General features: G+C 31.9%; 45 protein-coding genes. 23 read left to right on the top strand and 22 right to left on the bottom strand.

Going from position 1 to position 45605, the window contains the following annotated elements; genetic code table 11:
- Positions 1–412 precede the first annotated feature (412 nt).
- Positions 413–2092, top strand: a complete 1680-nt coding sequence (locus ASJ80_RS05085) for a SulP family inorganic anion transporter (RefSeq protein WP_069585776.1) — start codon at positions 413–415, stop codon at positions 2090–2092.
- Between the two features lie 167 nt (positions 2093–2259).
- A complete protein-coding gene (locus ASJ80_RS05080) occupies positions 2260–3453 on the top strand; it encodes a potassium/proton antiporter (RefSeq protein WP_069585775.1) in 1194 nt (397 codons plus the stop codon).
- A 50-nt stretch (positions 3454–3503) separates the two neighbouring features.
- Here ASJ80_RS05080 and ASJ80_RS05075 read toward each other — a convergent pair whose 3' ends face one another.
- The 4 genes from ASJ80_RS05075 to ASJ80_RS05060 all read right to left on the bottom strand — a co-directional run bounded on the left by ASJ80_RS05075 (position 3504) and on the right by ASJ80_RS05060 (position 6453).
- Positions 3504–3734, bottom strand: coding sequence for a hypothetical protein (locus ASJ80_RS05075; protein WP_143747718.1), 231 nt, complete (start codon positions 3732–3734; stop codon positions 3504–3506).
- A gap of 1017 nt (positions 3735–4751) precedes the next feature.
- Positions 4752–4976, bottom strand: coding sequence for a TRAM domain-containing protein (locus ASJ80_RS05070; protein WP_069585773.1), 225 nt, complete (start codon positions 4974–4976; stop codon positions 4752–4754).
- 436 nt (positions 4977–5412) lie between these two features.
- Complete coding sequence (locus ASJ80_RS05065; RefSeq protein WP_069585772.1) at positions 5413–5592, bottom strand: hypothetical protein; 180 nt, start codon at positions 5590–5592, stop codon at positions 5413–5415.
- A 654-nt stretch (positions 5593–6246) separates the two neighbouring features.
- A complete protein-coding gene (locus tag ASJ80_RS05060; protein WP_069585771.1) occupies positions 6247–6453 on the bottom strand; it encodes a histone family protein in 207 nt (68 codons plus the stop codon).
- A gap of 340 nt (positions 6454–6793) precedes the next feature.
- Here ASJ80_RS05060 and ASJ80_RS05055 point away from each other — a divergent pair, with 340 nt between their 5' ends.
- Positions 6794–7015 (top strand): hypothetical protein, encoded by a 222-nt coding sequence (locus ASJ80_RS05055; protein WP_069585770.1) that lies wholly within the window; start codon positions 6794–6796, stop codon positions 7013–7015.
- Between the two features lie 616 nt (positions 7016–7631).
- Here the strand turns inward: ASJ80_RS05055 and ASJ80_RS05050 are convergent.
- The gene (locus ASJ80_RS05050) at positions 7632–7841 is read right to left on the bottom strand and encodes a hypothetical protein (RefSeq protein ID WP_069585769.1); all 210 of its coding nucleotides are present in this window, start codon (positions 7839–7841) and stop codon (positions 7632–7634) included.
- Positions 7842–8219: 378 nt separating this feature from the next.
- Here ASJ80_RS05050 and ASJ80_RS05045 point away from each other — a divergent pair, with 378 nt between their 5' ends.
- Positions 8220–8588 carry a hypothetical protein gene (locus ASJ80_RS05045; protein WP_069585768.1) on the top strand — a complete coding sequence of 123 codons (369 nt, stop codon included), beginning with the start codon at positions 8220–8222 and terminating at the stop codon, positions 8586–8588.
- A gap of 26 nt (positions 8589–8614) precedes the next feature.
- Here ASJ80_RS05045 and ASJ80_RS05040 read toward each other — a convergent pair whose 3' ends face one another.
- Complete coding sequence (locus tag ASJ80_RS05040; protein ID WP_095652041.1) at positions 8615–9601, bottom strand: tetratricopeptide repeat protein; 987 nt, start codon at positions 9599–9601, stop codon at positions 8615–8617.
- A 496-nt stretch (positions 9602–10097) separates the two neighbouring features.
- On the opposite strand from ASJ80_RS05040, the gene ASJ80_RS05035 reads away from it, so the two are divergent.
- Entirely contained in the window at positions 10098–10367 is a 270-nt protein-coding gene (locus ASJ80_RS05035; RefSeq protein ID WP_069584545.1) for a hypothetical protein, read from the top strand.
- Between the two features lie 129 nt (positions 10368–10496).
- Positions 10497–10769 carry a DNA-binding protein Alba gene (gene albA, locus ASJ80_RS05030; RefSeq protein ID WP_048081223.1) on the top strand — a complete coding sequence of 91 codons (273 nt, stop codon included), beginning with the start codon at positions 10497–10499 and terminating at the stop codon, positions 10767–10769.
- A gap of 280 nt (positions 10770–11049) precedes the next feature.
- On the opposite strand, the gene ASJ80_RS05025 is transcribed toward albA (ASJ80_RS05030), so the two are convergent.
- Positions 11050–11562 (bottom strand): hypothetical protein, encoded by a 513-nt coding sequence (locus ASJ80_RS05025; protein ID WP_069584544.1) that lies wholly within the window; start codon positions 11560–11562, stop codon positions 11050–11052.
- Positions 11563–11900: 338 nt separating this feature from the next.
- On the opposite strand from ASJ80_RS05025, the gene ASJ80_RS05020 reads away from it, so the two are divergent.
- Together ASJ80_RS05020 and albA (ASJ80_RS05015) are read left to right on the top strand one after the other, a co-directional pair.
- Entirely contained in the window at positions 11901–12209 is a 309-nt protein-coding gene (locus ASJ80_RS05020) for a hypothetical protein (protein WP_069584543.1), read from the top strand.
- A 276-nt stretch (positions 12210–12485) separates the two neighbouring features.
- The gene (gene albA / locus ASJ80_RS05015; RefSeq protein ID WP_048081226.1) at positions 12486–12758 is read left to right on the top strand and encodes a DNA-binding protein Alba; all 273 of its coding nucleotides are present in this window, start codon (positions 12486–12488) and stop codon (positions 12756–12758) included.
- A 438-nt stretch (positions 12759–13196) separates the two neighbouring features.
- On the opposite strand, the gene ASJ80_RS05010 is transcribed toward albA (ASJ80_RS05015), so the two are convergent.
- Both ASJ80_RS05010 and ASJ80_RS16930 read right to left on the bottom strand, forming a co-directional pair.
- The gene (locus ASJ80_RS05010) at positions 13197–14825 is read right to left on the bottom strand and encodes an ABC transporter ATP-binding protein (protein WP_069584542.1); all 1629 of its coding nucleotides are present in this window, start codon (positions 14823–14825) and stop codon (positions 13197–13199) included.
- Positions 14826–14905: 80 nt separating this feature from the next.
- Positions 14906–15067: a hypothetical protein gene (locus tag ASJ80_RS16930; RefSeq protein WP_176720288.1), complete on the bottom strand. Its 162-nt coding sequence runs from the start codon at positions 15065–15067 to the stop codon at positions 14906–14908.
- 1023 nt (positions 15068–16090) lie between these two features.
- On the opposite strand from ASJ80_RS16930, the gene ASJ80_RS16925 reads away from it, so the two are divergent.
- The 6 genes from ASJ80_RS16925 (at position 16091) to ASJ80_RS16920 (ending at position 20953) form a co-directional block, all read left to right on the top strand.
- A complete protein-coding gene (locus ASJ80_RS16925; RefSeq protein WP_176720286.1) occupies positions 16091–16231 on the top strand; it encodes a hypothetical protein in 141 nt (46 codons plus the stop codon).
- A gap of 31 nt (positions 16232–16262) precedes the next feature.
- Complete coding sequence (locus ASJ80_RS17445) at positions 16263–16967, top strand: amino acid permease (protein WP_069584541.1); 705 nt, start codon at positions 16263–16265, stop codon at positions 16965–16967.
- A complete protein-coding gene (locus ASJ80_RS17440; RefSeq protein ID WP_245837463.1) occupies positions 16906–17709 on the top strand; it encodes an APC family permease in 804 nt (267 codons plus the stop codon). The genes ASJ80_RS17445 and ASJ80_RS17440 overlap by 62 nt, the downstream gene beginning before the upstream one ends.
- An 18-nt stretch (positions 17710–17727) precedes the next feature.
- A complete protein-coding gene (locus ASJ80_RS05000) occupies positions 17728–19176 on the top strand; it encodes an amino acid permease (RefSeq protein WP_069584539.1) in 1449 nt (482 codons plus the stop codon).
- A 12-nt stretch (positions 19177–19188) separates the two neighbouring features.
- Complete coding sequence (locus ASJ80_RS04995) at positions 19189–20604, top strand: peptide MFS transporter (protein ID WP_141705202.1); 1416 nt, start codon at positions 19189–19191, stop codon at positions 20602–20604.
- A gap of 208 nt (positions 20605–20812) precedes the next feature.
- Positions 20813–20953 (top strand): hypothetical protein, encoded by a 141-nt coding sequence (locus tag ASJ80_RS16920; protein WP_179288740.1) that lies wholly within the window; start codon positions 20813–20815, stop codon positions 20951–20953.
- Between the two features lie 42 nt (positions 20954–20995).
- Here the strand turns inward: ASJ80_RS16920 and ASJ80_RS04990 are convergent, their stop codons facing one another.
- The 7 genes from ASJ80_RS04990 to ASJ80_RS16915 form a co-directional block, all read right to left on the bottom strand.
- Positions 20996–21667, bottom strand: coding sequence for a response regulator (locus ASJ80_RS04990; RefSeq protein WP_069584537.1), 672 nt, complete (start codon positions 21665–21667; stop codon positions 20996–20998).
- 12 nt (positions 21668–21679) lie between these two features.
- Positions 21680–22015 carry a hypothetical protein gene (locus ASJ80_RS04985; protein ID WP_069584536.1) on the bottom strand — a complete coding sequence of 112 codons (336 nt, stop codon included), beginning with the start codon at positions 22013–22015 and terminating at the stop codon, positions 21680–21682.
- Between the two features lie 12 nt (positions 22016–22027).
- Complete coding sequence (locus ASJ80_RS04980) at positions 22028–22207, bottom strand: hypothetical protein (protein WP_048081232.1); 180 nt, start codon at positions 22205–22207, stop codon at positions 22028–22030.
- 129 nt (positions 22208–22336) lie between these two features.
- Positions 22337–23200: a methanogen output domain 1-containing protein gene (locus tag ASJ80_RS04975; protein WP_069584535.1), complete on the bottom strand. Its 864-nt coding sequence runs from the start codon at positions 23198–23200 to the stop codon at positions 22337–22339.
- A 51-nt stretch (positions 23201–23251) separates the two neighbouring features.
- Positions 23252–25675, bottom strand: coding sequence for a CHASE4 domain-containing protein (locus tag ASJ80_RS04970; RefSeq protein ID WP_069584534.1), 2424 nt, complete (start codon positions 25673–25675; stop codon positions 23252–23254).
- Positions 25676–25941: 266 nt separating this feature from the next.
- Positions 25942–27378, bottom strand: a complete 1437-nt coding sequence (locus ASJ80_RS04965) for a flippase (RefSeq protein WP_069584533.1) — start codon at positions 27376–27378, stop codon at positions 25942–25944.
- An 82-nt stretch (positions 27379–27460) separates the two neighbouring features.
- Positions 27461–27619 (bottom strand): hypothetical protein, encoded by a 159-nt coding sequence (locus ASJ80_RS16915; protein ID WP_176720284.1) that lies wholly within the window; start codon positions 27617–27619, stop codon positions 27461–27463.
- Between the two features lie 640 nt (positions 27620–28259).
- Here ASJ80_RS16915 and ASJ80_RS04960 point away from each other — a divergent pair.
- The 4 genes from ASJ80_RS04960 (at position 28260) to ASJ80_RS04945 (ending at position 32090) form a co-directional block, all read left to right on the top strand.
- Positions 28260–28667: a hypothetical protein gene (locus ASJ80_RS04960; protein ID WP_095652040.1), complete on the top strand. Its 408-nt coding sequence runs from the start codon at positions 28260–28262 to the stop codon at positions 28665–28667.
- A 227-nt stretch (positions 28668–28894) separates the two neighbouring features.
- A complete protein-coding gene (locus ASJ80_RS04955) occupies positions 28895–29302 on the top strand; it encodes a hypothetical protein (protein WP_095652039.1) in 408 nt (135 codons plus the stop codon).
- Between the two features lie 364 nt (positions 29303–29666).
- Positions 29667–30014, top strand: coding sequence for a PadR family transcriptional regulator (locus tag ASJ80_RS04950; RefSeq protein ID WP_069583280.1), 348 nt, complete (start codon positions 29667–29669; stop codon positions 30012–30014).
- 195 nt (positions 30015–30209) lie between these two features.
- Positions 30210–32090: a Coenzyme F420 hydrogenase/dehydrogenase, beta subunit C-terminal domain gene (locus ASJ80_RS04945; protein WP_069583313.1), complete on the top strand. Its 1881-nt coding sequence runs from the start codon at positions 30210–30212 to the stop codon at positions 32088–32090.
- A gap of 51 nt (positions 32091–32141) precedes the next feature.
- Here ASJ80_RS04945 and ASJ80_RS04940 read toward each other — a convergent pair whose 3' ends face one another.
- Positions 32142–33773 (bottom strand): sensor histidine kinase, encoded by a 1632-nt coding sequence (locus ASJ80_RS04940; RefSeq protein ID WP_179288739.1) that lies wholly within the window; start codon positions 33771–33773, stop codon positions 32142–32144.
- A gap of 142 nt (positions 33774–33915) precedes the next feature.
- On the opposite strand from ASJ80_RS04940, the gene ASJ80_RS16910 reads away from it, so the two are divergent.
- Positions 33916–34095, top strand: coding sequence for a hypothetical protein (locus ASJ80_RS16910; protein WP_179288738.1), 180 nt, complete (start codon positions 33916–33918; stop codon positions 34093–34095).
- A 142-nt stretch (positions 34096–34237) separates the two neighbouring features.
- Here ASJ80_RS16910 and ASJ80_RS04935 read toward each other — a convergent pair whose 3' ends face one another.
- Together ASJ80_RS04935 and ahcY are read right to left on the bottom strand one after the other, a co-directional pair.
- On the bottom strand, positions 34238–34852 hold the full coding sequence (locus tag ASJ80_RS04935) for a DUF2119 domain-containing protein (RefSeq protein ID WP_245837461.1): 615 nt from the start codon (positions 34850–34852) through the stop codon (positions 34238–34240).
- A gap of 419 nt (positions 34853–35271) precedes the next feature.
- Entirely contained in the window at positions 35272–36525 is a 1254-nt protein-coding gene (gene ahcY / locus ASJ80_RS04930; protein ID WP_069583281.1) for an adenosylhomocysteinase, read from the bottom strand.
- A 696-nt stretch (positions 36526–37221) separates the two neighbouring features.
- On the opposite strand from ahcY, the gene ASJ80_RS04925 reads away from it, so the two are divergent.
- Positions 37222–37686 carry a hypothetical protein gene (locus ASJ80_RS04925; RefSeq protein ID WP_069583282.1) on the top strand — a complete coding sequence of 155 codons (465 nt, stop codon included), beginning with the start codon at positions 37222–37224 and terminating at the stop codon, positions 37684–37686.
- 215 nt (positions 37687–37901) lie between these two features.
- Here the strand turns inward: ASJ80_RS04925 and ASJ80_RS04920 are convergent, their stop codons facing one another.
- Positions 37902–40100, bottom strand: a complete 2199-nt coding sequence (locus ASJ80_RS04920) for a CDC48 family AAA ATPase (protein ID WP_069583283.1) — start codon at positions 40098–40100, stop codon at positions 37902–37904.
- Positions 40101–40463: 363 nt separating this feature from the next.
- Between ASJ80_RS04920 and ASJ80_RS04915 the strand changes: the two genes are divergently transcribed.
- Complete coding sequence (locus tag ASJ80_RS04915; protein ID WP_069583284.1) at positions 40464–42890, top strand: plasma-membrane proton-efflux P-type ATPase; 2427 nt, start codon at positions 40464–40466, stop codon at positions 42888–42890.
- A gap of 89 nt (positions 42891–42979) precedes the next feature.
- Here ASJ80_RS04915 and ASJ80_RS04910 read toward each other — a convergent pair whose 3' ends face one another.
- Complete coding sequence (locus ASJ80_RS04910; RefSeq protein ID WP_069583285.1) at positions 42980–43417, bottom strand: cupredoxin domain-containing protein; 438 nt, start codon at positions 43415–43417, stop codon at positions 42980–42982.
- Between the two features lie 427 nt (positions 43418–43844).
- Between ASJ80_RS04910 and ASJ80_RS04905 the strand changes: the two genes are divergently transcribed.
- Positions 43845–44078, top strand: a complete 234-nt coding sequence (locus ASJ80_RS04905) for a PRC-barrel domain-containing protein (RefSeq protein ID WP_069583286.1) — start codon at positions 43845–43847, stop codon at positions 44076–44078.
- Positions 44079–44492: 414 nt separating this feature from the next.
- Positions 44493–45275 carry a hypothetical protein gene (locus ASJ80_RS04900; RefSeq protein ID WP_069583287.1) on the top strand — a complete coding sequence of 261 codons (783 nt, stop codon included), beginning with the start codon at positions 44493–44495 and terminating at the stop codon, positions 45273–45275.
- Positions 45276–45318: 43 nt separating this feature from the next.
- Here the strand turns inward: ASJ80_RS04900 and ASJ80_RS04895 are convergent.
- Positions 45319–45605, bottom strand: a 287-nt coding sequence (locus ASJ80_RS04895; RefSeq protein ID WP_218833790.1) for a DUF2795 domain-containing protein, incomplete at its 5' end; no start/stop codon positions are given.

The raw sequence follows: 45605 nt of genomic DNA, 5'->3' as shown, positions 1-45605 counted from the left end.
AAGCCGTCGAAAATTCGTAGAATTTTTGGGCCGCAAAATTAGAAATTTTGCAAGCTGTCAAAATCTTTGATTTTGACGCGACAAATACGAAGTATTTGTCCGCTGCGATTTTTACGGTCACAAAAACCTTCGAAAACTGTTAAATCTTTGATTTGACGCATCAAAAATTGTAAATTTTCGAATGCTTTGTTTTCGAGGTTTCAAAAATCGAAGATTCTTGAAGACCGACAGTTTTTGTGAACATGAGCCTTAAAATAAATATTTTTATTCAAAACATCAGGTATAACCAGAAAAATACAAAGGATAACACATAACGAGATAATAATCATTAGTTTTAACAAAAAGGACCCACATATTAAAAGAGAGATAAAACTTTTATAATTTAATTGGCTCAAAAATGGAGACTAAAACCATGAAAGTTTCATCATTACTCCCAATAACCCGGTGGGCAAGAACGTATGATAAAGAATGGTTAAGACCAGATATTATTGCTGGAATTACAGTTGGGGCATTTACAATACCTGAAGCCATGGCATACGTTTCTCTGGCAGGGCTGCCTCCAGAAATTGGTTTATATTCTGCAATGATCGCTTTACTGGTTTACATGATTTTTGGGACATCTAAACAACTGTCTATCGGCCCTACATCAACTATTTCTATACTGGTTGGTTCCACAATTGGTTCCCTGATGGCTGTAAATACCGGGCAGTACTTCATGATGGCATCACTTGTAGCCGTCATGGTGGGGGTTCTCGCGCTCATATCATGGGCTTTAAGATTAGGATTCATAATTAAATTCATTTCAAAAACTGTTTTAACCGGATTTTTAGCGGGTCTAGCATTATATATTGCCTCGGGACAGCTCCCCACATTACTTGGAATACCTGGAGGTTCAGGCACTTTTTTTAACCGTATGTATTATCTTTTCATGCATATTAGCCAGGCCAACCATGCTACTCTTGCCATTGGTATCGGCGGAATTCTATTTTTAATTTTAGCCACTCGAAAATTTCCTAAACTGCCCAATACGTTGTTCCTTGTTTTAGGGTCAATTGCAGTTGTTACTCTAGCTAATTTAGCTTCTTTAGGCGTGAAAGTAGTAGGAAACCTTCCCCAAGGATTGCCTGCTTTGATAGTTCCAGATCCCAATTTGATAGATATTAATATCCTGATCACTCTAGCAGTGACTGTTTTTCTTGTAAGTTATGTGGAAGGGTATATATTCGCCTCTGAATATGCTGCTAAAAACAATTACAAAGTTGATAAAAACCAGGAACTGCTGGCTTTGGGGGCATCTAATGTAGCTGTGGGCCTTTTCCAGGGGCTGCCCATAGGTGGAACTCTATCAAGAACAGCAGTAGCTGATGAAAGTGGGGCAAAAACCCAACTTGCTGGAGGGGTATCCGGATTAGTACTTTTATTAGTTCTGTTTTTATTTACAGGAGTATTTTACAACTTGCCTCAAGCCATACTAGCTGCCATTGTACTGTATGTAATAAGAGGCCTGGTTGATATTCCCCATTTCCGTAAAATCTATAATTTCAACAAGATAGAATTTACTGTTGCAGTTGTAACGCTTTTAACCGTACTATTTATTGGTGCACTGGAAGGGATTGTAATAGGAGTTATATTATCCGTCTTAAGCTTGCTTAAAAACATGTACAACCCACATATAGCCATATTGGGCCGTATTCCAGGTACTGTCCAATATTTAGATATTAAACGCCGCCCAGAAGCTGAAATAGCATTCCACACCCTCATTGTCAGGGTCGATGGGTCACAGATATTCCTGAACACAGAAAACGTGAAAAATACCATTATAGATTTAGTGGATGGAAAATATAAAGACACTAAATTATTTGTCTTAGATTTTGAGGCCACTTCTTTTATTGATTATTCCGGAATTGAAATGTTAGAAGAACTTATCGACGAGCTGAAGAGCCGCGGCATTAAAGTTAAAGCCGCCAATGTCTATGGACCGCTCAGGCAATCTATTAAAAAGACAAGACTAGAACAAGAAATCATGGAAAGTAAATTCTGTTTAACCATTGACCAGTGCATTAAAAGATGGGAAAAAGAAGAAAAAAAATAGGATTTAATTTAACATTTCATAATTCATGCCCATTAAAAATAATTATTTTTTAATAGAATCTCTAAATGAGCATATTTTAAACATTTAAACATTGTGAAGTATTATAATGAGGTAAAAGTTTTAATAATCAAAGATTATATACTAAAATAAATAAATATATCTATGTAATGCTTTCAGAACAGTTCATTTTAATTGGCTCCCTTTTGCTTTTTATCAGCATAATAATAAGCAAAACTTCTAACAGGCTGGGAATCCCTTCGCTCGTTTTTTTCCTTTTAATAGGTATGTTGGCAGGTTCTGAAGGTATAGGTGGAATCTATTTTGATAATCCCAATATTACACAGTTCATAGGAATTATTGCTCTTGTTATAATTCTTTATTCAGGAGGTTTAGACACTAAATGGAAAGATGTTAAGCCCGTCCTTGGGAGAGGGGTGGTTCTTTCTACTGCGGGCGTTTTAATAACCACTGTGGCAGTGGGCCTTTTTATTAACTGGATTACAGGGTTTTCCCTTATCCAATCCCTTTTAATAGGAGCTATTGTTTCATCCACAGATGCAGCGGCCATATTTTCTATCTTCAGGTCAAAAAACCAGGATTTAAAAAATAATATTATACCAACCCTTGAGCTTGAAAGTGGAACAAATGACCCTATGGCTTATTTCCTGACCACTACTTTAATATTTCTAATATTGAACCCCACAACGTCAGTCTGGTCTACTATACTGTTACTCGTGCAGTCAATAGGACTCGGTGTCATTCTAGGATTTATCTTTGGAAAAGGATCAGTTAAACTAATTAACAGCATTAAACTCCACATTCAAGGGCTTTATCCAGTCCTTACCATAGCTCTGGCATTTTTAACATTTTCTGTGACCTATTTTGTAGGTGGAAATGGTTTTTTAAGTGTTTACATCGCAGCATTGATACTTGGAAACAGCCACTTCCTAAATAAAAAGATCCAGATGCAGTTTTTCGATGGAATGGCATGGTTAATGCAAATTATAATGTTTTTAACCTTAGGACTCCTCGTATTCCCTTCCCAAATCGTTCCAGTAATTGGAGTAGGAATTTTAATTTCTTTCTTCCTGATTCTGGTCGCCCGGCCCCTTGCAGTATTCTTATGTCTTTCACCATTTAAAGTAGGGCTCAAAGACAAAGTTTTCATTTCGTGGGTGGGTATTAAAGGAGCTGTGCCAATTATCTTTGCAACTTACCCCATAGTAGCTGGAATTAGCGGCGCGAACATGATCTTTAACATAGTTTTCTTTATAACTTTAACTTCAGCACTGGTACAGGGCTCAACTATCCATGTAATCGCAGAACGTTTAGGCCTTTCTACTGCAAAAAAAGAAGAATAATCATATAAAAGATAAAAATTGGTTAAAAAAACAGCGAAAATTTTGAGCTTTTAATCTATGCTCTTTATTTTCCCGAAATTCTCATCATAGTATTTGTAACCTTCAGGTAAGAGTCTAACGTTAAAAAAGTCAAAATTGACCTTGCTTATGTCACCTAGTGTCTTTACTAAGTTCATTTCTTCCAGGCAGGGTATTGCACTGTTAATTTCCTCACATTCCAGGTTGGTAATTCTCTTTATGACATCGCCACTGCTGGCATTTACTCTGCTTCTTTCCACCATCGCTTTTAATATTATCATTGCGTTCTCATAGTTAGAATCCATCAAATCACCTATTCTTTTTTAAAGAAATGCCCCCAAACAAAACGTTTTTGAGCCAAATTATTTTCCCAATCCATCAAAAATATAAATTTTTAACAGATTTTGGAGTCTAATATTTTTAGTTGATATTTGAACCACATCATATATAAATCGAACTGCTTTACCATAGTAGTCGTTTAAAAGATAAATAAAAATTCCAATTTAATAGGAATATTATTTCATAGCCAGGATCACTTTTAAAATGCCATTATATACAAATCATAGGAAATTAAGGAATTTTTGCAGTTGCACCCCAATTGTTGTATTTTCTATGTATTTGACATGTATACTGTTGCTTTTCATTAGTTAAAAGTCCTGATGAAATTTTAGGAATATTCAAAATTTTGAATTTCAAATAAAATAAATTAAAATGTATCTTTTTAAGCATTTAACAAATATCGATAAAAGTGACAGCAAAAATATTGGAAAATATTAGTAAAAAACGTGTATATGTACAAAAATACATCTGTTCAAAAACATAAAAGTACAAAAAACATATAAATTAGTACGAACTTATTATTAAGTGGACTACTGAATAATCTTGGGCATCATTTGGTGCCTCCTTCGGTGCTCAGGATTATTTAGACATCTTCATTATTTTTAGAATGTTTTAAAATATTTTGCCATAGAAACTATATCTGGTTTCAGGTGAGATCACTCTATTACGTCTAAAACCACTCTTATCAATCATTACTCAAATTATAAAACTAGTTTATAATCTTCTCGAGTTAGATCATTCGAAAAATAATTTTGATATGTGTAAAAAAAATTAAAAAATAGATAAATTTAAATGAAAATTAAATTTTAAAAGCTCATGATCCGTAGTTTAATGATAAGACGTGACATCTTAATAAAAAAACGTTCACTATAATTGTAGTACAATTTGAAGCATTAATATAGATTAAGAGCATTAAAAATTAACTTAAAACCTAAATTAAGCTATTCTACTACTTCTGCAAAAGCAAAGTTTCTTCTTACAGAATTGATTTTGATTTTAACTTCATCGCCTTTTTTAGCTCCACTTACAAAAACTATGAAACCTTCTACTTTAGCGATTCCGTCTCCATCTCTTCCCATATCTTCTATTTTAACATCGTATTCTTCGCCTTCGTTTACAGGAGAAGAATTTCCTCTATTATCTCTTCCGTAATTATTTCCAAACAATTTTTCACGTCCTTATTATAGCCTAAAAAATAGGCTTCAACAGTCTTTATATTTTTGATACTATATAAAGTAATGCATTTTAAAAGAAAAAGAATAGAATAAGTTATTAGTTAAAAAGTTTAATTTTAACTTTTTTTCATATTAAGAGCATAATACACAGTCAATGGTTCTTAAACATATATGATATCTACTTAAATATCAAATCTCATCAAAAAAGACCTGTATATAGTATACTTGCCAAGAAAACTATTAAACATCTCCCGAAATTTAACTTAACTGCTAATTTAAACAATATATAATCTTTTAGGGGTAAGAACATATTTGATGACAAAAATTTATACCCAATTATACATGTCATTGGATGGTCTTCATTTCATACCACTTCCAAACAGCTTTTTTATAAATTCATAACAACACTATAGATGTAATTCTTTATTTAATTTCTCATTGAAGTTAATCTAGCCGTGATTATAGTCTTTGCCATTAGAAGATCCTTATCTTTATCTACAGACTTTTCAATTGCACTTTCAACTTTTTTTAATACATCTTTCAATTCTTCCGGCTTACAGTTACTTGCTATTTTTAAAAACCTTTCTGATTCACTTTTTTTAACCATGTTAATAATTGAATCAACTAGTTATTTAATTTTCGCTCATGTTCACAAAATCGAAGCTTTCAAAAACCTACGGTTTTTGATGTTTGCGGAATGTAATTCCGCAACCGTAAAAATTCAAAGAATTTTTACATGCCCCAAAATTCTTCGAATTTTGAGGGATTTTGTGACAGTAAAAAATTGGAAATTTTTTTTAACGTGTTCACAAAAACCTTCGGTCTTCAAAAATCGAAGCCAACAAACACTCGGTGTTTATGGTGTAATCAGAGACTTAACAGGTTTTTGAAATTGAAAAAACAAAGCATACGAATCTTCGATTCGTGCTCCAAACCCTTCGGTTTGAGAGTTTCTTGAATCACAAATCGAAGATTTTGCAGGCGACAAACACATCGTGTTTGTTAGCTGTGATTTTTACATGCCTATTATCATGCGCATGGTTTTCTTCATTAACGTGTTATATTGAAAAATAAAAAATTTTTCCATACTGATTAATTTAAATTGAAAGTGTTTAAAAAAAAATTCCATTTATTTAACCAAAAATTACATAATTTAAATAGTAATATCTGCACAGTACTCCAAAGCGTTTTTACAAATTATTTAATGAATTAATTTAAAAGATAACAAAAAAAAATAAATAATATTCTTCAATAAAAAGTTTTACAAAATTTTAGCAGCTAATTCAATATCTGATGCTTTAACTGTTTTTCTTCCAGCGTGTTTTGCAAGTTTAACAGCTTCTACAGCAATTTCTTCACCTTTAGTTTCTAAAGCCTTTGCTAAAGTTTCGGTTGCATCTTCACTTACTCTTAGACGACCTTCATTTTTTATGATTCTTCCAACTGGAGCTAATGGTAATTCACTCATACATATCACCTCATTTTTATTATTATATCTTTTGTAAACCATATCATATAAAATTATCGTTTATTTTGGGATTATTTTAAAAATTATAAAATTACCATTCATTTAAAACCAATTTATACACTTATTTCCATATAAAATAAAAAAATAAGGCCAACATATAACTTAGAACATAAATTTAATTTTAATAGTTATTTATTAAACATCATTAAATATTGTATAGCTGAAAAAGTAGATGAAATTCCATTTCGCCTTTATTAAAACTGAAACATGACTCCTATAAAAATTAAAAAAATTAAAAACAATAATTTAAATAATTAAAAATCAATCGTGGTGATCTATTATGGAAAAATCTCAATTTATTGAAATAACATATCTCAACTCAAAAGATAAGGAGTTATTTAAAATAGGCGAAAACAATGTAGAAAAACTGGCAGTGCAAACTAATGAAATTATTATACATTTTAATGACAACAACCATAAATACAGGAGAGTAATCCCTTTTTCAAGTGTTCTATATTTTGACACGAATTATATGCCTGAAGCGCCTGCATTAACGTTTTAAAAACTTTTATCTGCTTTTTAAGTTATTGCATGAAATATTAACTCAAATAAGCAAAAGATAATGCCGCTTATATGTGGGATATTTACAGACAAGCGTATTTAAACGGTTATTGTCATTTGACATTATTCCCTATTTTTAACCAATATTCAACTAATCAAAATTTAACAATTAAATATTAAATTGAATTTCATATCAAAATATTAATTTTTTTCTTTAACAGGATAAGACTGTGAATTTTAAGACAAATACTCAAATATTAAGTCTTTAAGCCGTAAATAAAATAAACCCTTATCATTTATTTTCTTTATTATTACATTTTACTGGAGGATACTCCTTACCACATTTTATACATTTGTAACCCTCATGAAAATGTTTAAGTTCTCCACCGCATTCAACACAAAATAAATGCATTAAATCATCTCCTTATTTATCTATAAAAGCTTTAGATACAATATATATCCAAATTAATTTTATATCGTAAACTTCGTCTAAAATAAAAAGAACATTCTTTTTATCCTATGTTTTACCATTTACTTAAATTTTATTATTTAAAAATCATAGAATGTAAAATCAGTAATTAAAATGAGTTTTTAAAAGCAATTACCAATTTTGTAATTTATTTAATTCTGTCTCTCAAAAATTGATCAAATAATCTTTTTATTGTTTCTGATGCATAAAACCCAAATTGAATATATGTTCCATCAATTCTGGTTATCTCATCTTCTTTATAGTTTATATCGTACTTATTTAAAAATGTTACTGCTTTTTCTCTTTCAACTGCGGGCATGTAAATTGTTACAAAATCTCCATGAAACTCTAATTTCATTTATTCACCATTTATTTAATAGTTATACTAACTTTAACATGCACATATAAAGTTCGCAGTTAACACCTTCTTAAAAAATCATCTACTTTTTTTTTATTTATCCATTTTTCCATTTTAGTTTTAGACACCTATAAAAAATTATATATCTCGTCTCCAGTTTGGAAGTTTATTTAACAAATCTTGCTTTTTTTAGATGAAATATTCTCTAACTTCACTGGAGTTAATTTAAATAATCAATACTCCCATTTATAGATATTAAATATTTATTTTCCCTTTAATAAATGTCCTAATTTTTGAATTTAAATAATGTTATATGTTTGTAGTTACTAACAATCACCAGTATTAGTTTATTAAATTGAAAAGGAGGGTTTATAAAAGATGAACAATCTAAAAATAGCATCAATTTTTATCGTAGCAGTATTTTCAATGAGTTTCATGGTTTCAGGAGTTTCTGCAGCTAAAATTGATTCAAACTGGCAGTATCATATTAAAATAGTAGAGCTAAATGACACATTTACAGCTGCACCTTCAGGAATTCATATTCCAGAAGTATCCTTCAATGCACAGTACAACAAGAACTATCTCGATTTAGTATCCACTGAAGGGAACATATTTACATTCAAAGCTGCCAAACCAGGTATTGCATTTGTAAATATAATCTGCACTCCATGGTACCATATCATGATAGATCCACCTGCTGACGACAGAACTATCACAGATACTTACATGGTAATCATTAAAAAGTGATTGGTTATAAAAAAATATTTAATTTTTCAGTTCAATATTTCTTTTTCTGTTTTTAATTCTTCAATTTTCATTAATGCCTCTTCACTATCTGAAGAAATTTCTAGTACCCGTTCAAAACAATCCAAAGCAAGATTATTCTTGCCTAGATCCATATAAACATTTCCCAAGTTAATATAAGCTGTATCATACTCATCATCGAACTTAATAGCTTCCTTAAAAGATTCCACCGCTTCATGATTCTGCCCAATGCTAAACTGAACATAGCCTAAGTAATTCCAGAGTTCTGGCTGATTTTTATCTATTTTAAGAGCTTTTATAAAGTATTCAATTGATTCTTCTTCTTTTTCCATAAAATACAGAACATTTCCTTTATAAAACATCGCTTTGAAATTATCCGGCTCTTTTTCCAGGATTCTATCCAGATATACTAATGATTCGCTGTAGCGGCCCATATCAGCTAAAGTAGCCCCCATATTGTAAACAGCCTGCCTGTACTCAGGATCAATATTTAAAGCCTCTTCAAAACACACCAGCGCGTTTTCATCATCTTCCAAAATGCTGTAAGCCATACCACAATCATTCCATGCTTCAATAAAATTTTCATCTATGGACAGTGCTATATCAAAGCAGTTTACAGCACCTTCATAGTTGCCTAAATGAATTAGATTAAGGTTTCCAATATAGTACCATAAATCTTCATTTTCCCCATATTCCTGGGCTTCTAAAAACACTTCTAGTGATTTATCATAGTCTTCCATGAAGAAAAGACACATTCCTCTGCCGAAAAGTCCTGGAAAATTTTTTTCTATTTTCACTGCCTTATTAAAACACTGCAGTGATTCTTCATAATTGTCCATGGATCCCAGAAGATATCCCAGTTCTAGCTGGGCCTCCATACAGAACGGATCTGATTCTATTGCTTCACGAAAGTAGTTAACAGCCTCATCAGACTTTCCATAGCTTAATAATTCTATTCCTTTTTGATAAAGTTTTTTAGCTTGATTACTGGTCAATTTATTTCTCCTTGTAACTTAATTTAGATGTAATTAACTCTAAAATAAAATCTCTAATTTAGATCAATTAGATTTGAATTAAAAGATTTTCTTTTTTAATGTAATTAAAGATTACTGATTGATGATAGTGTGGTGATATTGTAGAATTCATAAAAACAGAGGTAAAAAGATAAAATATAATACCCTTTCAAAATATGAACTAATTTAATTAATTGGAGATATGCATGGGAATATAAATATAGAAAACGTGTTAAGATAGTTGCCTTCTATTTAAAAAAAAGACATAGAACTTACATATCTCAATGGCAATTTATTTAATTAAATTTTTTAAAGTATAATACTAATAATGAATAAGTAACATAAATTTATAAGGATATAGAAAAGTTTATTAGGAATTTTAGACCATATTAACTATTATAATCCTGATTATACCAATATTTTTATACTTTTGCCTGAATTGATTTCAACTATTTTTATCAGATTCGGAGGAGAAACTTTGACAAACGTAGTAAACTGGTGGGACATTATAGCTAAACTTAGATACGACAAATCCTACTGGCATCATCTAGAACCTGCAGAGGTAACAGAAATCGTGCAAAGGATAAAAGAAGGAAAAGAAAAGGTATGGGGGCTGGATAAATTCGTTCAATTAGAATTGAAGCCTGCATTACATAAATTAAATCGTATGCGAAGCCATTTTCATATAATGCACGTTCACGATTTGAATATACAAAAAATTAATTCACGACATATTAATACAGCTTAAGTCGAACTACTTTTTTAAAGTAAAGAATTTTTTATAGGTTTTGAATACTCAAAAAGGAATTTAAAATAGAAATACATAACTGTATTAATACCAAGTCAAAATATTATATTAGCATATGGAGGTATAAAAATGGCAGAGGAAAACATCGTATATATCGGAAATAAACCAGTGATGAATTATGTACTAGCGGTAGTAACTCAAATGAACAGCGGAACTTCAGAAGTTATTCTAAAAGCGCGTGGAAGGGCTATAAGCAAAGCCGTTGACGTTGCAGAGATTGTAAGAAACAGATTTATAACAGATATAAAGCTTGGAACTATAGATATCAGTACAGAAGAAGTATCTAACAGAGAAGGATCAAACAGTAACGTTTCAGCCATTGAAATACATCTTAATAAATAATAAAATAACTTCTTTTTTAAATTTTAAATCTAAATATTTGGTTTGAAATATTTAGATTTATCCAACTACTTTAAAAAATAACTACTTTTAAATGAAATTAATCATCTAATAAGTCTTAAAAGCCCAGATTTAGTAAAACATACTAAATTATAATTAATTCAGAATATTGCGCCATAACGGACTTTATAGTGCCAATCGATAGAAATCACATAAAAATTTAAAGAAAAAGTTAAGACTAATAAATATTTTAATAAGTTAAACCTGAAAGTGCATTGAATATTTATTGAATATACCTTAAATCATCGTGATCATGGGCAAATTCAGCCCCGCCAGTAATGTGTTCCAGCTGTTTATCATATAGCTCTTTAATTTCATCAAAAATGTAGTCATATAACTTTTTTAGGTCATCTTCGCTGTCTTCACATATCCTGAATTCCTCCTTAGATTCTTTACCATATTTTACTACAAAGCGGCCATCTTCCTTTTTAATTAAAAGTGTACTTCTTACATTTTCCTGTGGACGGCCATGTGGAACTTCATATAACCCAATTCCAATACCAACATGCCAGAAACCGTCTTCTCCAAGTTTTGTAGCTCCGTGTATGTTATAGCTAACATTGGGATCACTTTCTTTATCAGGAGGGTAATAATTCACCTGTTCTGGAGGGCATTCTAAATATTCTTTTAATCCATTCACCATTTTAACCCCAAATTCCATGCATTCATTTTCGTAATTGAAATACCTTTTCCTCGCACCGGTATAACTTTCACAGAGTTCTTCAAATCTTGACATACTCTCACCTTTTAATTATTGTTAGTTAACCAGATTAATTTTATATTATTATTATGGTTTTATTTAATAATAAATGTGGGATTTTATATTTAAAAGAAACACATATGATAAAAAATCTTTATAAAACATTAAATGTCAATTCAAGCAGTGCAAAAAATAATAAACAATGAAAAAAATAGTTTATATATATTAAAAGTTTAAAAAATAAGCTATCCTAACTTTTATGCTTTTTAAATTTTTTTATCCTATAAATCAACCTTTAAATATTAAAAAATTAAATTATTTAAAAAAAACATATAGTTAAACAAGATTAATTTTAAATTTTGAGGAGATAAAAAATGACCGACAATGATAAGCTGGCTCCAATAGAAGCAAGAGCTAATGACATTTTAAAAAATCATAATGGAGTTTACCTGGAAAAACGATTATATACTACCTTAAAAAAAGAATTTTCCAACTTATCCCGTGCAGATTTTAGAGAAGTTATAAATAAATTATTATACGAAGACTATGTACTGGAACATGGCCTTATTAGACCAATGACAGATAAAAAGGCTACAAAATCTGATGAAACTTATAGTAAAGGCAAACTATCTGGAAAAGGAGCTTCTAAACCCCAAAGAATTCCAGGTAAAAGAGAAATATAAAGAAAATAAATCAACATACTGCCTTTTATTTCTATCATGGGCAGTAAAATGAATAATACGTTTAAACTATAAATTTAAACACTTAATTGCTGTTTATAGCCATATAGGGGTAGATTTATAAAATGATCTTAAATAAACTTAAACTTAAAAATTGAGATTAAAATTACACATTTTTGAATTTAAAATCTTTTAAATCTTTATCTATTAAAATGCATAGTTGTATATAATATTACATTCAAATATTATAGTACTCATCATTTCTACGGAGGTTAAAAGATGTCAGAAGAAAATGTCGTATACATTGGAACTAAACCAGTAATGAATTATGTGTTAGCTGTCGTGACCCAAATGAACGGGGGAACATCTGAAGTAATGTTAAAAGCCCGAGGGAAAGCCATAAGTAGGGCTGTTGATGTTGCTGAAATTGTAAGAAATAGATTTATAACCGAGGCAGAAGTTGGAGCTATAGATATCAGTACAGAAGAAGTGTCAAACAGGGAAGGATCAAACAGTAACGTTTCAGCCATTGAAATACAGCTCAGCAAATAGTTAAGTTGTAAAAATATTAAATAAAAATATCTTTTTTTAATTTTCGATAAGGACAAATAGTCCTTTTACCTATTAATTCATTAATTGAAAAAATGCTCAATGATTTACTATTTTAAATCTTTTAAATAGAAAAGTTTATATACTTAAAATGTTACACTATACATGAAGTAGGTAGGTTGTTTATTTTGTAGATCATGAATAGGAGTACCTCCATATTTAACTCCTATTCAATCCCCTTCGATTGATTTAAAAAAATTTCTGTATCTAAATAAATTATTTTACTGTTTTAATAGCGTTGGTTTCCAATTTAACAATAGAAATAATGTTTTAAATGATCCAAATATTATAAAAAATCAATTAATTTAAAAAAAATTATTCTAAAATAAAATTTTAGGCTTAAGTAAATCCAGTAAGTTTAATACTTCACTTATTCCATTTTCATGTCCCCAAATATACAATATTACCCTCATTGTCTATTTCACTGGCATTGTGGGTGATAATTATAACTGTCTTTTTATTTTTCAGGCCGTTAATGACTTCATTGATAGCTTCCCTTGAATCAGCATCTACTGATTTTGTCACCTCATCCAAAAGAATAATAGGTGAATCTTTTAAAACAGCCCTTGCAAGTGCAATTTTTTGTTTTTCGCCGCTTGAAAGCAGTAACCCATCTTCCCCAACATTCGTATTATATTTTTCAGGTGTTCTCTCTATGAAATTATGGATTTTAACCAGTTTAGCCACGCGGATAACATCATCTTGGGACGCTTCAAGGTTGCCAATTCTAATATTTTCATAGATAGATCCGTCAAATAGATAGGGATCTGCAAATATCATTGAAATAGCTCGATTTAAACTTTCTCTTTTAATTTCTGTAATATCCTGCCCATCAATTTCAATAGTTCCCTTGTCTACATTATAGAGCGAACATATTAACTTAAGGATAGTACTTTTCCCAGCTCCGTTATCGCCTACTATATAATTTAAACCTTTACCAAATGCAGCATTGAATCCTTTAAGAATACGCCTGTTATCATATGAGAACCACACATCTTCCATTTTTATATTTCCATATTTAATTTTAATTTCTTTATTTCCACTTTTTCCCATTTCCATGTCAAAAATTTCACTTATTCTATCAAAAGCAGGTAATGCACTTTTATAAGAAGTCCACAAAGAGGATAACTGAGAAATAGGAGAGAAAAAGATAGATGTGTAAGATATAAAAGCTGTAAAAGTTCCAATACTTATAGTTCCCTCCAGTACCTTATAACCTCCGAAAATAATAAGTAAAACTACAGGTATACCCAAAATTAAGGAGCTTAAAGATGAATTCATGGATGACATTCTTGTATAGCTTATTGAAGTTGTGAAATAATCATCTATCTGACCTTTAAATCTATTTTGTGACCAAGATTCAAGGCCAAAAACTTTAATTAGTGAAATAATAGAAAGACTTTCCTTTAAAAAAGAGTAAACTGATGCATTATTTTCTAAAAATATTTTCTGTATATTTTGCATTTTTTTTCCAAAGATAGATGATACCAGTACAAACAATATAACAGGGCTCATTACAATAATTGCAAGCTGGAAATTAAGGGACATCATTATAAAAAAGGGGACAGTGATGCCCACTACACTCATAAAAAACTGGGGAATGATACTTACAGGTACATTTATAGCAATCTGAGTGTTGCCCATAATACGTGTTATCAAATCTCCCACTTTTAACTCTTGAGTGCTCTCGAGAGATGCAAATTGGATTACTCCAAATATACTTCCTGATACCTCTTTTAATAGAGTTAACTGCAATTTTCCAGTTATAAAACCCTTAAAATAATTTGAAATTGATGATACTGCATACATACCAATGATTCCAATAACAATATAACCAAATAAATCAACTTTTCTACCTACAAAAACATCGTCAATAAGTGATTTGATAAGTAAAGGGCTTATAAAAGAGAATAGCAGTGAAGAAAAACCTAAAGCCAATATAATAATTAAAGTTAAAATATGTTGCCTTATAAATTTATTAAAGAAGAATTTGAAGCTCTTTTTTACCAATCTATCATCCCCTTCATATTCACTTAAATTAATGTGATATAGATAAAGTGATAAACTCAAAAAATAAAATAGGTTAAATTTTACCAGCCTGTAAAAGGGCACCACCATTTACCATAAGAGGGGCAATCTGTTCTATCGCATAAAGCATTAGAAGCAGCAACCCCTGCAGATAGGGCATGCATTTTACAAGTTACAGGTACACTTTTACCTTCAATTTTCCCTATTCCAAAAATATTTTCCATTTTTTTATCTCCAATTATATTTTATCCACATTTATAGAGCAATAATTAAAAATGACAACTTGTGAAGTCGTAAATCCATCTCTGTTTTATATTTGCTTTTAAATTTTTACTTATAGCATTTATTTGAGAATATATTGCACAATTTTAGTTTTCATAAAATCTATCCACACCACCTCTTATTTTGTTTAATTAATACAACGCTACTCCACTATAGAAATGTTTATATATTTAAAGTTTTACATTATACATTAACATGTAAAGTTGGGAACTTTCATGTTTGTTAATCACGCCCGTAGGGATAGGAGCGCCTCCATATATTTTTAACTCCTATTCCTTCACCTCATTTTATAAATTAAACATAATAATTCTTAAAATAAAAATAAAACGAATTTTACAGTTTTAAAGTCTTATTACTAATATTTATTGGTTATAACTGGATCTCTGACTGTCATTTACATAAATCATTAAAAATTATTAAAACAAAACACCAAAATAGCTGTTATTTACATAAATTAGATATAATTAGTTTTTAATACATTGAATTTTTGTTTTTTGTGATTTATTTCATATATAATTGATATTTATCTTTTTTAAAGACATTTTACCTATTAAAAATAAATGTCTACAAAACCGAAAAGATTATATATGTAAAATGTAAAATTTTACTTTAAAAATTAAAAGTGTATTAACTTGAGGAAAGTTGTGGAGTTGTAGTCATGAAAAAAGCCGTTTTTATATTAATATTAATAGTAACAATTAGTTTTACAATGAATACACTGTTATCAGTGGATTTTAGCTCTAATAATTCCTTTAACACATTTAAAGAAGTAAAAGTAAATGCACAAGTGACATCCGAAGATCAAAATAAACAAATCCTTTAACAAAATTGCGTCTCTTAAATATGACGTAAAAAAATGCAACTGCAAACACAAATCCAATGCATTTGCAGATGTACTTGCTAAAAAAGGAGCAAAAAATGTCTATTTAATAACAATAGAGCATGAACCCAGAGAATATTCACATGTGGTAGTATCATGGGAAGGTAAAATATATGATGCTACAATAACACCGCCAGTTTATGGAATAGACGAAAAAAAAATACTTAGATCAACTCAAAAAATATGGATTCACTGGTTTACGGGTCAAAGCACCCTATTCAGGTAATAAATAATATTAATGAAAAAACGTGGTAATAATGAGCAGTTTATTTCGAAAAAAGGACATAGAAAAATGTTTGAGTATTAATTCATGCGATCAAAAATTAAAACGTTCTTTGGGCCCTATAGGACTTATTATAATGGGTATTGGTGCAATCGTTGGTGCAGGGATCTTCATAGTAACAGGAGTGGCCTCTGTAACTTCAGGTCCTGCATTAATTTTATCATTTATGATTGCAGGCTTGGCTTGTGGACTTACAGCGTTATGTTACGCGGAAATGGCATCCATGATCACGGTGACTGGTGGGATATATACTTACACCCATGTAACAATGGGTGAAATATGGGCATGGATGATAGGGTGGACTGGAATTCTCCAGTATATTATTGCAGCATCTGCAGTGGCAATAGGCTGGTCTTCTTATACCTCAGGATTCTTTAGTTCAATAGGGTTCGCTTTACCAGAGATAATAACAAGTTCTCCTCTTACAGGTTCAGGATTAATTAACTTACCTGCACTATTAATTGTGGCACTTTTAACAGGAATACTTGTCCTTGGTGCAAAGGAAAGTGCAAAGGTTAATGCAGCAATTGTCATTATAAAACTCGCCGTGATCGCATTATTTATAATAATAGGGGCTCAATTTATAAACCCTACAAATTATTATCCATTTGTCCCTAATGGGCTTGCAGGAGTACTTCAAGGAGCAGCAATGGTTTTTTTTTGCATATGTTGGTTTTGATACAGTAGCATCTGCGGCAGAAGAAACAAAAAATCCACAAAAAGCGCTCCCCATAGGAATTATAGGATCACTTGCAGTTTGTTCTATACTATATATCATTGTAACTGCTGTAATGACTGGAATGGTTTCTTACACAATGTTTGAAGGGAGCGCAGCACCAGTCCAACTTGCACTTCAAAGTGTTGGAATAAACTGGGCAACAGCGATAGTTACAGTTGGGGCAATTGCAGGACTCACCACAGTGATTCTGGTAAGCATGTTTGTTGTACCTAGGCTTCTTTTTGCAATGTCAAGGGATGAATTACTTCCTAAGACACTTACTCAAGTGCATCATAAATTTAAATCTCCAATAACAAGCATTATAATTGTCGGAGTAGTATCAGCACTAATATCTGCTTTCTTACCTCTGGAAGGGATTTTTGAGCTAGTGAATATTTCAGCACTCACTGCATTTATATTCCTTGCATTGTCTGTTATAATACTTAGAAAACAGCGGCCAGATATCGAAAGGAAATTCAAATGTCCTTTAGTTCCTGTAATTCCAATTCTATCCATAATAGCTTGTTTAGGCTTAATAACACAGTTAAAACTTATTACAATTGAAGTATTTGGAGCATGGTTACTGGCAGGTCTAACATTTTACTTTACATTCAGACGGTACAAAAAATACGCTGCCAATAAGGACAGCAATTTACTAGAAAAGGAAATTCATACTGTCGCAAAGGAAATTTCAGCAAAATAAAACGAATCTGGTAAAACTATGAACATAAACATTTTCCGTAAGAAATCAATAAACGACTTATTAACAGTTGATAAATCAAGTAAATCATTAAAAAGAGCTATAGGCCCATTAAGCTTAATTATTATGGGATTAGGTTGTATAATAGGTGCAGGTATTTTTATAGTTACCGGTATCGCTTCAGCTAACTATTCCGGGCCTGCACTGGTCTTATCATTTGTTATTTCAGCAGTTGCATGTATTTTCACTGCTTTATGCTATGCGGAATTTGCTTCTATGGTTCCCATTTCAGGGAGCGTTTATACATATACTTACGTTGCAATGGGTGAAGTATGGGCATGGATGATTGGATGGGTTCTAATATTTGAATATCTTATATCAGCCTCTGCTGTTGCGGTAGGTTGGTCTTCATACATTGTAGGCCTTCTGAACTCAACAGGATTTATTCTACCTCAAATAATTACCAATCCTCCAGGTATTGGGTTAATTAATTTACCTGCATTTTTAATTATTGCACTTTTAACTGGAATACTGATTTTAGGGACTAAAGAAAGCGCTCGTTTTAATGCAGTAATTGTTTTAATAAATGTTTCCATTATATTATTGTTTATCATTGTTGGTGCTAATTTTATAAATCCTGCAAATTATCACCCATTCATGCCTTATGGATGGACTGGTGTGGTTCAAGGGGCTGCAATGGTTTTTTTTGCTTATATTGGCTTTGATGCCGTTTCCACCGCTGCAGAAGAAACAAAAAATCCTCAAAGAACACTGCCTATTGGGATTATAGGTTCTTTAATCATCAGTTCAATTCTTTACATTGCGGTTGCAGCAGTTTTAAATGGTATTGTACCTTACAACCTACTAAATAATGCCGCACCAGTTACATTCGCCCTTGAAAAAGTAGGGGCTAACTGGACTGCTTCAATAGTATCATTTGGAGCATTATTTGGACTTACATCCGTACTGCTTACCAGCCTATTTGGACAAACAAGAATATTTTATTCCATGTCGAGAGATGGACTTTTACCCGGCGTTTTTTCAAAAATTCACCCTAATTTCCGCTCGCCAGTACTGAGTACAATAATCGTAGGAGCAGTAGCTTCAATTATCGCCGCATTTCTACCATTAAGTATTATAATCGAGCTAGTTAATATTGGAACACTTTCAGCGTTTATTTTCCTTGCTTTATCCATAATCATTCTTAGAAAACAGCAGCCAGATATTGAGAGGAAATTCAAATGCCCTTTAGTTCCTGTAATTCCAGTTCTCTCTATAATCTTCTGTGTGTTTCTTATTTTTCAGCTTTCAATTACAACACTTGAAAGATTTGCAGTAAGCTTGATCATTGGTTTAACCGTATATTTTGCTTATGGGTCTCGAAAAAGCAGATTAAGAAATAAAAGGACTGTTAAAAAAGAAGATGAGTTTTACGAGCTCAAAGGCTACAAATTTTATAACAGTAAATAAGGAGACTAAAATATTTTAAACAAACATCCAAAAGGGCTTTATTCCCTATTTTTTACAGAAATGTGGGAGAGGTTCAGTTACTACGGTATGAGATCCATCCTTATACTTTACATGGTCAATGCTATCCTTTACAATACCACATTTGCATCAACTATTTATGGATATTACACAGGACTGGTATATTTGACACCTCTCATTGGAGGATATATAGCCGATAGATACTGGGGAAACCGTAAATCCATAATTACAGGAGGTATACTCATGGCGCTGGGCCAATTTTCCCTTGCAGTAAGCAGCTATCTTTATGTGCCATCAATAACTCAAGGGGTTACATATTCATCTTTTATTTTTAATAACCAGGGAATATTATTTTTACTGGGCCTATCTTTACTTGTAATAGGCAACGGATTTTTTAAACCGAATATTTCTTCAATGGTTGGTTTCTTATATCCTAAAAATGATAGCCGGAAAGATTCAGCTTTTACTATCTTTTACATGGGCATTAATCTCGGTGCCCTCCTTTCCCCATTAATTGTAGGTGGACTAGGAGATACAGGAAATCCTGCTGATTATATGTACGGATTCTTAGCTGCAGGTGTGGGAATGATTATTGGATTAATCATCTTCATATGGAGCAAAAATAAATATTTGGTAACTCCCGATGGTAAAAGTGTTGGTTCTGTACCTTCCCATGACATAAACTGCCAAGAAAATTCCAGTAAAAAGTTAACAAAAATAGAAAAAGATAGAACAGCAGTTATTGCTATTTTATCATTTTTTTCCATTTTCTTTTTCATTGCATTTGAGCAGTCAGGAGTATCACTTACCCTTTTAGCCGAACAGCATGTAAACCGAGTAGTTCCATTTTTAGGTAATTTGCATTATTCTACAAGCTGGTTTCAAACCATAAATCCGCTGGCGATACTGATACTGGCCCCAATATTTGCTGCATTATGGCCCGTGCTTAGAAAAAAAGGACATGAACCTCCAGTACCGCTGAAAATGGCAATAGGATTAATTATATTGGCCATAGGGTTCATAGCCCTTTTGCCCGCAGCCCAGATGCTTGACGCTGGAACTCAAAATATAAGTCCTTTATGGCTTGTAATGGCTTACATAGTATTTACAATGGGAGAGCTGTGTTTATCTCCAATTGGATTATCCATGGTATCTAAATTGGCCCCACTTAAATTTATCTGTCTTCTTATGGCTACATGGTTTTTGGCAAGTTCAATTGGTGGAGTGATGGCAGGTTATATGGGCAGCCTGTATCCATCCCCAACTAGAACTATGACTGAGTTTTGGAATATACCAATTGATGGGTTTACATCGTTCTTTATGATCTTCATTATTATGTCGGCGGCGGCAGGTATAATTTTAATAATTACCAGCAAAAAGCTTTCAAAAATGATGCATGGGATTCAGTGACTTCACTGGATCCTTAATCTTGGATCTTCATTTAATCGAAAAGTTTAAATAGTTAAAATTTTACATTATACATTAAAGAGTAAACATTTGAATAAATATCTAGTTGGAAATGTGATCATATGTCATTAAAAACATTTTTAAAGTCATTCTGGATATTAATAGCGTACAAAATTAGGTAAATATAAAGTAGGTGTTTTCTGTGAATCAAATGCAAACAAAAACTAGTTCATCAGTAACTTTTTTAGGTGAAACAAAAAAGAACATACTTAAAGCAGCTGTTTTGTTTATAGCAGTAATGTATGTTTATTACTGTGCTATTTATTCTGTATACTGGTATTTAATAAAATAATGATTCTATTATATATATAAAATAAATAAAAATAAATGCACTTTATTTAGAAAACTCTAAACAAAGTTCATCTCCCCTAGGATATACAACAACCTTATTTTCTTCTGAAATTGCATATTTTCGGGCAATATCAGTTAGTAACTTATAAAAAGCAGCATGTGCAGCTTTATTATTTCTATCAGCAGATATATAAATGTTTTTAAGCCCTATATCTATATTAAAAGGTCCAGTAAGTGATTCTCCGTCCAGTAGACCTTCTTTAAAGGAACCTTCATTTTCATCAAGGAAACGTGTAACATCGCGGTATATATCCTCAAAGTCCATTACTTTATCTTTTTGAGCGCTGTGTTTATAAAGAGCCATTTTAATGTTGGCCTTTAATTCGCTGTCCTTATACGGTTTAAGTATATATCCATATGGACATGTTTTTTCAGCCCTCGCAAGCATTTCATCATCTGCATATGCTGTAAGATAAATGATAGGGATATCATAAAGGTTAACAATGAACTCAGCAGTCTCTATTCCATCCATTGCCCCTTTAAGTACTATATCCATTAAAACAAGATCGGGTTGTACCTTTTTGACGCTTTCAATTGCTTCTGTACCAGATGAGGCTAAATCTGTTACTGAATATCCTAAATTTCCTAATTTCTTTTTTAATCCCATGGCCAGGATTTTTTCATCTTCAACTATCAATATTTTAGTTTCTAGCATTTTTACACCTTTTTACACGCCTCTTTTAGGTGTTATAAGCTCAAGGCAGATCTGTTCACCTTTAGGGTAAATAGTTGCAGTGCCACCATATGCCTGGATAAACTTTTCAATAACTTTAGTTAAAACACTATAAACATTTTCGCTTTCTTTGGCGCACAAATAGGTTTTTTTAATCCCAACATCCAGAGTAAATTCACCTAATTCTTCCATTACCCTGGATCCAATTATTGAATCTTTAATGTACTGTTCTTTTTCCTTTAAAAACTTGTTCACTTCATTAAAAATGTCTTCATCAACGGTTCTAGAACTTAAATCTTCTGAAGTATTTTTTGTTTCATGTTCTGCCATGTGATCCCCTTCTCAATCGAAAATTTCCTTTTCGTCAACATTTAATTCTTCTATTTTTTGTTTACACCATTGATACAGCGCTTCTTCAGCTCCCCTTGACATTTTACCCTGTTTTTCTCCATAAGAAATTCTTGCCATTCTTCTAAACGCGATTTCTAACTCATCAGATATACATATAGTGATGCATCCCATGATATTCCTCTTTTTAATTTTTAATTCCATTAACAATTAATTCATTATTATATCATTTATATTTAATAAATTTCATTTAAAGATTAAAAATTCAATTATATAAAAATTTCTATCTGATTTATCAAATATCTAATGCGTAAAATAAAATTTAAAAGAACACTTTGGGGAGTTGTTTGCTATGCTCGATATTCTGCAGACATCTCCTTGGATATTAATCCATTTAAAACTGCAGTTAACCATTGCATTGCAGTTAATGCAAAACACCTTGTTTTTAATGGAATATTCACTCCACGGGCAGTTGAAAAATTCTAAATACCATGAATCATTTTCTGACCTTATTTTATTTTTAATACCAAAACTTGTAAAGAGTTCTGATATCCATGAGAGGTAAGTTTCAAATAAGAGAATAATATTATCCCCATATATATCTAAACCCTTATTTTTGAGCTCTTTTTCAAACTCAGGTTTCATTTTATCTTCAAAACTCTTTTCAAATGTTTTAAGGAGAGTATTCTTAACATCCATTTCGCTGTTGTATTTAGATTCATTCATACCCTGAATCATAAACTGATAATAATCTTCCATAACTCTATTTTTCATTAATTCTTTCCTTTCAGTTTCTGCTTTATGTTTGTAAATAGCCATTTTAATGTTGGCTTTTAATTCGCGTGGATTGAAAGGTTTCAATAAATATCCATATGGTTCAGTTACCATGGCACGTTCCAGGATTTCCTCATCTGCATAGGCTGTAATATAAATAACTGGAATATTATAAAGGTTGATAATTTGCTGAGCCGCCTCAATACCGTCCATATCTCCCTTTAAAACTATATCCATTAAAACTAAATCTGGCCTGGTTTCTTTTACATTTTCAATTGCTTCCTCTCCGGAAGAAGCAGTTCCAGTTACAGTATACCCTGCATTTTCCAGTTTGCGTTTCATTCCAATGGCCAGAATTCTCTCATCTTCCACAATTAATACTTTGGCTTCCATTTTATCCCTTAAATTAATCTATTTAACTAGAGTCACGCTGATTCTAAGTTACTAAACCCTTTTTTTATATTCCAATTCTTTAAATATAATTATAAATTCAGTTCCATTATCCGTATTAAGTTCTATATCTCCTTCAAGTTGGTTTACCAGTTCATTTACTAATTGAAGTCCTAATGAACCTGTATTTTTAAAGTCGATATTTTCGGGAAATCCTATACCGTCATCGCTAACAGTAAGCTTAAAATTATTAGAATCCCCTTTTTCAAGTTTAACTAGAATATTACCTTCATCCTTATTTTTAAATGCATATTTTAAACTGTTTGAAATGATTTCATTGATTATTAAACCGAGAGGTTGTACTGTTTCAATACTAAACAGGAAATTATCAGTATCAATTACAGATTTAATATTTCTCGAATCAGCATCATATGAATACATAAGATCGCTTATTAAGCTCTTTATGTAGCTTGTAAAATCAATATTTGAAATATCCTTGGATTGATACATTTTTTCATGAATTAAAGCTATAGACTGTATACGGTTTTCACTTTCCCTGTAATTTTCAAGGGTCTTCTGGTCGGTGATTTCATCAGATTGGAGTGCCAAAAGGGTTGAAATTATCTGCAGGTTATTCTTTACCCTGTGGTGAATTTCCCGGAGGAGCACCTCTTTTTCCTTTAATGACGCCTTTATTTTATCCTCAGATTTTTTACGTTCCGTAATATCACGGTTAGTTTCAATAACAATTTTATTACCATGAGCGTCCTGGATTAACTGTTGCCTGCTTTCCATAATGAGTTCTTCGCCGTTTTTAGTTGTATGAATTAATTCCCCCGTCCACATATCATATTTATCTAATTTTTCCATGAAATCCCCCAATCCCTGCGGATGTTTAGTTTTAAGCAGTTCATGGCTAATTTTACCAATAGCTTCTTCCTTACAGTATCCGTAGAGTCTTTCAGCACCTTGGTTCCATGATAATATGCCCTCTTCAAAACTCCATGAAAAAATAGCTTCATATGAAATATTCAATAAAGCAGCATGCCTTTTTAAATCTTCTCGTGCTTTTTTACGCTCTGTAACGTCTATAAAAGATATCAAAGCTTGTTTAGTTTCTGGAATAAAACCAAATGTTGCAAACAAATCCTTAAGATCTCCATTTTTGGTTTTAAGCTGTACTTCATAATTATTAAGCATGTTTTTTTCTTTAAATTCATTAAAATTATGGTGGGCCTCAATTTTATCTAACTGTTCTTTAACTATAAAATCCAGTAAATACATTTTGTTTTCAATTTCGCCCTTTAAAAACCCTGTCATTTTTTCAAATTCATCATTTACTAAATTTATAGCCATACCTTTCCCAATTATGACCATTGCCGTACCCGTATTTTCAAATATTGTCCTATACCTTTCTTCGCTCTTTTCTAAATTAGAATTAGATTCCTGAAGAGATCCTAACATTTTATTTACTGAAGTTGATAAATCAGCCAGTTCATCGTTACCTAAAACAGGTACTCGTTTAGATAAATCATTTTTTTTACCTATTCCAGTAATGCTTTCTATTATTTGGTCCAGTCTGTAAAGGACGTTCTTATCAAGGTAATATGTGATAAACATCGCTGCCAGAAATCCTGTTATAATTAAAGATAGTATAAGATAAAAAATAGCGTTTTCATAATCATTGTTGATAAACCTCGGTAATTCAACTTTTAAAACAAGATCATAGCTGCTGTTAACTCCTTTTAAAACACTGTATCCTGCAACGGAGTCATGGCTTAAATTAGCCACATAAACTGGTGTTTCATTTGATAAATGTGACATGGCATTTAAAAAATCGGAAGATGCACCTACCTCATTAACTGGTTGAACAGAAACAAGCCCATTGTTGGAAAGACTACTTAACATATCTTGATTTAAGAATCTACCCATAATTAGAGTTCCGTGTGATGGACCTTCCCCATTGCTCTTTAAAACAGGATTTGAAACAACCATCATAGGGATTCCATTAATAATTATAATCCCAGATAAACTTTTATTATTGCTTGTATTCAACATTAAGCCACTATTTTTTAGACTTTGAGTCATATTAGAGGATAATTGTATCTCTTTCTGGCTTGTTCTATTATATGCTTCTGCATAAACTATTTTACCGTCATTATTTGCAAATAATATAAAATCAATATTCAATTTTAAAAATGCATCATTAACAAGTGTTTTATTTAAAAAGTTAGGATTGTCACCATTAACATAGTAATAAGCATCATCCCAGCTTGACCAATCATTTGCACTGTTATTTAACGATTCTAAACTATTATTTAATGAATTAAGAGTGTTATTCAGTACCAGCTTGGTATAACTATTTTCACTTAGAGATGAACTGCCTACAAATATCATCTCTGAAATTATAAAGAAACTAACAGTTAAAGACAGGATTATAACTGCCATGAGTACCAGAGTCTTTCCACGTAATTTCATTTAAGCACTGCCTTTTTTGTATAAAATATAAAGCCTAACTTTTATTTTTAATTTGGTTTTCTATTTTAAATTCATTTACATTATATCTTGAGATTAGTTCTCCAGATAGAAAACTTTAAATATGTTAACGTTTAACTTTAAATTGTACCATAAATTAGTTGACCCTATTGGTTTGATATGGGGATGTGATATTTTATTCACCTTCATTTGATCCACCTTTTACCCCATATCAACTAAAGGCCCATTATTACATAATTTTTAAACAATTATTTACCTCTAGTTCTGTACATTTTCTTAAAAATAACTAAATCATTCTCATCAAAGATTTTAGTGAAATTAAGGGATGTTAAATAAATAATAAATCCACATAAAGCTGTTATAACTAAATTAAAATCTTTTAAACAATACACAGCAAAAACCATTGCTAAATTGGATAAAATTATTTTTGGCAAATCTCTAAACAAAGATCTATCCACAAAATTTGTTTTAGAAAGAGTATACAACATAAAGAGCAGTACTGAAATATCTGTAACTACTGTAGTAACAGATGCGCCAATGAAACTAAATTTATGTATCAATAATAGCCCTACTAATATATTCAGGACTATTCCAACAGTAGTTATTTTAATTACTGTAAGTTGCCTGTTGATTGATCCTAAAAGATTTGCAGAGATCCCACTTACAGAAACTAAAGTAAGTGTCCACACCAAAATCTGAAGAGCTAAAGCAGAAGGACCATATGCATCTCCATATACTGCAGTTACAATTTGAGGGGCCATTAAAGAAATAAAAATGGTTACGGGTAGACATATGATTAAGGTGTACTTGAAGGAACGCTCATAAATAAATTTAAGTGAATTTTCTGATTTTTTATAATAAATAGACATGACAGGGAAAACTACAACCATATAAACCGAATAAAGAGATAAAAAGAAATATATAAGTTTATTAGGTGCACCGTAGAACCCCACTGCTTCTTTACCAGCCGCTGCAGAAAGAATTATGGAGGGTATCCATATAAACAAAGTGAGGAAAATTCCAGATAAAACAAATGGAAGCGCTTCTTTTATGGTCGGTTTCCAGAAAGAAAGATCAAATTCTATTTTAGGCAGCTCATACCTTCTGATATAAATGATAAACATGTAAGCCAGAACAAGAACATTTCTAACTAGATAAATTGATGCAAGCGCCACAACATCCCATGAAAGGCTTATTGCAGCAGCAACTGCTGCAAACATAAATATGTTGTCAAAACCCGTGGCAATTGCCTGGTACTCCATTTGCTGGTAAGCTTGAAAAACTGAAAAAAAAGTTGTAAAAAAAGAACTTGTCACAATAGCAAGCGTAATCAAAATGATAACAGTTGTTGTTTTGGGATCATAACCCATTAATACAGTTGCTATTAAAATATAGATAAGAGCAATAACTGAAAAAACAGCTTTCATAGGTATAATATTTCCAATATATTTAGCTGCTAATTTTTTATCCTTTGATACTTCCCGCACGGTTAGCATTCCAAGTCCTAAATCTGTGAAAATTCCAAATAATCCAGTAAATGCAATTGCAATGGATAAAATTCCAAATTCTTCAGGTCCCAGATATCTTGCCATGTACATTAAAGCAAAAAAATAGGCCACATAACTTATAATACTGGCTATAACCAAAAAAAATGTATTCCTGGCTATTTTTTTCGTTACACCCATAAAGTATACACCATACTTACAAATTAATTTTTATGCCCTCTTAAAAACTATTTAATTTACAATATGAGTCTAAAATTGTATCTTAATTTATGATATCAATATTGTATACTATTTCTTTATAGGGACCTAAATTACTGTTTTCTACAAAAATTAGCTTAGTTTTTCCAGTTTTAAGGGTTTTAAAAATAATACGTTCTTTATCCAGGAAAGAACCAATTTTAGGGCCAGTAATTCGTTCCAATTTAGTTATTCTTAAATAATTATCATTAAAAATTTTAACCCAGTGATTGCCACAATTAATGGAAATATCTAACTCAATTTCAAATTTTTCATTTAATTTTAGGGTTTTTTCGATAATTTCAGTAGGTATATCACTTTTATCAAAATCAATTCTATTTCTTAACTTTATAGCTTGAATAAAACTTCCCCCTTTGAAACAGTGCTAATTCTTTTCATGTTTAAATTAAAATGTAACATTTAATATATTTAAAATTTGTGTTTTTAGAAGGAATTTTGAGGATTAAAATATAAAGATCACTATTCAACATAACAGTACCATATTCTTTGTTTAAGGTATTTTTGGTAAAATTTAAAGGATAAATACAAATAATCAGCATATACCAAATATAACTTAATAAAATTAGTATTAATAAGTTAATTCCATTAAAATACGGTTTTAAAGGCTCTTTTAATTTTAATCTAAATCTTTTAATAATAGAAAACTTTATATATTTAAAATGTTACATTATACTTTGACATGTAAATTGGTACATGCATATTTAAATCCAGATTCAGTTGGATAGGGTTGCCTCTCCCTATCAAACCCTATCCAATCCCCTTGAGAAAAAAATAAGTCTTGACTAAGTAAAAAAGGTGAAAATATGGATAAAAAATCAATTATGGTTTTAACTGTTTTATTTGCAGTTTTTGTTGGATTCCAGTTTGCAGAACCCGCAGCAGCAGCAAAAGTAGTAGACCACGGTGTTTCTTATAAATGGGACAAAACACAGGGTATGTGGAGACAAAACACATGGACAACGTACCAGTACAATAACGATTTCGTGAAAACTGTAGTTGTTACCCGCTGGAAATTTGACTCAAAATACACATACGGATACAAAAATACCATCACCCTTGCAAAAGTAAGCAAAGACACCATAAAAATTAGAGATGTGCAGGATATTCTAGAACCTTCTGTTTACTCGTTAAATTACAAAAAAACAAAACTAACTGCATCACAATACTACTGGAGAGTTTACAGGGCAAAACTCTTTAATTGGTACGAGTAAAAACCAGTAACTCAATAAATTATTTTTTTTTAATTTTCAAATTACAGAGTTAAAAAGAAAAGTATAACCATAAATAATCATTATTCAAGATAATACCAAATTTAACTCTTAAAAATATTACCAGGGAAGCATTAAGACACATAATTGTAACCATTTAAAAAAATAGATATATATTTAAGTTTTTAAGTAGCAATAAACATTATTATATGATATAAATGGGTGAAAACGTGAATAAAAATATACTTGCAGCTATAATAACATTATTTGTAGTTCTTGTTGGTTTCCAGTTTGCAGAACCCGCAGCAGCGGTAAAAGTAGTAGACCACGGCACAATTCAATATAGTGCATGTGAAAAAATAACATGGAAAGCGTATCAATATCAAAAAAATGGCAAAATAAACAACAATTTCATAAAAATATACATAAATTACTGGACAAAAAACCCTAAAACTAACAAATACTATATCGAAATCCATGAGATAGATACCATTGCAAAAGTCACCAAAAACAGCGTTAAAATTACAGACTGGAACGATGGTGTAGATGGAGGCACAACTGTTAATTATGCTAAAACAAAATTAACCGCAGCACAATACTACTGGAGAGTATTCAAGCACGAAATTACAACTATTTGATAATTACAACTTTTTTATTTTTATAATATTTTTTGATTATAACTGTGTCTAGTCCTAATCCTCAAAATTTAATTCATATCATCTAAAACTCAAACTAAATTCAGTTAATATTCACCTACTTTAAATTATTAGATCTATAACTAATTTCAACAAATAAAGAAAAATAAGCATTTAATTCTTGAATTAAGCAATTATTTTATCCAAATTAGCTGTAAAGCTATTAAAATCATGAAATTATGATTTTAAAAAAATATTACTCGTCTTAAAACTTAAGTTTCATCAATATTTTTATATACTATGTAGCACCAAGTATCATGTACCACATAGATTATTGTACTACAAAGTATTGCGAGGAATATATAAAATGGGCCGCATATCCAAAAGATTCGAGACTGAAATGAGGAGAGGAGCCATACAGATTGCTGTAATGTGTTTACTCGAAAAAGAGCGTTATGGGTATGATATAACTAAAAGCCTCAAAAATTCAGAGCTTAAAATTGAAGAAGGCACTTTATACCCCCTGCTTAAACGTCTCGAAAATGAAAAACTGGTTTCCAGCCGTTGGGACACTGCAGATTCAAGACCGCGGAAATATTATCAAATAACAGAATACGGCAGAGAAGTTCGAAAAAACTGGCTGGAATTTTTTAAATCAATAAACACGAATGTTGAACAATTTGAAATTAATATGGATTCTAAAAAAGGTGACTGAATGTACATTAACAATTATATAGATAAAGTAACAAAGAATATGAGTCCAAATCAGCAAAAAGAAGTGGGTGAAGAACTTAAATCCCATATTTTAGACATTGCAGATGCCATTGCAGCAGCAAAAAATGTAGAAGTTGATAAAACTATAATTCGTGAAGCAATTTTAATGATGGAACCTCCCGAAAAACTGGCCAAAATGTATCCAAAAAGCCAGATAAATAAAGAAAATATCTGGAAACTTGAAAAAATAGTTGAAAGTGATATGTGCGCTAAATGTGGTACATGTACTGTAATCTGCCCAAATAACATACTTACCTTTGAAGGTAGACCTCAACTAACAGAAGAATGTCTACGAAACGGCCATGGAATGTGTTTTGAGGTTTGTCCAAGGGTTTCATCAGGAAAATATCAAATAAAATTAAGGGAAAAATTTGAAAAAGATCTTTATTATGGAAGGGGATCCTCTGAAGGACAGGACGGCGGCGCAGTAACCGCCTTTTTAAAACATCTTCTCCATGTAAAAAAGATAGAAGGTGCCATTGTAGTTGGTGATGAATACTGGAAACCTGTTTCATTAATAGTTCAAAGTGCTGATGATTTACTTAAAACATCAAAATCTAAATATGCAATATCCACCCTTGAAGCGCTGAAAACAGCAGGTGAAATGGGCCTCGAAAAAGTAGCAATCGTTGCACTACCCTGCCAGATAAACGGGCTTAGGAAACTTCAGTATTTCCCATACCTTGCAAAGCATGAAGAGGAACTTGGAAGAACCGGTAAACCTGTAAAAATTCCAAAAATTGAGTACCTAATAGGGCTTTTCTGTACAGAAAAATTTGACTATGGAAACATGAAGGAGATATTAGAAGAGAATAATATAAAAATGGAAAATGTTGAAAAATTCAACGTTAAAAAAGGTAAACTTCTAGTATATACAAATGGAGAAGAGAAAAAAATAGATTTAAAGAAAATAGAGCTCTGTGCAGGCTGTAAAATGTGCAAAGATTTCGATGCTGAGCTTGCAGATGTTTCAATTGGTTCTGTCGGAAGCCCTAATGGATATTCAACCCTCATAATAAGGACCAAAAAAGGTGAGGAAATAAAAAACGCTTTAGATCTTCAAAAAGGTGTAGAAGTTGAAGAAATTGAAAAACTTCAGGGTTTTAAACAAAAGAGGTTCCAGAAAGAAGTAAATAGAAGAAAAGAAAATGATGAATATATATCCTTTTACTGGGCTTCAGATTATGCAGGTGTTTCAAAAAGGGCTGATGGCACTTATTTCATCAGGATCAGGGCAAAACCAGCCGGATGGTACACCACAGAAGAAATAAAAGAAGTTGCAGATATAGCAGAAAAATATAATGCCAGGATCAAGTTAACAAATAGAGGGGCATATGAACTCCACGGCATAAATGGATTTGATATTGAAGATGTTGTTACTAAACTCAATGAAATTAACCTTGTAACTGGTTCAGAAGGTCCACTTGTCAGGGCAACACTTGCCTGTCCTGGTAAAGAAAACTGCGGCAGCGGACTTATAGATACAACCAGAATATGTGAGATTATAGAAGATAAATTCAAAGAGAGACCTACCCCATATAAATTCAAAATTGCAGTGAGCGGGTGCCCAAATAAGTGCATGAGGCCACAGATACATGATACAGGAATAGCAGGTATAAAATTCCCAGAAACTAATGAAAATGAATGTAACGGCTGTGGAAGATGTTCAGAAGTTTGTAAAGTTGAAGCCATTAATATCAGGGGAGACAAATCTTACACCAACTATAATATCTGTGTTGGCTGTGGAAAATGTTTAAATGCGTGTCCGCACAAAGCAAGGGAAGTTAAAGAAGAAGGATTCATGCTTTATATAGGAGGTAAAGCTGGAAGGGAGCTGGTTGAAGGTGTCAGCACTAAAGTTAAAAGTATTGGTGAAATAATAGACTATATAGATAATGTTCTCAAGGTTTATGATAAATATGCTGATAAACCGCAAAGAGAACGGCTAGCTGCAACCATGAAAAGAATTGGCCAGACAAAATTCCTTGAAGAGGTTAGAAAAGGCATTGAAAATTAATTTTTTTCTTTTCTAAACTTTTTTAAAAGATATGCTGTTAGCATTCTCTTTTTAAGAATTTAGATGGTTAATTGGAATTGTGAAATAAAAGGTTGAACCTAAACCATATTCCGATTTAACCCAAATTTTCCCTCCATGGCGTTCAACGATCCGTTTACAGATTGCAAGACCGATACCTATCCCCCTATACTCATCAATTGTATGTAACCGTTTGAAAATATCAAAAATTTGGGTACTGTACTGTTTTTCAATTCCAATTCCATTATCAGAGACTGAAAATATATATTCCTTCTTTTTTGTATCTAGATGTGCCGAAATGTTGATTTTTGGCTGTGTTTCTGGCCTTTTAAATTTAATGGCGTTTCCTATAAGATTCTGGAATATCTGAACCAACTGTCTAGAATCAGCCGTTACAGTAGGAAGCCTTTCATGAGTTATCTCAGCTTCATTTTCATCAATTAACCTTTTAAGATTAGATAAAACAATATCAATGGTTTCATTAACATCTGTCGGTTGAAAGTTTTCACCTTTTCCAACAAGAGAATATTCCAGTAAACCCTGAATCATCTCCTTCATCCTCATTGCTCCATCAACAATAAAATCAATATATTCATCAGCACTACTATCCAGTTTACCTTTATAACGTCGCTCCAATAGTTGTGAAAAACTTGCAATATTTCGAAGTGGTTCCTGTAAATCATGAGATGTAATGAACGTGAACTGCTGAAGTTCATAATTGGAACGTCTTAATTCATCTACAAGTTCTTTAAATTTATTTTGAGCTTCTTTACGTTTAGTTATGTCAGTATTGACCTCTAAAAAACCTAAAGGTTTTCCATTTTCATATTTTTGTAGTGACCATCTACTCAATACCGTAATAATGTCCCCATTTCTTTTTTTATGAATTAATTCCCCATCCCACTGTCCATAGTTTAAAACATCCTCCTGGATTTCATCTAAAGGTTTTGGATACTCAGCATGTAGTAGTTTATGGGTGACTTTTCCCAGTGCCTCTTCCTGACTCCAACCGTAAGTTTCTTCAGAGCCCTTATTCCAAAAAGTAATTTCATCGTCCATGTTGCGAACAAAAATAGCATCATGGGTAAGGTTTATCAATTCAGCTTGCCTTTTAATATTTTCTTCAGCTTGGAATCTTTTCACATCGATATTATCAATTGATACAATACTTAACCAGACTAAAATTGCTAAGATTAAGATAGTAAAAAATATGGTAATTGCAGTTCCAAATTCAGCATCATATAATCCCATATGTTCTCCCAAAAGTCTTAACCATCCTAAAATCAAAGGAATAATAATGATACTGGGTATTATTCTCCGTGCGAAAACACCAGCGACACCTTTGCTTGTTAATATTTTCATAAAACCTTTATCTGGACGAGAGGCAATAATTGCCAGAAAAATAATGAATAACATAACAGATCCATAAAGAGATGGTGCTGTTGTGTTCAAAATAGGATAAATTGTTGTTTGGTAAAAATATCCTAAAACAATAAGAAATGATACAAGGCCCACAAGAATAATTAATAACTGAAAAATATGAAAATTTCCCTTTTCTTTCTTATCAATCGTTAAAAGGGAAATACTAATTAATAAGAAGCTTGAAACCGCAACCAGGGACATCCTGTTTAAAGCTCCCGTTTGAAAAGCACCATGAGGTTCCATAAATAATATCTGATCTATACCTAAATTAATACCAGATATATACTCAAAAAGAGTAAAAGATCCAATTAACAAAATAATTAAAGATAATATTCGTGCAATTAAAATATTACGAGAATTTACTCGTTTTTCTTGCAAAATCCATATGATTATACCAATAAGAAGAAAAGAAAAAGCAGTGTTAGATTTAATAGTAGAAAAATCAGAACCTGGAGTTTTAAGAATTTCAATATTAAATGCCCATCCCATAAGGAATAAAATACTGATCAAAATGATAAAAATACTTAAAATTTCAGAAAATGCCCGTAATTTAGACACATATTGATTTTGAAGATTTGAATTCATTTTAAATCACACCCAATATAGTAATAATATATTTTTATAAATTATTAATTATTGGGAATCTGTGATCCTGAATCAATATCTCAAAAAAAATAAATTTTAAGTGATTTAAAGCTCAATAAGCATTATAATGGAGGATATCCATCCCAGTAAAGCTCAACAGCATATTTTGCTGCAGTTTTAACCTGTTCGGGATAATCTGCCCTCAACCTATCAAGCAATTCATATTTATCCTTCGAACCTGCAACAGCCTTCATTACATTCAAATAAACCTCAAGAGATTCAATTGAATAGTTACATGGAATTTCAAGTGTTATACAAACATCCCATTCTTTAAATAAAGATGTTCGAATGTAAGGAGATGTTGAACCTATTAAAACACCTTTTTCAAGGTGTATAAGCGGCGGAACACCAGTACTTTCCTTTCTGTTTAAATTTGTTAACTTACTAAAACTGTTTGAGTTATAACAGTGGAGTTCAACATACATTTCAGGTTTAATGTCCCTAATTATAGATATGATCTCTTTACCTCTCTTAGAACCATAATAATGCCTGTCAAGTGTGCTGATATAGGGACTCTTATCAAAATTGTACATCGTAAGGTTGCCGTTTTTAACATCATTTTCAGAAATGTTAGAAATGGCATCTATAGTTGTAAGTCCTTCTTTCCCGTGGACTCCCCCAATAAAAAGACGTGTAGGATTATATCCTTTATTTATTATCTTTTTAAAGACCACCATCTGTAAAACCCTCTTTTATAGTGAATAATATACTTTTTAACTTATTTTTTAGATATTCGAAAATCTTTCAAAATTCTATGAATTTTGGAGCACAAACACAAAGCTTTCGAAAAACAAAGTTTTTCGATGTTTACGAAGCAAAGCATGCAAATCTATGATTTGTTGCATCAAAAATCAAAGATTTTTGATAGCTTCGTAACCGCACAAAACGAAGTTTTGTGCATGTTTGCAAAATCATGTTCCGTAAAAAATTTTCAATTTTTTACATGGGCCAAATCGAAGATTTGACAGTGTTTGTAAGCTTTGATTTTTCTAAAAATGTAAAGACATAAACAAACTTTTTATAGATAACTAGCCAAAAATATTTGGTTATTCACTATAAAAAATTAGATTTAAATTATAAAAAATAAGGAAAAGTTTTAGGTTCCTTCTTCCCAATTTGCAAGATATTCAGACTGTCTTGGGCTTAATTCATCTATTTCAATATTCATTGCCTTTAATTTTAGTCTGGAGACTCTATCATCAATTTCATCTGGAGCTTTATAAACTTTATTTTCTAATTTAGCCCCTAAAAGATGTTTAGCTGATAATGCCTGTACTGCAAAACTCATGTCCATAATTTCTGCTGGATGGCCCTGGCCGCGTTCCCCTGCTAAATTAACAAGCCTTCCATCTGCAAGAAGATAAAATTCCCTTCCATCTTCCATAACAAAGCCTTCAATATCTGGTTTTAACTGTTCATGTTTAACAGCCATATCCATAAGATCGCCCTTGTTTATCTCTACGTTGAAATGCCCAGAATTTGCAAGTATACAACCGTCTTTCATATTTTTAAAGTGTTCTTTTGTAACTACATCTATATCTCCAGTAACAGTTAGAAGAAGATCTGCATATTTAACTGCTTCTGCCACTTTCATTACCCTGTATCCATCCATTCTTGCTTCTAAAGCCCTTATAGGGTCTATTTCAGTTACAATAACATTTGCACCCAGACCATTGGCCCTCATTGCGATACCACGGCCGCACCAGCCGTATCCACAAACAACAACAGTTTTACCTGCAATAAGGACATTTGTTGAACCCATTATCGAATCAAAAGTTGATTGTCCAGTTCCATATCTGTTGTCAAATAAATATTTAGTATATGCATCATTTACAGCAATAACTGGGAATTTTAACGCTTTATCTTCGGCCATGGCCTTAAGCCTGTGAATTCCAGTGGTGGTTTCCTCACATGCACCCATTATATTTTCTATAAGTTCTGGTCTTTCCTTATGTACCAAAAATATCATATCTGCCCCATCATCAATTAAAATGTCTGGCTCATGATCAAGTACTTTATGGATAGTTTCATAGTATTCTTCTGTGGTTTCTTCTCTCCAGCCGTACATATTAAGGCCCATAGTTGCCCCTGCAGCTGTAGCATCATCTTGAGTTGAAAGAGGATTACATCCAGTCATTGCAACTTCAGCACCGCCCGCTAAAAGTGTTAATCCTAAATTTATGGTTTTAGGTTCCAGATGCAAGCACGAAGCTATCTTAATTCCTTTAAATGGTTTTTCTTTTTCATATTCTGCTTTTATATGCTCTAAAACCGGCATATGTCTTTGTACCCAGTCTATTTTTTTCTTACCTTCTGGTGCAAGTGAAATATCTTTTACATCATAACTCATTTTTTCACCCTAATGCTAAAATTGGTCGTGCTTAAAATAAAGCTTAAAATTAGCTATTTTATTATATTATATGAATTTTCCAATCTAAACATATATAATCAATTATATTTAAACTTACTTTAGTATTATAATGAATGACGTACTTTTTAAACTTATAAATTTTAGGTATTTGAAAATCGAAGCTGACAAATCTTTAGAAAATCTACGATTTTCTATGTTTACGAATATTTTCAATTTCGTAACAGCAAAATTCGTAGAATTTTGCATGCATCGAAAATTGGAAATTTTCGAATGCTTTGATTTGTCGCCTGCAAAACCCTTAAAATTCGAAGAATTTTGGGGCATGCAAAACTTCGTTTTGCGGTTGCGAATCAAAGCTTCGCAAACATCAAAAACCCGCGGTTTTTGAAAGCTACGTTTTGCGGTTCAGGAAAACCTTAAAAAATCGTAGATTTTTTACGTATAGAAAAATGCTACGCATTTTTCTCTAACTATGGTTTTCAGGGCGTCAAAATTGTAAATTTTGACAGCTAAAGAAAATGCAACAAATACAAAAATCATAGATTTTTACATGCCGGAGGAAATTTACTGAATAATTATTAAAGAACATGTTAAAATTAGTAATATTTTATATTATGCAGTATAATTGGCTAGTTATTAACAATATTTATATAATGATTCTTTCTAATTTTAAACATGGAGAATCATGAAGAAATTCTGGATCCAGGAGTATATTATGAGCAACTTCAGGGAATGTACATTGAAGAGTCTGATCTGAATTTATCCACCGATTTTGAAGCAAGAACAACACTGGTTAAACTAAATAGACTTCAAAGTGATGTTTCAAAACTAAAGCATAATGTATCTCAAGATATGAGAACTATAAGAAATATGTTTTTAGATGATTCAATAATAGAGAAACCTAAAGTTCTTGGTATATTTGGTAAAGGGAAAGAACTAAGCACTGCAGAAAAAAGAAAAAAACTGGAAAAAGAGCGTGAAAATAACCTTAGTCCCTATAAAGAAGTTATAGACATGATCGATGATTATATACTCCAGATTGAAGACCTTAAAAAATACATCGAAGATGAGGTCTTAGAAACATATTCACGAATTCCAAAAACAATACGAAAGATATCTAAAGCGGATCTGAATAAGTAAATCACTTAATCTATTAAAAGATTATATCAAAATTACTTTTATTTAATTAAAATAATTCGGTTAATTATTAAAATCACTGAATAACTAAATTATAACAAACTACTTTTTATTTAATTAAAAATAGGGTTAAATATCAAATCATTAATTTAAAATAAATTGCATTTTAAAACTTAAAAATAAAGAGGAAGTTAATTTTTAACTTCCAATAAGCAGTATTAGTGATACTGCACTAATTCAACGTCTTTTTCGTCCTTTTTGACTTTTTTCATAGCTTTTTTGAAGTATTTCATCTTAATATCTTCAGATTCCATGTCATGTCTGAGTGTCAGCATGGCCGCTTCACGGCATACAGCTTCTATATCAGCACCAACATATCCTGCTGTATTTTTAGCTAGATACTTCAAGTCCACATCTCCTGCAATTGGCATATCATGGGTATGGACTTTAAATATTGCAAGTCTTGTTTCTTCATTGGGCTCATCAACTTTAACATGCCTGTCGAATCTTCCAGGTCTAAGTAAAGCTGGATCCATTATATCTATCCTGTTTGTAGCTGCAATAATTGCAACATCCTGCAGTTCTTCCATTCCGTCAATTTCAGTTAGAAGCTGATTTACAACTCTTTGAGTAACTCCAGAATCAGTACTTCCTCCACTTCTTGTAGATGCAATGGAATCTATTTCATCGAAGAATATTACAGTAGGAGCTGTTTGTCTTGCCCTTCTGAAAACTTCCCTTACACCTTTTTCAGATTCACCAACCCATTTAGATAGAAGTTCAGGACCTTTTATTGCGATGAAATTAGAATCACTTTCGTTTGCAACAGCCTTTGCAAGTAAGGTCTTACCAGTTCCAGGAGGACCATATATAAGGACTCCTTTAGGTGGTTTAACTCCAAATTTTTCGAATTTCTCAGGATATTTAAGCGGCCATTCCACAGCTTCTCTTAATTCCTGTTTTGCCTTTTCAAGGCCACCTATATCATCCCATTTGATATCCGGAACCTGTACAAGGACTTCACGAAGCGCTGATGGTTGAATTTCTTTTAAAGCTGCTCTAAAGTCAGCTTCATTGACAACCATTTTCTGAAGAACTTCTTTTGGAATTTCTTCATCTGCCTTTACTTCTGGAAGAATTCTTCTTAGAACTCTCATTGCAGATTCTTTAGCAAGGGATTCCAGGTCTGCACCTACAAATCCATGTGTAACTTCTGCAATTTTTTCTAAGTCAACATCTTCATTTAAAGGCATTCCTCTAGTGTGTATTTGAAGTACTTCCAGCCTTCCATCTTTGTCAGGGACTCCTATTTCAATTTCCCTGTCGAATCTTCCAGGTCTTCTAAGCGCCTGGTCTATAGAATCTACTCTGTTGGTTGCACCAATTACAACAACCTGTCCTCTAGATTTAAGGCCGTCCATGAGTGTTAAAAGCTGTGCTACTGTCCTGCGCTCAACTTCGCCTGTGACTTCCTCACGTTTTGGTGCAATCGCATCCAGCTCATCTATAAACACTATAGATGGGGAATTTTCTTCTGCTTCTTCAAATATTTCCCTGAGCCTTTCTTCAGAGCCGCCTACATATTTGCTCATGATCTCAGGCCCGTTAATAGCTATGAAGTGAGCATCGCTTTCATTTGCAACTGCCTTTGCAAGTAATGTTTTACCAGTTCCAGGAGGGCCATGCATCAGTACACCTTTAGGAGGTGATATTCCCAGTCTTTCGAATAGTTCTGGCCTTTTAAGTGGGATTTCTATCATTTCCCTTACTTTTTTAACTTCATCTTTAAGGCCGCCTATATCTTCATAGGTGACGTCCACGATGTTTTTAACCCCTTCGAGCTTAGAGACATCCACAGGATTTGGTTGAATTTCAACATCAGTCATTTGAGTGACTTTGACTACTCCCTTAGGTTTTGTTGAGACTACTGCAAGTTTTATTTCGCCCATGGGGGACATGTTCATTCCAGCATCCCTGAAGAACTCATCAAAAAGACTTCCCCGCATGGTTGTTGCTGGTTGTCTAAAGCCAGATACAATTATATCTCCTTTAGTCAAAACTCTTCCTGCAAATGCCGCTCTCACATCTCCCTTGACCATTATTTGCTGATCTACAGGTGCTAATACCACTTTTTCAGCATCCTTTGTATCTGCACGTGTTACAGTTATTTCTTCGCCGATTGAAGCGCCTACATTTTTTCTTATGTGTCCATCAATCCTTATTATGCCTAAACCAATGTCTGATTGAGATGATGCTGCTATTGCTGCTGTTATCTTCTTTCCTTCAATTTCTACTATGTCTCCATCTATAAGACCTAGTTCCTGCATACATGCCGGGTCAATTCTCGCAATTGATCTACCAACGTCTGACTGCGAAATTGCTTCTGCAACTTTTAGTTTCATTTCTTTATCAGCCATATTTTACCTCTTTTTATTTGATAATACTGATTTTATTTAATTAGAATTAATTTTAACTATGAATTATATTTTAGTTAACTTGAGTTACTATAATAACTTATAGTTAATAGTATATAAACTTTTTGGTTTTAAGCATCATATGTGCAGTCTTTTTAACAATAAGCACCATATATTATATTGTTAATAATAATATATGTAGTTTAATTAACTTCTTTAAAAATTACAGCTAACTACTTTAATTTAAATATAAAATAAAGATTTAAATTGATATTTTATAATATTAATTTATAAATCCGCCTAAACTTGATTATATCCATAATTCACACATGATTTATACATATAAATAAATTTAAAGGCATTATTATGGATAAAATAATTATAAGCGCAGAAGAAGCGAAAAAAAGTTCATTTGAAGAATTATTTAAAAAATTATCTTCAAGCAAAAAAGGAATTTCATCCTCTGAAGCCCAAAAAAGGTTCCAAGAATACGGTCCCAATGAAATCTCTGAAAAAAAAATTAATCCTATTGTTAAATTTCTTAAATATTTTTGGGGACCAATGCCCTGGCTTATAGAAGTAGCAATTATTTTATCTGCTTTAATTCAACATTGGGCAGATTTAGGGATAATATCTACACTGCTGGCTTTAAATGCCGTTGTAGGATTCTGGCAGGAGCACAAAGCAGATAATGCAATCGAATTACTTAAAGAAAAACTAGCATTAAAAGCAAGGGTGCTGCGCGATGGTAAATGGCAGGAAATATCTGCTAAAGAACTTGTTCCAGGGGATATTATCCATATAGGTTCGGGAGATATTATCCCTGCAGATTCAAAAATAATGGATGGTATTTCAGCCGATGAATCTGCATTAACTGGGGAATCGCTTCCTACTGAAAAAAAATCTTCAGATGTAGCTTACTCTGGTTCAGTGGTGAATCAAGGAGAAACAAACGCTCTGGTGACTGCAACTGGATTAAATACTTATTTTGGGAAAACTGCCCAGCTGGTGGAAAAGGCCAAAACTAAGAGTCTCCTTCAAAAAACAGTGATTAAAATTGGTGATTATTTAATTATACTGGCTGTAATCATGGTGACAATTATTTTTATTGCTTCCCTGTTCCGCCATGAAAGTTTATTCACCACCCTCCAGTTTGCACTTGTCCTTATTGTTGCCTCCATTCCAGTGGCTTTACCCGCAGTTCTCTCGGTTACAATGGCAGTAGGTGCTGTAGTTCTGGCCAAAAAAGAAGCAATAGTAAGTAAATTAGTAGCCATCGAAGAAATGGCAGGTGTAGATATTTTATGTGCCGACAAAACAGGTACAATCACTAAAAATGAATTAAAACTTGGAGAAATAAAAACATTTGGAGAATTTAATGAAGAAGATGTACTTTTATACGGCAGTCTTGCAACACAAAAAGACAGCAAGGACCCCATAGATGTTGCGGTGCTATCCAAAACTAAAGAACACTCAGCCGAAGGATATAAAATAACTAAATTCAAGCCATTTGATCCCGTTTCAAAACGTACTGAAGCTTCAATAAAAACAGTAGAAAATAAACAATTTAAAGTTTCCAAAGGCGCAACTCAGGTAATTTTATCTCTTGCAGAGAAAGATAAAAAATTTGAAGATAAAATGAATAAATTTGTAAATGATTTTGCCAGAAAAGGATACCGGGCATTGGGTGTCGCAAAAACAGATGAATCCGAAAAATGGAAGTATGTTGGTCTTTTCGGGCTCTACGACCCCCCACGTGACGATTCAGCGGAAACCATAAAAACCGCTGAATCAATGGGAGTAGATGTAAAAATGGTGACTGGAGACCATGTTGCAATTGCAAAAGAGATCTCTAGAGAGGTTAATCTTGGAACTAACATCATTATTCCTAAAGACTTTGTCGATAAAACAGATAGAAAAGCAGAAAAAATTGTTGAGGAAACAGACGGGTTTGCAGAGGTTTTCCCAGAACATAAATATCATATAGTTGAATTACTTCAGGATAAAGGACATATTGTAGGTATGACTGGAGATGGTGTTAACGACTCTCCTGCACTTAAAAAAGCCAATGTAGGAATTGCAGTAGCAGGAGCAACAGATGCTGCGAAATCAGCTGCTTCAATTGTCTTTACCCAACCTGGAATTTCCGTAATAATAGATTCCATAAAACAAAGCCGCAAAATTTTCCAGAGGATGAACAATTATTCTATTTACAGGATAACAGAAACCATCAGGGTTTTATTTTTCATTACATTATCTATCCTAATATTCCAGTTTTACCCAATTACAGCTTTGATGATAGTTTTATTAGCACTGCTAAATGATGCACCAATTATGACAATCGCTTACGATAATGTAAAATATTCAAATGAGCCAGAAAAATGGGATTTAAGAATTATATTAGGCATAGCTACTTTTCTTGGAGTTTTAGGAGTTATAGAATCATTCTTTGTCCTTTATCTTGGAATTAACATATTAAAATTATCTCTTCCAGTTCTTCAATCTTTTATTTATCTTAAACTCTCGGTTGCAGGTCATTTAACTGTTTTTATGGTCAGAACAAAGGGCCACTTCTGGGAGATTAAACCCGCACTGCCACTATTTATAGCCATTTTAGGTACACAAACAATAGCCACGCTGATCACAGTTTATGGAATACTGTTGCCTGCCATGGGCTGGTTTTTAGCAGGTATTATTTGGGCAGAGGCTTTAACTGCATTTTTCATAATTGATACCATAAAAGTTCGCTTCTACAAGCTTCTGAGCCGAGAAGGAGTCGATGTATATAAGTAGACCCCATAAATTAAAGATAAAACTTATACTTAATATTTAAGTTATAAAAAATAAATGAAAGAGTAATCTTAGCAGTTTATTATTTATTTTCACTGAACTATTATAGTTCCCGTTATGGTAGAATTTAATGCATCATGATAGCCGTAAATACCCGTTTTAGCGAAGAAGAAGTTATAACTATCGCCAGGATTTAATATAGTACTCTGGAATGCTCCAGTGTCACTCACTATTTGATGCTGTGTGTTATCATTATTTATCCATTGAACATTAGTACCTGACTTTACTGTAATCTTATTAGGATTAAATGCCATATTCCCGATAGAAATTGTAGTTGCAGCAGAAGTCACATTTGTACTGTTATTTCCTATAGAAGTGTTGTTTACAAGACTCTGGTTAGTTGAATTATTCATACCTGTTTGTACATTAGGATTATAACTCTGTGCATAATAAAGATATACACCGGCCACGATTATAATGATTATAATTATAATCAATGCCAGAAGTCCCCTATTTGTTTTTCTATACACTTTTATCCTCCATTTTAACATTTCTCAATATATTTATTTTATTAATTATGTTAGTATTGTTATTAAAATATAATGATTTAAAGTCTATCTTCATAAATATCAAATAAATTATTAATGAAAAAATAAATTTAATTAATGTTCTATCAATCTAATTTCTTTTATTTTAATCCAATAAACTAAATATTATTCACGCTAATTTAGGTTAAATTATTAAATAATGAATAATAAATAGTTAATTTCAATATATTATAAAATTAAACGACCATTTTATTTTAATAACAAATTATTATCACTACTTTTGGATTATAATCAAACATTTATATATTAAAATTCCTCGACAGAAAGTAATAATAATATTTAAGTTTATAATAATAATAGCCTAAAAAGCCACAATGACCTAATTCAAACAGTTTAAAAAGGTGATAATATGAAAATATCTGACGAATTAAAAGGAAAAGAAGTTGTAGATGATTCTGGAAATAGAATTGGAACGATACGCGACGTAAAAATGAATCCAGAATCTGACAAAGTTGAATCTCTGGTCATTACTGAAGGAGGAGATGCAAGCAAAATGGGACTTGGAGATAAAAAAGTTGTATCATATACTAACGTAGACTCCGTAGGAGACAAAATAGTTTTGAGAGGATCTCTTTCCAGATAGCGTTTAAAAGTAATAATTAAGCATTGTATCATATCTACCTAAATAATAGAAGGTGATTAAAAATGGATGATAAAGGGCAATATTCTATATTATACTGGCTAATAGTTATAATAGTCATTATAATAATACTCCGTTTACTTGGCGTTTGGTAATTAATATAATTTGAGTGTAAATCATAGATCTAAACCTACCAGCGATTTTACCATTATTCAACTAATTTAACCGTTAACGAACCTTAAATTATTAATCATTTCTTTTTTACCACATGCATGATCTAAACTCATAAGAAATTTCCCATTTACTGGTTCATGATGCAGCATGAGTTTAGGATTTTTAACCAGTTATCCTGTGAACTGGTATCCTGTTAAAAGGAATAAAATCCATGCATGGCATAAATAACTGGAAGTATTGTTTATGGCTTCAGAATTGCAGATAGTTTTACTGGCATTAATTGTAGCATTGGTTTTTGTATTTGTCCACTTGAGTTCACCCAAAATTTACGGATTTTCAAAACATTACAAAAAGAGGATACTATCATTTTCTGGAGGTGTAGCTTCTGCATATGTATTTTTAGATTTATTGCCACTAATTGAAAATGCAGACCCACATATCCATGCCATTCTTGGTAACAGCCCATTAATAATGATATTTCTAGAAAAAGCAATTTTTGGAGTGGCATTTATTGGATTTTTAGTGTTCTTTATACTGGAATATCTAGCATTAAAATCAAGGGGTTACAAAGCACAGCAAACAGCAAAATCTTTAGAAGAAACAAATGCTTCTAGAAACATATTTTTCCTCCATATAGGTTTAACTGCAGTTGTAAGCATGATAATATGTTACTCCCTGCGATTTGAGATTTTAACCACAGGTCTGGGGATTATAATTTATACAATAGCACTTTCACTGCATTTTCTTATTTCAGACCGATCTATGGAAGAACATTACGGTGCGCTTTACGTAAAATACGGGCGTTATTTACTGGCACTGATGCCACTATTGGGGTGGTCTTTATCAATATTATTTCCAGAACGGACATCAGAGGCGTACGTATTGTTAGCATTTATTGCAGGCGCTGTTTTATTTAATGTAATTAAGGATGAGGTACCTAACTCAGGAACAGGCAAGCCTATATCTTTTTTTACAGGAGCTTTATTATATTCTGGACTTATTTTAATTTTACCGTGGATCCACTAAAAATCCATTAAATTATTTAAAAAAAAGAAATTATTAAATAAAATTACATTCCTCTTCTTTCTTCACCCCATGCCTTAGCTACATCTGTGGGCGACTTAAATTTGTCTTCAGGTAACTTTTCTATAGCCTGCACGACATTTTGACTTGCATTATTCTTTTTAGCCTGCTGAACTAGATCCTGTTTATTTGCAGGGAAATTAATACCTTTTAAAGACTTTTCTATCTCTGAAGTTATTCCACCGCGACGGGTTCCAGTACTGCGTTCAGCGTATTCACCTCTTCTTTCTTCACCCCATGCCTTAGCTACATCTGTTGGAGAATTAAACCGAT

The organism is Methanobacterium bryantii (assembly GCF_002287175.1).
GTDB lineage: Archaea > Methanobacteriota > Methanobacteria > Methanobacteriales > Methanobacteriaceae > Methanobacterium_D > Methanobacterium_D bryantii.
This window is presented reverse-complemented; position numbering and strand designations above follow the sequence as displayed.

Bases quoted from the DNA above. Each gene is read 5' to 3' on its own strand.
- ASJ80_RS05085 (WP_069585776.1), top strand. From the start codon at position 413: ATGAAAGTTTCATCATTACTCCCAATAACCCGGTGGGCAAGAACGTAT.
- ASJ80_RS05080 (WP_069585775.1), top strand. From the start codon at position 2,260: ATGCTTTCAGAACAGTTCATTTTAATTGGCTCCCTTTTGCTTTTTATC.
- ASJ80_RS05075 (WP_143747718.1), bottom strand. From the start codon at position 3,734: ATGGTGGAAAGAAGCAGAGTAAATGCCAGCAGTGGCGATGTCATAAAG.
- ASJ80_RS05065 (WP_069585772.1), bottom strand. From the start codon at position 5,592: ATGGTTAAAAAAAGTGAATCAGAAAGGTTTTTAAAAATAGCAAGTAAC.
- ASJ80_RS05060 (WP_069585771.1), bottom strand. From the start codon at position 6,453: ATGAGTGAATTACCATTAGCTCCAGTTGGAAGAATCATAAAAAATGAA.
- ASJ80_RS05055 (WP_069585770.1), top strand. From the start codon at position 6,794: ATGGAAAAATCTCAATTTATTGAAATAACATATCTCAACTCAAAAGAT.
- ASJ80_RS05050 (WP_069585769.1), bottom strand. From the start codon at position 7,841: ATGAAATTAGAGTTTCATGGAGATTTTGTAACAATTTACATGCCCGCA.
- ASJ80_RS05045 (WP_069585768.1), top strand. From the start codon at position 8,220: ATGAACAATCTAAAAATAGCATCAATTTTTATCGTAGCAGTATTTTCA.
- albA (WP_048081223.1), top strand. From the start codon at position 10,497: ATGGCAGAGGAAAACATCGTATATATCGGAAATAAACCAGTGATGAAT.
- ASJ80_RS05025 (WP_069584544.1), bottom strand. From the start codon at position 11,562: ATGTCAAGATTTGAAGAACTCTGTGAAAGTTATACCGGTGCGAGGAAA.
- ASJ80_RS05020 (WP_069584543.1), top strand. From the start codon at position 11,901: ATGACCGACAATGATAAGCTGGCTCCAATAGAAGCAAGAGCTAATGAC.
- albA (WP_048081226.1), top strand. From the start codon at position 12,486: ATGTCAGAAGAAAATGTCGTATACATTGGAACTAAACCAGTAATGAAT.
- ASJ80_RS16930 (WP_176720288.1), bottom strand. From the start codon at position 15,067: ATGGAAAATATTTTTGGAATAGGGAAAATTGAAGGTAAAAGTGTACCT.
- ASJ80_RS17445 (WP_069584541.1), top strand. From the start codon at position 16,263: ATGAGCAGTTTATTTCGAAAAAAGGACATAGAAAAATGTTTGAGTATT.
- ASJ80_RS17440 (WP_245837463.1), top strand. From the start codon at position 16,906: ATGGGCTTGCAGGAGTACTTCAAGGAGCAGCAATGGTTTTTTTTTGCA.
- ASJ80_RS05000 (WP_069584539.1), top strand. From the start codon at position 17,728: ATGAACATAAACATTTTCCGTAAGAAATCAATAAACGACTTATTAACA.
- ASJ80_RS16920 (WP_179288740.1), top strand. From the start codon at position 20,813: ATGCAAACAAAAACTAGTTCATCAGTAACTTTTTTAGGTGAAACAAAA.
- ASJ80_RS04990 (WP_069584537.1), bottom strand. From the start codon at position 21,667: ATGCTAGAAACTAAAATATTGATAGTTGAAGATGAAAAAATCCTGGCC.
- ASJ80_RS04985 (WP_069584536.1), bottom strand. From the start codon at position 22,015: ATGGCAGAACATGAAACAAAAAATACTTCAGAAGATTTAAGTTCTAGA.
- ASJ80_RS04980 (WP_048081232.1), bottom strand. From the start codon at position 22,207: ATGGGATGCATCACTATATGTATATCTGATGAGTTAGAAATCGCGTTT.
- ASJ80_RS04975 (WP_069584535.1), bottom strand. From the start codon at position 23,200: ATGGAAGCCAAAGTATTAATTGTGGAAGATGAGAGAATTCTGGCCATT.
- ASJ80_RS04970 (WP_069584534.1), bottom strand. From the start codon at position 25,675: ATGAAATTACGTGGAAAGACTCTGGTACTCATGGCAGTTATAATCCTG.
- ASJ80_RS04965 (WP_069584533.1), bottom strand. From the start codon at position 27,378: ATGGGTGTAACGAAAAAAATAGCCAGGAATACATTTTTTTTGGTTATA.
- ASJ80_RS04960 (WP_095652040.1), top strand. From the start codon at position 28,260: ATGGATAAAAAATCAATTATGGTTTTAACTGTTTTATTTGCAGTTTTT.
- ASJ80_RS04950 (WP_069583280.1), top strand. From the start codon at position 29,667: ATGGGCCGCATATCCAAAAGATTCGAGACTGAAATGAGGAGAGGAGCC.
- ASJ80_RS04945 (WP_069583313.1), top strand. From the start codon at position 30,210: ATGTATCCAAAAAGCCAGATAAATAAAGAAAATATCTGGAAACTTGAA.
- ASJ80_RS04940 (WP_179288739.1), bottom strand. From the start codon at position 33,773: ATGGAACCTCATGGTGCTTTTCAAACGGGAGCTTTAAACAGGATGTCC.
- ASJ80_RS16910 (WP_179288738.1), top strand. From the start codon at position 33,916: ATGATTATACCAATAAGAAGAAAAGAAAAAGCAGTGTTAGATTTAATA.
- ASJ80_RS04935 (WP_245837461.1), bottom strand. From the start codon at position 34,852: ATGGTGGTCTTTAAAAAGATAATAAATAAAGGATATAATCCTACACGT.
- ahcY (WP_069583281.1), bottom strand. From the start codon at position 36,525: ATGAGTTATGATGTAAAAGATATTTCACTTGCACCAGAAGGTAAGAAA.
- ASJ80_RS04925 (WP_069583282.1), top strand. From the start codon at position 37,222: ATGGAGAATCATGAAGAAATTCTGGATCCAGGAGTATATTATGAGCAA.
- ASJ80_RS04920 (WP_069583283.1), bottom strand. From the start codon at position 40,100: ATGGCTGATAAAGAAATGAAACTAAAAGTTGCAGAAGCAATTTCGCAG.
- ASJ80_RS04915 (WP_069583284.1), top strand. From the start codon at position 40,464: ATGGATAAAATAATTATAAGCGCAGAAGAAGCGAAAAAAAGTTCATTT.
- ASJ80_RS04905 (WP_069583286.1), top strand. From the start codon at position 43,845: ATGAAAATATCTGACGAATTAAAAGGAAAAGAAGTTGTAGATGATTCT.
- ASJ80_RS04900 (WP_069583287.1), top strand. From the start codon at position 44,493: ATGGCTTCAGAATTGCAGATAGTTTTACTGGCATTAATTGTAGCATTG.